General features: G+C 42.5%; 36 protein-coding genes. 27 read left to right on the top strand and 9 right to left on the bottom strand.

Features of this window, described 5'->3' with window-relative positions; genetic code table 11:
* From AC6H04_RS01255 to AC6H04_RS01225, 7 genes are all read left to right on the top strand, one after another.
* The coding region (locus AC6H04_RS01255; RefSeq protein WP_497569965.1) for a DUF4430 domain-containing protein at positions 1-761 on the top strand (761 nt) is incomplete at its 5' end.
* Between the two features lie 24 nt (positions 762-785).
* Positions 786-1733, top strand: a complete 948-nt coding sequence (locus AC6H04_RS01250) for a prenyltransferase/squalene oxidase repeat-containing protein (protein ID WP_497569964.1) — start codon at positions 786-788, stop codon at positions 1731-1733.
* A gap of 21 nt (positions 1734-1754) precedes the next feature.
* On the top strand, positions 1755-2510 hold the full coding sequence (locus tag AC6H04_RS01245) for a DUF4430 domain-containing protein (protein ID WP_497569963.1): 756 nt from the start codon (positions 1755-1757) through the stop codon (positions 2508-2510).
* Positions 2465-3397: an energy-coupling factor transporter transmembrane component T gene (locus AC6H04_RS01240; RefSeq protein WP_497569962.1), complete on the top strand. Its 933-nt coding sequence runs from the start codon at positions 2465-2467 to the stop codon at positions 3395-3397. Before AC6H04_RS01245 ends, AC6H04_RS01240 begins: the two co-directional genes overlap by 46 nt.
* Complete coding sequence (locus AC6H04_RS01235) at positions 3373-5031, top strand: ABC transporter ATP-binding protein (protein ID WP_497569961.1); 1659 nt, start codon at positions 3373-3375, stop codon at positions 5029-5031. Before AC6H04_RS01240 ends, AC6H04_RS01235 begins: the two co-directional genes overlap by 25 nt.
* Positions 5028-5762: an ECF transporter S component gene (locus AC6H04_RS01230; protein ID WP_497569960.1), complete on the top strand. Its 735-nt coding sequence runs from the start codon at positions 5028-5030 to the stop codon at positions 5760-5762. Before AC6H04_RS01235 ends, AC6H04_RS01230 begins: the two co-directional genes overlap by 4 nt.
* Positions 5763-5861: 99 nt before the next feature.
* Entirely contained in the window at positions 5862-6440 is a 579-nt protein-coding gene (locus AC6H04_RS01225; protein WP_497569959.1) for a histidine phosphatase family protein, read from the top strand.
* Between the two features lie 67 nt (positions 6441-6507).
* Here AC6H04_RS01225 and AC6H04_RS01220 read toward each other — a convergent pair whose 3' ends face one another.
* Positions 6508-7563, bottom strand: a complete 1056-nt coding sequence (locus tag AC6H04_RS01220; protein ID WP_497569958.1) for a prenyltransferase/squalene oxidase repeat-containing protein — start codon at positions 7561-7563, stop codon at positions 6508-6510.
* A 425-nt stretch (positions 7564-7988) separates the two neighbouring features.
* On the opposite strand from AC6H04_RS01220, the gene AC6H04_RS01215 reads away from it, so the two are divergent.
* The 4 genes from AC6H04_RS01215 (at position 7989) to AC6H04_RS01200 (ending at position 12037) form a co-directional block, all read left to right on the top strand.
* Positions 7989-9158: an iron-containing alcohol dehydrogenase gene (locus AC6H04_RS01215; protein WP_497569957.1), complete on the top strand. Its 1170-nt coding sequence runs from the start codon at positions 7989-7991 to the stop codon at positions 9156-9158.
* Positions 9159-9474: 316 nt separating this feature from the next.
* On the top strand, positions 9475-9870 hold the full coding sequence (gene rbsD, locus AC6H04_RS01210; protein ID WP_497569956.1) for a D-ribose pyranase: 396 nt from the start codon (positions 9475-9477) through the stop codon (positions 9868-9870).
* A 61-nt stretch (positions 9871-9931) separates the two neighbouring features.
* Positions 9932-11311, top strand: coding sequence for an L-fucose:H+ symporter permease (fucP, locus tag AC6H04_RS01205; protein ID WP_497569955.1), 1380 nt, complete (start codon positions 9932-9934; stop codon positions 11309-11311).
* Between the two features lie 300 nt (positions 11312-11611).
* On the top strand, positions 11612-12037 hold the full coding sequence (locus AC6H04_RS01200; RefSeq protein ID WP_497569954.1) for an Hsp20/alpha crystallin family protein: 426 nt from the start codon (positions 11612-11614) through the stop codon (positions 12035-12037).
* A 69-nt stretch (positions 12038-12106) separates the two neighbouring features.
* Here the strand turns inward: AC6H04_RS01200 and AC6H04_RS01195 are convergent, their stop codons facing one another.
* Positions 12107-12955, bottom strand: a complete 849-nt coding sequence (locus AC6H04_RS01195; RefSeq protein WP_497569953.1) for an aldo/keto reductase — start codon at positions 12953-12955, stop codon at positions 12107-12109.
* A gap of 152 nt (positions 12956-13107) precedes the next feature.
* Between AC6H04_RS01195 and AC6H04_RS01190 the strand changes: the two genes are divergently transcribed.
* The 8 genes from AC6H04_RS01190 to AC6H04_RS01155 all read left to right on the top strand — a co-directional run bounded on the left by AC6H04_RS01190 (position 13108) and on the right by AC6H04_RS01155 (position 24487).
* The gene (locus AC6H04_RS01190) at positions 13108-15432 is read left to right on the top strand and encodes a cation-translocating P-type ATPase (RefSeq protein ID WP_497569952.1); all 2325 of its coding nucleotides are present in this window, start codon (positions 13108-13110) and stop codon (positions 15430-15432) included.
* Positions 15433-15568: 136 nt separating this feature from the next.
* The gene (locus AC6H04_RS01185; protein ID WP_497569951.1) at positions 15569-16096 is read left to right on the top strand and encodes a DUF1836 domain-containing protein; all 528 of its coding nucleotides are present in this window, start codon (positions 15569-15571) and stop codon (positions 16094-16096) included.
* Positions 16097-16448: 352 nt separating this feature from the next.
* Complete coding sequence (gene adhE, locus AC6H04_RS01180; protein WP_497569968.1) at positions 16449-19058, top strand: bifunctional acetaldehyde-CoA/alcohol dehydrogenase; 2610 nt, start codon at positions 16449-16451, stop codon at positions 19056-19058.
* A 515-nt stretch (positions 19059-19573) separates the two neighbouring features.
* Complete coding sequence (locus AC6H04_RS01175; protein ID WP_497569950.1) at positions 19574-20680, top strand: ABC transporter ATP-binding protein; 1107 nt, start codon at positions 19574-19576, stop codon at positions 20678-20680.
* The gene (locus tag AC6H04_RS01170) at positions 20652-21602 is read left to right on the top strand and encodes a carbohydrate ABC transporter permease (protein WP_497569949.1); all 951 of its coding nucleotides are present in this window, start codon (positions 20652-20654) and stop codon (positions 21600-21602) included. Before AC6H04_RS01175 ends, AC6H04_RS01170 begins: the two co-directional genes overlap by 29 nt.
* Before the next feature lie 5 nt (positions 21603-21607).
* Positions 21608-22450, top strand: a complete 843-nt coding sequence (locus AC6H04_RS01165; RefSeq protein ID WP_497569967.1) for a carbohydrate ABC transporter permease — start codon at positions 21608-21610, stop codon at positions 22448-22450.
* A complete protein-coding gene (locus AC6H04_RS01160; RefSeq protein WP_497569948.1) occupies positions 22447-23787 on the top strand; it encodes an extracellular solute-binding protein in 1341 nt (446 codons plus the stop codon). The genes AC6H04_RS01165 and AC6H04_RS01160 overlap by 4 nt, the downstream gene beginning before the upstream one ends.
* A gap of 10 nt (positions 23788-23797) precedes the next feature.
* A complete protein-coding gene (locus tag AC6H04_RS01155) occupies positions 23798-24487 on the top strand; it encodes a glycerophosphodiester phosphodiesterase (protein WP_497569947.1) in 690 nt (229 codons plus the stop codon).
* Positions 24488-24564: 77 nt separating this feature from the next.
* Here AC6H04_RS01155 and AC6H04_RS01150 read toward each other — a convergent pair whose 3' ends face one another.
* The 3 genes from AC6H04_RS01150 to AC6H04_RS01140 form a co-directional block, all read right to left on the bottom strand.
* Positions 24565-25092, bottom strand: a complete 528-nt coding sequence (locus AC6H04_RS01150; RefSeq protein ID WP_497569946.1) for a DUF1097 domain-containing protein — start codon at positions 25090-25092, stop codon at positions 24565-24567.
* Positions 25093-25202: 110 nt separating this feature from the next.
* Complete coding sequence (gene preA, locus AC6H04_RS01145; protein WP_497569945.1) at positions 25203-26468, bottom strand: NAD-dependent dihydropyrimidine dehydrogenase subunit PreA; 1266 nt, start codon at positions 26466-26468, stop codon at positions 25203-25205.
* The gene (locus AC6H04_RS01140) at positions 26461-27693 is read right to left on the bottom strand and encodes an FAD-dependent oxidoreductase (protein WP_497569944.1); all 1233 of its coding nucleotides are present in this window, start codon (positions 27691-27693) and stop codon (positions 26461-26463) included. The genes preA and AC6H04_RS01140 overlap by 8 nt, the downstream gene beginning before the upstream one ends.
* 406 nt (positions 27694-28099) lie before the next feature.
* Here AC6H04_RS01140 and AC6H04_RS01135 point away from each other — a divergent pair, with 406 nt between their 5' ends.
* Positions 28100-28984 carry a helix-turn-helix domain-containing protein gene (locus AC6H04_RS01135; RefSeq protein ID WP_497569943.1) on the top strand — a complete coding sequence of 295 codons (885 nt, stop codon included), beginning with the start codon at positions 28100-28102 and terminating at the stop codon, positions 28982-28984.
* 78 nt (positions 28985-29062) lie between these two features.
* Here the strand turns inward: AC6H04_RS01135 and AC6H04_RS01130 are convergent, their stop codons facing one another.
* A complete protein-coding gene (locus AC6H04_RS01130) occupies positions 29063-29716 on the bottom strand; it encodes a response regulator (RefSeq protein ID WP_497569942.1) in 654 nt (217 codons plus the stop codon).
* A gap of 198 nt (positions 29717-29914) precedes the next feature.
* Here AC6H04_RS01130 and AC6H04_RS01125 point away from each other — a divergent pair, with 198 nt between their 5' ends.
* The 4 genes from AC6H04_RS01125 (at position 29915) to AC6H04_RS01110 (ending at position 34786) form a co-directional block, all read left to right on the top strand.
* Positions 29915-30232 carry a hypothetical protein gene (locus AC6H04_RS01125; RefSeq protein ID WP_497569941.1) on the top strand — a complete coding sequence of 106 codons (318 nt, stop codon included), beginning with the start codon at positions 29915-29917 and terminating at the stop codon, positions 30230-30232.
* Between the two features lie 168 nt (positions 30233-30400).
* Positions 30401-32248 carry a hypothetical protein gene (locus AC6H04_RS01120; protein WP_497569940.1) on the top strand — a complete coding sequence of 616 codons (1848 nt, stop codon included), beginning with the start codon at positions 30401-30403 and terminating at the stop codon, positions 32246-32248.
* Between the two features lie 426 nt (positions 32249-32674).
* Complete coding sequence (locus AC6H04_RS01115; protein WP_497569939.1) at positions 32675-34114, top strand: ABC transporter permease; 1440 nt, start codon at positions 32675-32677, stop codon at positions 34112-34114.
* A 15-nt stretch (positions 34115-34129) separates the two neighbouring features.
* The gene (locus AC6H04_RS01110; protein WP_497569938.1) at positions 34130-34786 is read left to right on the top strand and encodes an ABC transporter ATP-binding protein; all 657 of its coding nucleotides are present in this window, start codon (positions 34130-34132) and stop codon (positions 34784-34786) included.
* Positions 34787-34894: 108 nt separating this feature from the next.
* On the opposite strand, the gene rbsK is transcribed toward AC6H04_RS01110, so the two are convergent.
* Together rbsK and aroD are read right to left on the bottom strand one after the other, a co-directional pair.
* Positions 34895-35827: a ribokinase gene (rbsK, locus tag AC6H04_RS01105; RefSeq protein WP_497569937.1), complete on the bottom strand. Its 933-nt coding sequence runs from the start codon at positions 35825-35827 to the stop codon at positions 34895-34897.
* Positions 35828-36020: 193 nt separating this feature from the next.
* The gene (gene aroD, locus AC6H04_RS01100) at positions 36021-36773 is read right to left on the bottom strand and encodes a type I 3-dehydroquinate dehydratase (protein WP_497569936.1); all 753 of its coding nucleotides are present in this window, start codon (positions 36771-36773) and stop codon (positions 36021-36023) included.
* 244 nt (positions 36774-37017) lie between these two features.
* Between aroD and AC6H04_RS01095 the strand changes: the two genes are divergently transcribed.
* Entirely contained in the window at positions 37018-37677 is a 660-nt protein-coding gene (locus tag AC6H04_RS01095; protein ID WP_497569966.1) for an HD domain-containing protein, read from the top strand.
* Positions 37678-38043: 366 nt separating this feature from the next.
* On the opposite strand, the gene AC6H04_RS01090 is transcribed toward AC6H04_RS01095, so the two are convergent.
* The gene (locus tag AC6H04_RS01090; RefSeq protein ID WP_098824712.1) at positions 38044-38553 is read right to left on the bottom strand and encodes an aminoacyl-tRNA deacylase; all 510 of its coding nucleotides are present in this window, start codon (positions 38551-38553) and stop codon (positions 38044-38046) included.
* A 159-nt stretch (positions 38554-38712) separates the two neighbouring features.
* Between AC6H04_RS01090 and AC6H04_RS01085 the strand changes: the two genes are divergently transcribed.
* Entirely contained in the window at positions 38713-39441 is a 729-nt protein-coding gene (locus AC6H04_RS01085) for a GntR family transcriptional regulator (RefSeq protein WP_497569935.1), read from the top strand.
* A 139-nt stretch (positions 39442-39580) separates the two neighbouring features.
* A complete protein-coding gene (locus tag AC6H04_RS01080) occupies positions 39581-40552 on the top strand; it encodes a nucleoid-associated protein (RefSeq protein WP_497569934.1) in 972 nt (323 codons plus the stop codon).
* Positions 40553-40628: the final 76 nt, after the last annotated feature.

Genomic DNA, 40628 nt, shown 5'->3' with positions numbered 1-40628 from the left:
AATCTATAACTTTTTATAAGTTATCAGTAGCAGGATTTATCGTGTCTAAACGAAAAATAACAATGATCGTATTGAGTTTATTGGTTATCATTGGCTTGGGATTTGCTGGTTATTCAGCAATGAACAAGGGTAATAAGTCGGCCAATAATACGTATAGCAGCGATAAAACATCGGCTAGCAGCACAGCCAAAGCACCTGCTAAGAGTGCCAGCTCGGCTAGTTCTACGGCAACTTCAAAGCCGGAAGAAAAAGCTACTGGCAAAACAAAGAGTAGTGCTGCAGCTTTAAAGAACGAAAGTCAGGAAAATAAGTCTCAGGCAAAAATTGCGACAATCAAAAAGAACCATCATAGTTCTGCTGCAAAGGTGGTCGCAACCGCCAAAACACCGTCTAAAAGGGCAAGTACCTGTTCGTTGACAGTTCGAGGCCCCATTAGTAAGGGCAATAAAGTGATGCTTCGGGGCACCCGAGTTGAGATTACCAGGGGCGAGACGGTTGCTTCGGTATTGAAAAAAGTCGCTAAGGAAAAACACGTTTCGTTGGCTTATCAAGGAGGCGGCGGTAGCACATATATTCGCGGGATTGGCGGCCTGTTTGAATTTGATCACGGTTCTGGTAGCGGCTGGTTATACTCAGTGAACAATAAATTCCCTGGTTATGCGGCTGGAAAGAAAAAGGTTAAAAGCGGTGACAACATTCAGTGGCTTTATACGGAGAATTTAGGTAAGGACCGTCATTCCCCAGTAGCAAGTCAACATTAATTAACGAAAGGATTTGTGACTAATATGAAAAAGATGAAAGCACTATTGTTGATGCTTGGGACTGTTGGTCTCGCTGCGGGCTTTATGGCGGGGACTGCCCACGCATCTACCCCATATTATACGAAATCGATTAATTCCAGTGTCAGCTATATTAAAGGACATACGAAAAAAAGTGAGCTTAATTGCTGGGATGCGTTGGCAGTAAAACGTTCACCGCATGGTATGAGTTCAGCAGCTAAGAAAGTATTTGCCAAAAGCTTAGCAGGTCAGTTTAAAGATTTAGATGGTCATTACGCAGCGGTTGATTATGAACGAACGCTGATTGGTGCGGTATCAATGGGGTATAATCCAACCAAGTATCGTGGCAAAAACTTAGTGAACGGCATTATTAAAACAGCGCCTAAGTCAAACGCGGGCGTTCTGGCAAAAATTTTCGGTATCATTGCTCTCAGTACGAAAAACTATGGTAGTAAAAGTAATGCAACTATCAAAACCCTAGTTTCTCAAGTTGTTAAAGCCCAAGATTCAAAGGGTGGCTGGGAAATCAGTGGTCACACTAGTGATGTAGACGTTACTGGTATGGCGCTGATGGCATTAGGGATGCATAAGAACTATAGCGGTGTGAACACTGCTATTTCAAAGGCAGTTAAGTTACTTGAAACTAAGGCATTTTCGAAAAAAACGGGTGATTTTGTGATTGCTGGTTCGTTTTCTAAGAAAGCTAACGCAAACTCTGATGCTTTGGCAATCGCAGGACTTTCTGCAGTGGGCGTAAACCCAGAAAAACTGAAGACAAAGAGTGGCGTGACACCCATTAAGCGTTTAATCAAATATCAAAAGTCATCTGGTCAATTCAGATGGTGGATGGGAAGCAACTCCGGTTCGCTGCAGATGGCGACCCAACAGTCTGCTTATGCTCTGGAGCAGTACAGTTACTTCAAGGCCAACAAGGGCTCTATTTTTAAATTCTAATTTGTCTAAGGAGGGGTCATCATGAAAGCTAGCAAAATGATTAAATTTGCCGTAGTGGGTGTGCTGACAGTCTTTGGCTTTGTTGGGGCTGCTACAGTCACCACAAATTACGCTGAGACTGCTCAGGCAAAAACGACCAAGGTGGTCAAGGTATCCTATAGTAAGGTTTCCAAAAAAGCGTATCACGTGACCAGTGGTAGTTTTTATTCCACAAGTCATCTGACGAAGGTGAACCACTATGGGAAGAACTATAAGCACACGACCTTTTATTCGTATAAAAAAGCGACAATCAAAAAAAGTAATCATAAAACGTATTCCTACGTTTACGTTAAGTCTGCAGACAAAAAAGTGAGTGGCTGGATCTGGCATAGTTATCTTAAAGCGGGTAAAGCGTCAGCCGTTAAGAAGTCATCGTCAACCAATAAGGGTGTGACGAAGCCGGTCACTGTACGCATCTACGGCCCTATTAGCACAGGCAATAAGGTGTTGGCTTCTGGCAACATCACGTATAAAAAAGGCGCGACCGTTTTTAGCGTCTTGCAGAGTTTGTCAAAGCAAAAGGGCTTTAAGATTGGCTATTCTGGTAGTGGCAGTTCGGCGTATATCACGATGATTAATGGCAAATACGCTGGATCTGGCGGAGCTGGCGGTGGCTGGCTTTACAGTGTTAACGGTGCTTATTCAAGCTACAGTGCCGGTGCTTATAAAGTTAAGAGTGGAGATGTCGTTCAATGGGTATGGACACAAGGCAGCGGCGATCGCGGGTGGAACGGGTAAGCCGTTCGACTCTGGTTTTTGAACAACTCAATCCGTGGGTGATGTTTACTTATTACGTTGTGACAATTGCCTGTTCAATGGTTTTCTTGCACCCCATCTTTTTATTGGTTGAACTGCTTTTAGTCGTTTGTGTGGACTTTGTTGCACATACCGGTAAACAAATGCTAATGGTTTTGGAAGGCAGTCTGTTCATGACTGCCTTTATCATGATTTTAAATCCTTTGGTCAATAATCGAGGGACACACGTTATTTGGACGTTTGGAGGCACCATTATTACTGCCGAATCGATCTTCTACGGGTTTATGATGGCCTTGTCTTTGATCATCGTGCTGTTAACCTTTCTGTCTTATAACAAGGTATTGACCAGTCAAAAATTCATGTATTTATTCTCAAGAATATCGCCGAAACTTACGTTATTAACCATGATTACTTTGCGGTTTGTGCCACTGTTCATTTTACGGCTAAAAAATATTTCGCAAGCGCAAAAAATTCGTGGGATTGCGGTTACGAAAGGAAGTAGCCGCCAAAGAGGGCTTGGTGTGGTCAAGATGATGCAGGTTTTATTGATTCAGTCTTTCACTGATGCACTCCAGACAGCAGATTCCATGAGTGCTCGGGGTTATGGCAGTGGTAAACGTTCCAGTTATCAGCGCTATCGTTTTACCACACGTGATTTTATATCACTGGCCTGGTATCTGCCCCTAGCCGGAATTTGCTTCTACGCAGCTAGTCGTGGTATTGGCCGAATGACGGTTTATCCGAGTTTGGGAACGATTGCATTGACGCCTACCGGTTGGTTAGTGCTACTTGGCGTGGTGTTGCTGTTTAGTTTTCCGTTAATTCTAGAAGCATGGGAGTGGCTATGGTGGAACTTATTAAGGTCGTAGATTTTAACTTTGAATATTCACTGGCAAAGCACAAGAGTTTGTCAGATATTAACCTCACCGTTAATTCTGGTGACTTTATTACGATTGCTGGGGATTCCGGCAGTGGTAAAACAACGCTGCTACGACAAATGAAACCGGAACTGTGGCCTGTTGGAAAACGTGCAGGTGAGATTTATTTTGAAGGTCAACCAATCTCAAAACTACCCAAACGGGAAAGCGCGCAAAGTATTGGCATGGTGTTTCAAAATCCTGACGATCAATTGGTGATGGATAATGTCATTCAGGAATTAGCGTTTTCGTTGGAGAATATCAATGTGCCAACTGATGTGATTCAGCAGCGGATTGCTGAACTGGTTAGTTTTTTAGGCCTGCAAGACATCTTGTATGAAAACGTACAGAACCTATCAGGTGGGCAAAAACAGTTGGTTAACTTAGCGGCAGTTTTGATTTTACGGCCGAAATTACTGATTTTAGATGAACCAACGGCACAGTTGGACCCCATTGCCACCAAAGAATTCATTTCATTGCTGAGTCGGGTTCATGATGAACTTGGAATTGCTATTGTGATGAGCGAACATATCTTAGATGACGTATTGCCGTTATCAAATAAACTCTGGATTCTTCAGCATGGGGAACTAAAAGCTAAGGGATCTGTAGCTGAAGTCTTGAAAAGCATCTCTCAAGAGCCTCATCTGAAAAGCTTCATTCCAGACGTGCCCTACCTTTTCTTACAGGAAGACTTACCGAATAAGCTGCAGTTAGCTGACCTACCGCTGACAGTGGCAGCAGGGCGCGAGGTGTTGCAGACTAATCACGTTAAGTTGAATGGCAATCTTCAAGTTAGGGATGACCAGTCCCAACAGCCAGTGGTCGCAAAACTATCTCACCTTGCATTTGAGTATGATAAAAATGGCAATTATATTTTAAATGACTTGAATTTAACCGTTCATAAACAAGACTGGCTCGCAATCATTGGTAAGAATGGGACCGGCAAAACCACCTTATTGAAGTCCATCATGGGATTACTGTCATTACGACGCGGACGGGTTCAGCTATTAGGTAAAAAATTAAGTTATTGGTTAAAAAATACGGATCAATTTTACAGGGAAGTTTCCTACCTCTCTCAAACCCCAAGCGACTATTTTAGCTACGATACAGTACGTGAAGAATTTGTTGAGCGTGCAAAACAGCTGAAGATAGATGATCCAGAATCTGCAGCTGAATCAATGCTCAAAAAACTCACCATTGAAAATATTGCTGACCGCAATCCGTATGATGCCAGTGGTGGTGAACAGCAGCTGATTGCCCTTGGGATACTACTGTTTTCTAACCCCAAGCTACTGTTTATGGATGAACCAACAAAGGGGTTGGATCCTATCCGACGTCAGGAACTGGGTGATATTCTGGAGAAACTGCAGGTGGAGCAGGAGCTGACCGTTGTAATGGTGAGCCATGACATGAATTTTAGTGCCCAGTTTGCGACTCAATGTGCGTTGCTGTTCGATGGTAAACTCGTGGCTCAAGCGGAACCGCATCAGTTCTTTGCGGATAACTTTTTCTACACGACCACGGTCAACCGTATGTTGCGTTATCAGCTACCTAAAGTGATTCAGCGAGGGGAGGTCACACCTTGAATAATCTTGTTGATAAAATTAAGCACCGTAGTGGGTACTTTGTTTCAATCGCCATCTTTATTGCTGCGCTAGTTTGGATTTCCTTTTTTAACGGGGATCAGCACTACCTTTTACTGAGTCTTATTTGTTTAGTAGCTAGTATGCTGCCATTTTATTGGCACTTTGAAACGCGTAATTCGGAAGCCAGAGAAATTGTTTTTTTGGCGGTCTTGGCGACGATTGCAGCTCTAGGAAGAGTTGCCATGGCTGCGATACCTGGTGTGAAACCCACCAGTTTTGTGGTGGTGATGACGGGGCTGACTCTGGGACCAGAGGCTGGTTTTATCGTAGGTTCAACGTCTGCCTTAGTCTCTAATCTATTTTTGGGTCAAGGTCCTTGGACGCCTTGGCAAATGTTTGCTTGGGGATTAATGGGTATCTCCGCTGGGTTGATTCGTAACTTTAAATGGTCGCATAACCGAAAATTCTTGGCGCCACTGGGTGTTGTCTACGGCTTTTTATTTGGTTGGATCATGGACCTTTGGTATGCCATGGTTTATGTTCAGCCGTTAAATATTAAAACGTTCATAGCGGCTTTTGCCACCAGCTTTTACTTTGATTTAACTCATGGGATTACCACTGCTGTTTTATTGTTTTTCTTCTACGAATCGTGGTATAAAATTATTATTCGATTTAAGTACAAGTACGGGTTGGCAAATGTTCAGCAGGAAATTGATCGGCAAAGTTTTTAGTCATCAGGTCAATCATTTAAACGAATTAAAGGGCTCAATTCTACGGTGAATTGAGCCCTTTGTGAGTAGGCAACCTCATATTAAGGTGGTGGAAAGGTTATGAAATTGTATTTTATTCGGCATGGAGAAACTGATTATAACCTGCAACGCAAATTCTACGGTACAGATGATGTTGCCATTAATCAGACTGGTCAAAAACAGTGTGAGGTCGTGCACGGCAAATTTAAGGGACGAACAATCGACAGGATCCTCGTCAGTAGCCGTATACGAACCCATCAATCGGCAAAACTAATTTTCCCTCATCAGCGGTATGAAGTGGCGCCCTTTTTAGATGAGTGGGGGTTTGGTGAATGGGAAGGCTTAGACGCCGACCAAATCCAGGCTAAGTTTCCGGTTGAATGGGAGCGCTGGTTAGCTGATTCTTTTGGGTATACGCCACCTGCATCTGAGCCATACGTGAAGCATGAAAACCGAATTAAATCGGGTTTTCGCACACTAGTCGACAATACGCCTGATAATAGTTCGGTGGCCCTTGTCACTCATCTGGGGACGATTCGAGTGATCATGCATGACTTATTTCCCGAAAGACCCTTTTGGGGGATTCAACTAACCCAGGGAAACTATACGTGCATTGATTATACAGATCGACATTTTTCGGTTGATACTTGGAATCAGTAATCAACGACAGCAAAAAGCACTTGTTTTGATGAACTCAAAACAAGTGCTTTTTGATTAAAATTAGACTTTATTTAATCGTGTAAACGGAGCGGTGCAGTTGCGGGCTCTTGTATGAAGCAAGTGCTAAGTTAACTTGGCCGACACCATATACATCACTTGATGATCCTTTGATGGTACCGTCATGGTTAACGTAACCTAACATGGCAACCATTGGCGAAGCAGTCTGTGCTTTTTGAGATGCCACACTGTTCATGTACTTGTTGGTGCTTGATCTTACTGAGAAGGCAATGATAGCCTCTGCAGTTGAATTAGCGTTGAGATAAGTCTTGCCGAGGTAGTTGTAGCCATAAGCACCGTTTGTTGATGCCTGTGACTTCAAGAAGGCTTGTCCCTTAGACAAACTTGTTTTAACTGTTTTTGCGGATGATTTAGCTCGGGCTAAGGCAGTGACTGCCATGGCACTGGTATCCGTATCAACATCGGCAAGTTTGTTATCGTATGCCCAGCCGTTATTACTTTGTTGTAATTTAGCCAAACTGTTAGCTAAACTGGTTTTGCTGAATTTGGCGGTCTTAGGACGACTGTAATTGCCTGTTGATAAGGCAATCAGAACTTGGCTAAGGGTACTGGTAGTTTGTGAACTGATCTTTGATTTGTACAGCTGATCTACAAGATTAACGTCCTTTTTACTACCATATGGGCGATATTTAGCTGGATTATAACCAATACTCTTCAGGCCAATAATGGCTTTAGATAGGATGGCTGGATCGGTGTTTGATTTAAGAACCAGGTTTTTACGGATCAGTGTTTTCTGTGAACTGGTAAATTTGTATCCGTTAGCTTTTAAGCCCAGTAGAAAATCTGAGTAGCCATCGGCTGCACCAGAAGCAGGGTAAGCTTTCTTGCTAAAAAGGGCTGCTGAATCAGCATCAAAGCCGTTCTTGTTTTTGGCAAGCATTTTTTTAGCGTAATTGTAAGTGGAACTGGTCTTGGCTTTAATGGTTTTGCTCGATGCCTTTTGGAACGTTGCGGCATGTGCAACCGTGTGTTGCTGAATACCACCAAGGGTGAATAAAGTTGCTAAAGATGTGGTCAAAATGGCTATTTTCGAATTGATCTTCATGTTAGGACCTCCAATAATTAATACCTTAATTCTAACATTGAAAGCTGTTTCATTCTTGTTGAATTTGAATATAAATTGTAATATTTATTCAAAATAAAGATAGTCGTCATATTTCCATTTGGAATAATTATTTTAATTAACTCAGGGAGCTTGAGAAATAGTGGGCGGACGCATCCAGAAGGTCTAAAACCTGGCAAAACATTTGTGAAAACAATCTATTTCCGCTTTTAGGAAGGTACCAGATCAAATCAGCGCAAACTTGTGAAATGTGTTCGATAAAAGTAGAGTATTGCTTATATATCAGTCATGTTAGCACTTGATAAGATTAATTAAAGTACAAAAACAAACGTTTACACTAGTTTGTATTGGTGTTATATTAAAAGTGAAATGTGTAACATATAAATTTTAAAATAGGAGTGTCAATCATGAAGGAAAACTTTGATTTCTTAATGCCAAGTGTCAACTTCTTTGGTAAAGGTGTTATCAAGAAAATTGGTGACCGTGCCAAGATGTTAAACATGAAGAAGCCTTTGATCGTTACTGATAAGGTTTTGGAAGGCATGGAAAACGGTCCAGTTGCCCAAACATTAGCTTCTTTGGATGCAGCAGGTGTTGATTACGTTGTTTTTGACGGTGTTGAACCAAACCCTAAGATCCGTAACATCAAAGCTTCAAAGAAAATGTACTTAGACAACAACTGTGACAGTATCATCACTGTTGGTGGTGGTTCTTCTCATGATTGTGGTAAAGGAACTGGTATCATTTTAACTAACGGTGACGACATCACTAAGTTAGCTGGTATCGAAACACTTGAAAATCCATTACCACCATTGATGGCTGTTAACACCACTGCCGGAACTGCTTCAGAATTGACTCGTCACTGTGTGATCACTAACGAAGAGACTAAGTTGAAGTTCGTTGTTGTGTCATGGCGTAACATTCCATTGGTTTCCTTCAATGACCCGATGCTTGAATTAGACGTACCAAAGGGCCTAACTGCTGCAACTGGTATGGATACTTTTGTTCAAGCTATCGAACCATATGTTTCAACGAACCGTAACGAAATCACTGATGGTCAATGTATTGAAGCGATTAAGTTAGTTGAAGAGAGTCTTCGTGAAGCCGTTTCAAACGGTCATAACCTTGAAGCTCGTACCAAGATGGTTGAAGCCGAAATGCTTGGTGGTATGGCATTCAACAACGCTGACTTAGGTTACGTTCATGCTATGGCTCACCAATTGGGTGGTCAATACGATGCACCTCATGGTGTCTGCTGTGCAATGTTGTTACCAATCGTTGAGAAGTACAACATTCCAGCTTGCCCAGAACGGTTTGCTGAATTAGCCAAGGCTATGGGTGAAAACACCGATGGTTTATCAACTCGTGATGCTGCTGACTTGGCTATCAAAGCAATGCGTCAGATGTGTGACGATGTCAACATTCCACGTTCAATCAAGTCAATTGGTGCAAAGCCAGAAGACTTTGAATTGATGGCTGAGAATGCTTTGAAGGATGGTAACGCCTTCTCTAACCCACGTAAAGGGACTAAGGAAGATATCGTTAAATTATTCCAAGAAGCTTACGACCAAGAGTAATTCGCATTAAACTAAATTGAATTTTATTGAAAGGGTCTGAATCCAAAATGGGATTCAGACCCTTTTTGACGAAAAAATTTCAATTCCAATGAAAGCTCGCTTTCATAGTTAGTGAAAATATACACGATTTAATTTTCATTTGTTCCTAGCTATTGCAATCGTTTACAGGTTATGATAATCTAATTTCTTGTGTGGAACTTTAGTTTATATACGGTATTTTTTGTGAGGTAAAACGGTTTACGAAATTTTGTGCTTATTATACTGATCGTTATTATTCAATTATTTAACTGTCGGATTTGTGAAAGGATGTTTTAATTTGAAGAAAACAACTGTCATTAACTCAGAATTATCTACGGTCATTGCCGGGATGGGTCACATGGACTGGCTCAGTATTGGTGACGCTGGTATGCCTGTACCCATGGGTACTAAGAAAATTGATTTGGCATTAACTAAGCAATTACCCAGTTTTATTGATGTTTTGAAGAATATTTTAAGTGAATTAGAAGTTCAAAAAATTTACTTGGCTGATGAAATCAAGACGCAAAACCCTGATCAACTGAAGGCCATTCAAGATCTTATGCCAGACGTTGAAGTTGCCTTTATGCCTCACTCTGATTTGAAGAAGAACTTGGCTAACACCCATGCTTTTGTTCGAACGGGGGAAATGACCCCATTCTCAAACATTATTTTGGAATCAGGCGTCACTTTCTAAATTTTTGATTATAGTAAAAGGTTTTATCTAACGCAATCATCATTCTAAAGGAGTTTATAACATGGAAACTACTGAAACCAAAGACACCAGTGTTAAAAAGACCCATGGCTGGACACAGCTTTCCGATGGCTACTTAAGCAAAACCCCCGTTTTTCAATTTATCCTAGTATCATTGATTTTCCCACTTTGGGGAGCTGCTGCTAGTTTAAACGATATTTTAATCACTCAGTTCAAGACGGTTTTCTTACTGAACGATGCCGCTACGGCCTTCGTTCAAAGTGCCTTCTACGGTGGTTATTTCTTAATTGCGATTCCAGCATCATTAATTATTAAAAAGAACAGTTATAAATTCGCTATTATGACCGGATTGATTTTCTATATTCTTGGTTGTGCAATGTTCTTCCCAGCTTCGCGAGTTGCAACTTATAGCATGTTCCTGGTGGCTATTTTTGCGATTGCGATTGGTTTGAGCTTCCTTGAAACCGCTAGTGATACTTATAGTTCAATGCTTGGACCGAAGCAGTATGCGACGTTGCGCTTGAACTTTTCACAGACCCTTGTTCCATTAGGTGATATTACTGGGATTTTGCTTGGAAAGTACCTGATCTTTGGTACGGTTGGTAACTTATCTGATAAGATGGCTCACATGCACGGTGCTGCTCGGATTGCTTACGGTGAAAAGATGTTGCAATTAACGTTGCGGCCATACAAGTACATCTTGATCGTTTTGATCGTGATGCTGATCATCTTTGCTTTGGTTCCTATGCCACGAGCAAAGGCCACTGCTGAAGCTAAAGTTGAAGGTGGCGTTGCTGAAGAAGAACGCCCAGCATTAGGCGAAACCATCAAGTACCTTTGGCATAATACTGGTTTCAAAAAGGGTGTCTTCACCCAATTTATTTACGCCGGTCTTCAAACGACTGTTTGGTCGTTCACCATTCGGTTGGCTTTGAACTTAAACCACAGTATTACCGATTCAGCAGCTTCAACCTTCATGATTTTTAGTTACATTGCTTGGTTTGTAGGTAAGTTGGTTGCCAATACCTTTATGAGTCGCTTCTCGATCACTGGTACTTTGACCGTTTATTCATTGCTTGGGGTCATTAGTCTTATCTTGACCTTTACGATTCCCAACATGACGGCGGTTTACGCAGCCATTATGACCAGCTTTTTCTTTGGTCCTGAATGGCCAACCATTTATACACATACGTTGGATCAAGTTAAAGAAAAGAAGTATACGGCAACGGCTGGTGCGGTTATCGTCATGGCCTTGATTGGTGGGGCGATTGTTCCAGCTATCCAAGGTGTGGTTTCAGATTTATCTGGCTCTATGCAGTTTTCATTCATTGTGCCAGCACTTTGCTTCCTCTACATTACGGTTTACTTCTTCCTTGAATACCGTTTCGAGAAAAAGCATCCTGACGAAATTCAGGAACACTAGTCATCAAATCGCGATGTATATTTGAGTGATAAATGTTTAAAAAGTTTGACCTTTAGTCGTCAAAACTAATAAAAGTCTTCGAACTGTGATTTGTATACCCGTTCGAAGACTTTTTTAAATACCGAAAAATAGGCGTTTATGGGGATTATTAAAAAAGAAATTAGCACTCTCAATATTCGAGTGCTAATTTCTTGCATTCCTGACCAATACTGACTAATATAAACAATGTAAGGTTGGTAAAGAGATAAGAACCACTTGTCCACTAACCTTAGTTTAAAATTCTGAAAGGGGTTTTTCACTATGACTAACTATTTAGCAAACAGAAACTTTAACGATTTGGATCCAATGAACTTCTTCAACGACTTCGGTAACTTTGGTCAGAAATTCTTCGGCAGTGATGATATGAAGACTGATATTAAAGAAAACGACGAGGGTTATGAAGTCGCCGCTGAACTACCCGGCTTTAAGAAGGATGGCATTCACATTGATTATCGGGACAACACGCTACGGATCAATGCCGTTCACAACTTAGATAAGGAAGATAAGGATGAAAAGGGCCGTGTTCTCCGTCAAGAACGCAGCTCAAGCAACATTACCCGCAGCTTCTATCTGCCAGGCGTTGATGAGGATAATGTCAAAGCAACTTATGATGGCGGAATTCTTAAACTGACTTTGCCAAAAATGACTGAGGATAAGCAGGATAGCCACCACATTGCGATTGACTAATTACTGAACATGATTTGATTGCAGCCACTAAAAAAGCGTACCGAAAATTTTCGGTACGCTTTTTTCTGCCTATTCCTTGTAAACCTTGTACTGTTTACCAGTTTCATAAACAATTTCTGGATCATCACCAGTTCGTTGATTACGATTCAGTAAGTCGATCATGCCACTTTCATCCTCGGATAATTCAAAGTCCAATTGATGATTCTCAATAATTCGACTAGGCGTCTTAGACTTTGGAATGACAGCCACACCATTTTGCAGGTGCCACTTTAGAATCAGCTGTGCAACTGAAACGTGGTGGTGATCAGCCATTTTTTTCAGCATTTCGTTATCTAGCGTCACGCCACGCCCCAGTGGACTCCATGCTTGCGTCACGATATTTTGGGCTTTATCAAATGCCACCAATCCCCGCTGATTCAAGTACGGGTGTCGCTCAACTTGGTTAACCACGGGCATCTCTTTTGCCTGAGTCTTTAATAGCTCTAAATGTGCCACGCTAAAGTTAGAAACCCCAATCGATTTTACTTTTCCGTCGGCCTTAAGCTTTTCCAGCGCCCGCCAGGTATCGAAGAAATACTCTTGTACCGGCCAGTGAACCAATAACAAATCAAGATAGTTAGTCTTTAGCCGTTCTAGAGAGCCATCGATACTTTTGATTGTATTATCGTATCCTTGACTTATTTCGGCAACCTTTGAAGTGATGAATATCTGGTCGCGAGGAATCTGCAGGTTGACTAAAGTCTGTCCCAGAAAATCCTCGTTACGGTAAAGTTGAGCCGTGTCAAATAGTCGATAACCAGCATCAAATGCGGTTTTAATGGATGTATCCATCAGCTCTTGTGTGTTAATTAAGTAAGTTCCAAAGCCAACCAGTGGCATTTCGTTGCCATCAGCCAGTTTAATCGTTGTTTCAGCCATAAATTGGTACTCCTTCTCTGATAGTCTTCCTTTTTATTATAGCAAAAGCGCTTACAAATATTGGCTTTTCTTTAAAGAAATCGGTAGATTAGCCCAAGTTGTTCATAAATTTTGTACAATGTTAGTAAGAGATACGAAAGGTGGTTTGGAGCATGCCGAGTTCACAAGGTTTAACAGCTGAACAAGTACAACAGCGAATCGATACCGGACGGCAAAACGAACCTGCTCCGTCGTTAACGCGTTCGATAAAGGCCATTTTTCGGGATAACTTACTGACTTGGTTCAACCTGATCAACGTGGTTTTGGGTGCTTTGGTACTGATTACCGGTAGCTATAAAAACGAGCTGTTTTTAGGAGTTGCCATCGTGAATACGGCTATTGGTATTTTTCAGGAAATTCGTTCTAAGCGCCAAATTGATAAAATGAGCCTGTTATCTGAATCCACTTATGAGGTTAAACGAGCTAGCGGAACGGTAGAACTTCATCAAGATGCAATCGTCCAAGATGATCTGCTGCTGATGCATCGTGGTGACCAGCTGCCAGTTGATGGCCTGATTTTAGCGACTAAGGGGATTGAAGTGGATGAGTCGCAAATTACCGGTGAAGCAACACCGATTGCTAAGACAACTGGTGATTCGGTGATTTCCGGCAGTTTTCTGGTCAGTGGCCAAGCCGTAGTGCAAGCAACCCATGTTGGGGCGAAGAGTTTTATCAATACCATGTCGGGTGAAGTTCAGTCTGGAGAAAGCACCAATAGTCAGTTGCTGAATACCATTAATCGGATAATTAAAGTTTTAACCATCGTTATCGTACCGCTGGGAACCGTACTCTTTATTTCGCGTTTATTAAATCATAGTAGTATTAACCAGGCTATCCTAGGGACAACGGCTGCCATGATTGGCATGATTCCCGAAGGATTAGTCTTGCTGACGTCGGTTTCTCTAGCAGTCTCAGCAATGAATCTTGCTCGGCGCCGTGTTTTAGTGCGAGAATTACCGGCCATCGAAAGTTTGGCACGCGTTGATGTTCTGGGATTAGATAAGACGGGAACTATTACCAGTGGCAAGCTCCAGTTGAGTAAAATAATTCCGCTGCATCAACAGACGTTAGATCAGTTGAAACTGATGATTGGCGGTACCATTAACGCCATCGGGGACGATAACGAAACTGCCCGTGCGTTGAATAGTGTTTTAACCAATCCGGGATGGCAGCCGACTAAGGTGGTGCCGTTCTCTTCAGCTCGGAAATGGAGCGGTGTCAGTGTTCAACAAGGCAACTACGTCATTGGCGCACCAGAATTTGTTCTCAAGCAGGTACCGGCCAGTTTGGCACAGCAGATTGAAGGATATGCGGCGGAGGGATATCGGGTACTCTGCATTGCCCAGACTTCTGAAATGAATACTGATAATCTAGGCGATGTCACAGTACTTGGCTTAATTTTAATCGAAGATGAAATTCGTGAAAACGCCGTTGAGACGTTTCGATACTTTCAGAATCAAGATGTTGCCCTCAAAGTCATTTCCGGTGATAATCCAACCACAGTGGCGAACATTGCGTCACGAGCCGGTATCAAAAACTGGTCGCGATTAATTGATATGAGTCGCCTAGAAGGTGACATTGATTATGATCAATTAGTCGCTAAATATACCGTTTTTGGCCGTGTGACGCCCGCACAGAAGAAACAGTTAGTGATGGCTTGGCAGCGGGCGGGGCATTCAGTTGCGATGACCGGTGACGGTGTGAATGATATTTTAGCATTGCGGCAAGCGGATTGCGGTATCGCAATGGCTAGCGGCAGTGAAGCGGCTAAAAGTATTGCTGATTTCGTCTTAGTTGATTCGAATTTTGACGCCATGCTCAACGTGCTTAATGAGGGTCGACGAGTTGTCAACAACATTGAAAGGGTGGCATCCCTGTTTTTAATTAAAACGATGTATTCTGTAGCATTAAGTCTGATCTTTATTTTTATGCACAACGGGTATCCTTTCCAACCCATCCAGCTAACGCCAATTTCAGTCCTAACGGTAGGAATCCCCACCTTTGTTTTGGCACTAGAACCAAATTACCAGCGAATTTCAGGACAGTTTATGAAACAGGTGATGGTGATTGCAGCACCAGCAGCTATTTGCGTGGTGGCTTATATTTTGGTGATTGATTTAATAGGTGGCGTGCAGTTTCATTTAAATTACGCCGAGACCTCGACGCTTTCGGTGCTGTTGACGGGTGCTGTTTGTCTGGTGGCTTTATTGATGGTTGCCAGACCGCTTAATCGGCTAAAACTGGCGTTGGTACTATTAATGGCAGGTTGCTTCGCCTTGATTTTTCTTTTCTTTGGCAAGCTGTTTTCTTTGGAAGGTATCTTCAATTGGCAGATGGCACTGGTTTATCTGCCGCTACTAGCTAGCATTTATCCCTTTTTTTACTTGGTTCAAGAAGTTATTGGTAAACGAATACTGGCGCGAATCAATTGGCGCTAATGTGATGATTTTAGACCCGCAGTGAGATTAACTAGCGGGTTTTATTTAACTTTCTTTTATCTAGTTTATAAAACTAGATAAAAGTGTTACAATAATTGTAAAGTAGTTGAATATACTATATAAAGGAGTGGCTAAAATGGCAGAATTCGATCAATATAACCGCTGGGAAGCTCAGATTCGTCAGGTTAAGTTACCGCATTGGAGTGAATTGCCCAAGTTTGATTTGTATATGGATCAGGTCGTGGCTTTTGTTAATGATGCCATCGGTCAGTTAGGTGTTGAACCCATCACGCCAGCAATGATCAATAATTACGTTAAGCATCAGGTGATTATTGCACCAGTCAAAAAGAAATATCAGACCATGCAGTTAGCGGATCTATTGTTGATTGGGCTGTTAAAACCACTCTTTTCAACCGAAACCATTCGACATGGCATCGATCAAGTAACGGCGGGGGACTTCCCCAAACAGGCCTACGATAATTTTATCGATGTGTTGAATACTGCATTGAAGAATCTGGGTCAAGGCCAACCAGAAGCGCCTGCTAAAACTTTGAACGATAAGCTGATGCAGGTTGCTGCCGATACGATTTTAAACCGGATCCAATCTGAGCAGTTACTGCGGATGATTCAGAAGCCAATTAAGCCCATTAAAAAAGTGAAATAGTCGTTGAAAAAGTTCCGATTTATTACGGAACTTTTTTATTTGGCTTTTGAATGCCAGTACGATAGGGTTCAAGCCAATTATGAAAATTATTTTCAAGAAAATTTTCGCTTTCTTGAACGATAGTATTTAATTTCACAAACTATAAAGTTAACCGCTTACATTCCTGTTTTGTCAATGAAAACACTTGTATATACCGACATGATAAGGATGATTTCAAGTAAAAATCATTAAAAAACAAATTAATTTTAGCTATTTACATTTAAAAAAAGTATGATATTATAGTCTTTGTGAAAGAGATAACAAAGAAATTAACCAGTATTTTCATGATGGAGGGTTAAGAATGTTAAAAGAAATGAATTCAAAATCAAATAATGAAAAGCCTAAAAAGCCTGTTAGCATCAATGATCAGATTGATGAATTAGTTAATAAAGCACACGATGCGCTGTGTGGGATGGATAATTTTGATCAGAAAAAAGTCGACCACATTGTGCACCAAATGGCAATCGCCGGTTTGGACCAACATATGCGGTTAGCCAAACTCGCTGTGGAAGAAACTGGTCGTGGTGTTTGGGAAGACAAAGCCATTAAAAACATGTTTGCTACCGAAGAAATTTGGCACAGCATTAAGAATGATAAAACCGTTGGCATCATTGAAGATGACAAAGAACGTCAATTGATCAAAGTTGCAGAACCCCTTGGAATTTTGGCTGGTGTAACGCCAGTGACTAACCCAACTTCTACGACTATGTTCAAGTCATTAATTGCCGTTAAGACCCGTAACCCAATCATTTTTGCCTTCCATCCACAAGCACAGAAGTGTTCTGTAGAAGCTGCTAAAGTGGTCCGCGATGCCGCTATTGCAGCCGGTGCTCCTGAAGGTGTGATTCAGTGGATTGAAGAACCAAGTCTTGAAGCAACTACTGCTTTGATGAACCACCCACAAGTTGCCTCAGTCCTTGCTACTGGTGGTCCTGGCATGGTTAAAGCTGCTTACTCAACTGGTAAGCCCGCTTTAGGTGTCGGTCCTGGTAATGGTCCTGCTTACATTGAAAAGACCGCTAATATCAAACGTGCGGTTAACGATATCGTACTCTCAAAGACTTTTGATAATGGGATGGTTTGTGCCACTGAAAACAGTATCATTATTGACACCGACATTTACGATGCCGTTAAGAAGGAAATGAAGGATCGTAAAGTCTTCTTCATCAAGAAGTCAGAACAAAAAGCTTTGGCGGATGCTATGTATGACCCAAAGCGGGGTGGTGTTAAAGGCCCAATCGCTGGGATGTCAGCCGTTAATATTGCTAAATTAGCTGGGATTGAAGTTCCCGAAGATACTAAAGTTTTAGCTGCTGAATTAAACACTGTTGGTCCAGACAACTGGCTTTCAGCTGAAAAACTTTGCCCAGTCATTTCCGTTTACAAGTCAGCCAACCACGAAGAGGGCTTCAAGATTGCTAATGACTTGCTCCACTTTGGCGGTCTTGGTCATACTGCAGCTATCCATACCTTGGATGAAGACCTGGCTACTGAATACGGCATCAAGATGAAGGCTAGTCGTGTATTGGTGAACACCCCATCAGCTCTTGGTGGTATCGGTAACCTTTATAACGAAATGATTCCTTCATTGACCCTTGGTACTGGTTCATGGGGCAAGAACTCTGTTTCACACAACGTTTCATCGTTTGACCTTTTAAACATTAAAACAATTGCAAAGCGGCGGAATAATATGCAATGGATTAAATTACCTCGAGTTTACTTTGAAAAGACATCTGTACGTTACCTTGGCGATATGCCTGGTATTAAGAAAGCCTTCATTGTTGCTGACCCAGCTATGATTTCACTTGGGTACGTTGACAAGGTGCTTGGCGAACTGAAACGTCGTCCAGACGGCTTTGAATATCAACTTTTCTCCGTCATGGAATCAGACCCAACAACTGATACGGTTGAAAAGGGCTATGCTCAAATGAAGAACTTTCAGCCTGATACGATTATCGCTTTAGGCGGTGGTTCACCAATGGATGCCGCTAAGTGCATGTGGTTATTCTACGAGCATCCAGATGCAAGCTTCTTCGGCGCAAAGCAGAAGTTCTTGGATATCCGGAAGCGGACTTACCAGTTTGAAAAAGCAACTAAAGCACAATTCGTTGCTATTCCAACCACTTCAGGTACTGGTTCAGAAGTCACACCATTTGCCGTTATTACGGATGCTAAGACTCACGTTAAGTACCCATTAGCGGACTATGCCTTGACCCCAGACGTTGCGATTGTGGATTCGCAATTCATCGAAAGTTTACCAAAGAAGACCATTTCATACGCTGGTTTGGATGTATTGACCCACGCCATTGAATCATTCGTATCAAACATGGCATCAGATTACACGCGTCCATGGTCACTGCAAGCGATTAAGTTAGTCTTCGAAAACTTAACGGCTTCATACAATGGTGATTTACAAGCCCGCGAAGAAATGCATAACGCAGCTACTATTGCTGGTATGGCCTTCGCTAACGCCTTCTTAGGTGTTAACCACTCAATCGCCCACAAACTTGGTGGTGAGTTTGGCCTGCCTCATGGTTTGGCGATTGCGATTACTTTGCCACACGTTATCCGTTATAACTTCAAGGAACCTCGTAAGCTGACCACTTGGCCTAAGTACGAATACTTCCGTGCGGATGAGGACTATGCTGAAATTGCTAGATACATTGGCTTAACTGGCAAGAATAAGGAAGAACTCAAGGAAGCCTTGGTTAACAAGATTATTGAATTAGCTCACTCAGTGGACGTTACCTTGAGCTTGAAGGCAAACGGCGTTGATAAGAAGCACTTCGATGAAACAGTTGATAAATTGGCTGAATTAGCATATGAGGACCAATGTACAACTGCCAACCCTAAAGAACCATTGATCGGCGAACTGCGTCAGATTATGATCGATGAGTATGAGGGGAAAGGCGTGGAAAAATAAAGAGCGTAAAAAAAGGCGGTTAACGCCCAGAGTATAAGAAGAACCCCCATACAGTCTGGTTTTGGACTGTGTGGGGGTTCTTCTTATATGGCCGGGCGTTGCCGTTTTTTGCGCGTTTCAGCAATGTAAAAGCAGCGCATTTCGATTGGAGTAAAAGAGCGGGTAATGCCGCCTTCGCCCCCCCAGCGTGTCCATCGCTGTGGGGACCAGCGAAAGCCAAGGTCTTTCGCCTCGCATCTAAGCCACGCAAAAAGCGCGCGTCTTAGATGTCGTCCCGTGCTGTAAGGGCGAAACGCCCTAACACCACCGACACAGCAGATGAACACGCTGGTGACCTACGGCTAAAATAACATCTTGGAGGTAATTTGCTAATAAGATTTAACGTGCATTTTCTCTGTCTACCAAGACCTTTACACATTCGATACGTAATTTATGCAGAAACGATAAGATGGTTCTTTACACTTAGCGTTGTAGTGTAATGCCACTACTAAACTTATGTGAGCAGGTGAAAGGGATTGACAATTACATTAGAGCAACTGTCAAAAACGTATGAAGGAAGTAATCAACCAGTTCTCGAAAATGTTTCCGTTCAAATCAATGATGGTGAGTTTTTTGTTATCGTTGGACCGTCCGGATGTGGAAAGAGTACCCTTTTAAGAATGATTGCCGGGTTAACATCGATTTCTAGCGGTCAATTATTAATTAATGGTAAGGTCGCAAATCAAATGCCACCAAAAGATCGCGCCTTATCCATGGTGTTTCAAAGTTATGCACTATTTCCATTTATGACCGTGGCTGAAAATGTTGGCTTTGGTCTTAAATCTCGTCAATTAGCAACTACTGAAATTGAACACCGCGTTGATGACGCGCTAGCGATGGTTAGCCTATCTGAACTTCGGGATCGTAAACCCAAGGAACTTTCAGGAGGTCAGCGGCAACGGGTAGCTTTAGCAAGAGCAATTGCCAGTGAAGCAAAAATTTGTTTAATGGATGAACCGTTGTCTAACTTAGATGCACAATTACGTGCCAAAATGCGTGTCGAATTAAAACAGCTACAGCGAAGTCTAGGTTTAACGGTCATTTATGTCACCCATGATCAAGTCGAAGCCATGACCATGGCAGACCGTGTGCTGGTGTTGAATGATAAAAAAGTTCAACAGGTAGATACGCCGGTTAATTTATATCAACATCCCCAAAATGCGTTTGTCGCTCAGTTTTTCGGCACCCCACAAATCAACTTACTGACGGCGGACGTTGCTGGCCACAAGCTGATTATTGATTCCGCGTTACATTTATCGCTGTCCCAAGGGCGAGTCAATGATAGCAAGGTTCTAGTGGGGATCCGGCCAGCGGATATTCAAATTAAAGTTGGTCCACAACAAGCTAATGCACGGGTAGTCACAGTTTCATACTTAGGGGATCAATCAGTCATTACTGCAGTCCTGAACGATTCTCAAACGCTTCGTGTTGTCGCTGATAGTCAGCTGCAAGTGGCTGCAGATGATTTGATCAGAATTGTTAGTGTAAAGGAATTTGAGGTATTTGATATGAACTCCAAAGAACTGATTGCTAATCAAAAGGGGGACGTAAACGATGCTACAGTCGCTGCCGCGGAATTCTAATTCAAAGGATCCTGGTGCACAATCAGCACCGGTTCGATTATCAACTGCTGCTCAATGGAGTAAAGACAATCTTTATGTAGCCATCTTTCTTGGACCATCGCTATTAATTTTGTCGGTATTTGTTTTCTGGCCGATGATTAAGACACTATATCTTAGTTTATTTCTAACGGATAATTTAGGTCATGCCAGTGTCTTTGTTGGTTTGAGTAATTATCTGAATCTTTTTAACACCCCGGCTTATCTATCCAGTTTAGGGGCGACTTTGATGTACGTTGTGGCCGTCTCGGTGTTAACGATTATGCTGGGGATGTTGCTGGCCGTTGCGGCCCAGCAACGATTACAAGGAATTCGGTTTTTCCGGACGATTTTTTCTTCCACAATGGGGATTTCAGTTTCTGTCGCCGCTATTTTTTGGTTATTTGCCTTTAATCCATCAGTCGGGGTATTTGCCCAAATATCACAGGCGCTGCATTTACCAGAAATCAACTGGTTGGCGGACCCGCACTTTGCACTGCTAGCTGTCATTATGACAACGGTTTGGATGAATCTCGGTTTTACCTTTCTGATTTTATTTGGTGCATTGCAGCAGTTACCGGCCAGTTTATTCGAAGCAGCCGAAATTGCTGGTGTGGGTAAGACAACGCAGTTTTTCAAGATCTCATTGCCATTGATTTCACCAACGTTGTTTTTTGTTCTGATTGTGACGTTGATTGATGCTTTTAAGAGTTTTGGCTTAATTGATTTAATGACGGTTGGTGGACCAAATAATGCCACTAATCTGCTTGTTTACCGAGTTTATCAGGATGCTTTTCTTAATGGTAACTATGGTCTTGCTAGCACTGAATCGGTGGTCTTAACGGCGATCATTGCAGTGATCACGTTAATCCAGTTTAAACTTTTAGGAAAGCGGGTGAACTACTAATGGAGATGAGTCAACCAGCTACCACAAGAAACAATGTTGCCAATGCTAAAAAAGTAGGTCAATACGTACTGCTATTGTTCCTGACATTCTTAGTTCTTGGTCCTTTTTTGCTCGGATTGTGGACTAGCCTAATGCCCACAGCAGATATTTCTAAAGGTGCGTTATGGAGTTCGCACATTTCACTAGATAACTATGTGGCCGCAATCACCACGACACCGATCCTCAGGTATTTATTGAACAGCTTAGTGATTTCAACACTTACTATGTTATTTCAAGTCCTGCTGTGTTCGATGTCAGCTTATGCGTTTGTTTTTCTTAAGTTCAAATATCGTAAGCAGCTCTTCATGCTGTTTTTAATGACCATGATGCTGCCCTTCGAAGCAGAGGTCATCCCAAACTTCTCTACCGTACGTAGCATGGGCCTATTGAACCACTATGCAGCTATGGTCATTCCTTTTTTAACCGCAGCCTTTGGGACCTTTATGTTACGGCAAGCATTCATGCAAATGCCGGTCGAATTGAAGGAAGCTGCTGATGTTGAAGGGCTTTCTCACTGGCAATTCTACTGGCATCTAGCGTTACCTTACACGAAAGTCAGTCTGATGACGTTAGCAGCATATAGTTTCCTAAGCAGCTGGAATCAATATCTTTGGCCAATGCTGACAACCTTCAGTGATTCATTTCGGCCGGTCCAAGATGGTCTCCGCCAACTTCAGGGACAGGAAAGTTTTAATAACTGGGGTATGATTCAGGCAAGCGCTGCAATCGTGGTGATTCCAACACTGATTATTCTATTTGTGGGCCAACATTACTTTAAAGCTGGTCTTAATGAAGGAGCGGTTAAATGATGGCATTCACACATAAACGTTGGTGGTTTGCGCTGGGCATGCTGTTACTGATATTGCCATTGGGAGCTTGTGCGAGATCGGAAGCAGCCAGCCGAACCCGAGTTGTTTTTTGGCACGAAATGACAGGACCCGGGCAGGAGCAACTCAAGCAGTTTGCTAAAGAGTTTAATGCCAGTCAAACGAAATATCGCGTGGAACCCCAATTTGAAGGGAATTATAACGAAGCTGTGCAGAAGATTTTGCATACTCACGGTACTTCTGCATCACCGGCAGTCTTCCAGTCCATGGATGTTTCTACCAGTCAGTTGTACCATGCTAAGGTTGCCACGCCAATGCAGCACTTTATTGATGCGGATCATTATGATATTAGCAAGATTTCACCGGTAGCTCGGGCATTTTATTCACAACACGGTAGCCAAATTTCGATGCCGTTCAATACGTCTCAACCGGTTCTTTATTATAATGCTTCGTTACTGAAACGTCTTGGGATTAAGGCACCACCGGTGGATCCTTCTTACAGTGATATCACTCGAGTTGCCAAAGCCATTTCGGCTAAGTCTCATGGCAAAGTGAAAGGGTTGACTGTTGAAGAGTATGGTTGGCTATTTGAACAGTTTATGGCTAATAGTAATGAGCATTTGGCGAACCATGAAGACGGTCGAACGGGGATCCCAACCAAGGTGCATCTGAATACGCCAGGAACGCAAGCTGCTATGAGCTGGGTTCGAAAGAATATTAAAGCAGGCGACTTTATTGATTATGGAGCCGGCAGCCAAGCTGAATCCAACGAAATTGCAGCTTTCCTTGCTGGTAAATTAGGTATTTTCATGCAATCTTCCGCTTATATCAGTCAACTTTTGGCTGGTACAAAAGATGAACTGGGAATCACCTATTATCCGCATCAGGATGGTAAACCCAGAAATGGTGTGGCAGTTGGTGGTGCATCACTTTGGATTAGTAACGACAAGCCCAAAGCGGTTCAGCAAGGTGCCTGGGAATTCGTGAAATACGTGATGACGGCTAAAGCGCAGGCGCAATGGCAAGCTGCAACCGGCTATTTAGCGCTTAATAAAGATTCTCAAACCCAACCTATTTTGCAAAAATTGTATAAGCAGCATCCTTCTGCACAAGTACCAAGCCAGCAATTAGCAACGATTAAAGCTAATACAGCTAACTCGGGTGTCTTCATGGAGGGTGTCATTCAAGAGCGAAATTTGGCACAAACGGCCATGGCGCAAATCTATAACGGTACGGATATTAATAAAGCACTAGCAGTTGCTGAAAAGGGATTAAACGATTCAGTTGCTAATACCAATCGAGCTAACCACTATAAATAGGGGGCACACCATGTCAACTTTGATATTCGGTCATCGAGGGATTCCCGTAAAGTTCCCAGAAAATTCACTGCAAGGATTTCGGTACGCGATTGAACATAACGTCGAAGGACTTGAATTTGATGTCCATTTGACCCGTGATCGGTTACCGGTGATTATGCACGACGAAACCATCGACCGGACTACGGATGGTACGGGCAGAATCTGTGATTACGATTACGAACAATTAAAGGAATTTAAATTGAGTAATGGTGAGTCTATCCCTACGTTGTATGAGTTATTGGAATTAGTGAAGAATGTTGATGTTATACTCAATCTTGAGTTTAAAACGGATCAAATTCATTATGAAGGAATCGAAAAACTCGTTTTGAAACAAGTTAGTCAAACCTATTTACGCCATCCAGTGATTTACTCTTCATTTAATTTAGATAGTTTGAAAATTTGTCAGCAATTAGATGAGAGTCAAAATTACTGCTTTTTAACGGAGCAAACGATTCGCCATCCACTAGCCTTTTTGAGAAAAGAACGTTTAAACGGGTTGCACCTTAATCGCGCTCAAGATGATAAAGGTTTGATTGAGAGAATATGGACGGTTAACGATGAAGCGCGAATGACGAAGCTTTTCTCGCAAGATGTCGATGGTATATTTACGGATGATTTTGAAAAGGCGATGGTAATACGCGATGAATTACTTGTTGGGTAGTTAAAAAGCTTTTGAACGTCATGTAAAGTATAAAAAATAGTGGTTATTACTCAAACTTGAGTAATAACCACTATTTTTTAAAGATCATCATTGTTCTTTGGCTGCTTATCAGGAAATAGTTTGTACATCCACTTGGAGAAGTAGTTGGAACCAATGATAATCAGGTAAACACCTAGATACATGGAAACAATCAGCTGAATCAAGAACACTGGCCAACTCTTGATGGTGATGTTAGTGATGATCAACATGGTGGTCCCCCAAGCCAGTAGCCATGCAGGGACTTCCGCAAACTTCAGGATAGTCCCTTGCAGGAACAGAACTAAGAATGTCAGAAAACCGAAAATGATGGCACTGGGGATGACGTCACCTAAATGTGGAAAGCTAATGATCCACAGGCAGAAACAGCCCAAAGCGATGCCGAATAGAAAACTAACGGAAATATTTAATACTTTATGCATTGGTGCACCAGCACCAAAAAAGTAGGAAGCAGCGATGAAGGCTGCACCGCTCATCCATAAATGAAATGAACCAGAAATCAGGCAAAAGATGAGGGTAGTCAGTCCAACACCAATGGATGAGATCCAGACGTCTTTACTAATTTTCATGAGGGCCACTCCTTTAACGAAAAGCCAGTCACCTGAACGCATATGTCGTTTCAGTGGCTGGCTTTTTCAGCATAGTAGCAGTTTACTATATTAATGCTTAGCGATAAAGCTTAATTAAGTCGTTGTGAGACAACATCAATCTTTGACGGATCGCCTTTGCGCCCTTCTTTCATCACAATTTTACCTGGATGAATGGCATGGACTGGGCAAACTAACGCGCACAGGTGGCAGCCAACGCATTTGCTGGTGTCAATGGATGGTCGACGGGTCTTTTCATCCCACGAAATGGCTTGGTGAGCACCGTCGTAGCAGCTGATAAAGCAGCGGCCACAGCCAATGCACTTATCCCAATCGATTTCTGGATAAACCTTATAGTTCCGGTCTAGGTCTTCAGCCGGCACGATGTTTTTGTTGGCGAGACCAACCAATTCTGCTAAGTGTTCAACGCCTTGTTCTTCCATGTAATGCATTAAACCATTCTTCATGTCTTCAACGATTCGATAGCCATATTGCATAACCGAGGTGGTGACTTGAAGGGTAGTGGAACCCATGAGGATGAATTCAACAGCGTCTTCCCAGGTTTCAATACCACCGATACCAGAGATTGGTAACTGCTCCAAACCGGAAGCAACACGCAATTGTTGGATGAAACGTAGTGCGATTGGTTTCACGGCTTTACCGGAAAGGCCAGAAATGGATGATTTACCGTTAACGATTGGTAATGCCGTCTTCTTTTCGAGGTCCACATTTGAAATTGATTTCACGGTGTTGATCGTGGCAATTCCGTCAGCGCCACCTGCCATGGCGGCCTTTGCAGCAGGAACCATGTCAGTAATGTTTGGTGTCATTTTAGCCATCATAGGTAAATCTGAACCACGTTTAACGGCTTCACAGTATTTTTTGACTAGTGGTGGGTTTGATCCAACATCAGAACCCATGGCATGGGACGTCATTTGTGGGCAGGATAAGTTCATTTCAATCATATCGGCACCAGCGTCAGTGACCAGACGTGCGAGTTCTTCCCAGTCCGCTTCAGTTGGCCCCATGATAGATGCGATGACCACTTTATCAGGATAGTTTTCCTTTAGTTTCTTTAAGTCTGCTAAGTTTTGTTTCAGCGGATGTTCGGCAATTTGTTCCATGTTTTTGAAGGCAACGAAAGGAGTGCCTTCCTTGGTTAATTCATCGAACCGTGGTGAAACTTCGTCAACTTCGAAATCTTCAGGTCCGATGGTCTTAAAGACGATTCCACCCCAGCCTTCATCAAAGGCTTTGGCACACATTTCGTAACAGTTACCTACGGGTGAAGACGATAGGCAGAAGGGGTTCTCAAAGTGAACACCCAGAAAATCAATTGATAAGTCCTTATTAATCATGACGGTTGCCTCCTAAAATACTGTCGATTTCACCGGCGACTTCTTTACCTTTTTGAACGGCGTAAACAACGGTTTTATCACCCTGAGCGATGTCGCCTGTAATGAAGACCTTTGGATCGCGAGTTCGATAACCTGCTGATGGTGCTTCGCCGTGTTCAAGGCGGATGCCTAAGTTTTTAGCGTTGGTTTCTTGGCCAATGGCAAGGATGATTGCATCGGCTTCAATGGTCATTTTACTGTTGATGTGACGATGCTTGAGGGTAACGGTGTGCCCATCAACACTGTCTGGAATGTAACCATCAATAATGGTGACGCCTTCACGTTCGGCACCAGCCAGTTCCTTTTTAGAAGCGCGGAATTCATCGAACTGTTCGTAAGCGGCGTCAGTGACGTGTTCAACACCTAACTTCTTGAGGGTGGTGACCACGTCCATGGCAACGTCCCCACCGCCGATGACTAATGCGTCTTTAGGCAGTTCAATATTGCCCTTGGCTTCTTTAGTTCTGGCTAAGAAGGAAACCGCGGATTCAACGGCGTCATTATTCTCAAACATCGGTAAAATTTTAGCTTCACTAGCACCGATAGCAACAATCACCGCGTCATTATCAGCCTTGAGCTGATCCATGGTGATATCCTTACCAACGACGGTATTAAAGTGGATCTTGGCGCCCATATCAGTGATCCGTTTGATTTCGTAATCGACAATATTACTTGGCAGACGATATTCAGGAATACCATAGGTGAGATAACCACCAGCCTTGGCGTTCTTTTCGTAGATATCAACACTGTAGCCTTTTTCTAGCAGGGTAGTTGCTGACTGTAAGCCGGCTGGACCGCTACCAATGATGGCGATGTGCATGCCGTTGCTGTCACCCTTATGCAAGATGTGCATATCAGCAGCTTGCTCAAAGTCAGTGACGTAACGTTGAATCCCACCAATATCGATAGGTACATCAATACCGCTACGTGAGCAGGCGAGTTCGCAGTATTTCTCGGTTGGACAAACCCGTGCGCAGATAGCACCTAATGCGTTGTTTTCGCGAATGGTTTCAGCAGCACCCTTAACGTTACGAAAACGAACACTACGAATGAATTTTGCGGGATCCGTGTGTGCTGGGCAAGCAGCTGAACACGGTGCGTCGTGGCACAATAGACAACGTGCTGCTTCTTCCATCACCGTTGTCATGGTGTAACCTGGAGCTTCTGTTTCATACTTTTTAGTCATGTTAATTGGCCTCACTTTATTGAGAAGTATAGTGAACAATAATTGTGCTAAATTTCACATATCTGATAGTTGTAGAATAGCATGTATGGGTGAGGTACGACAAAAACGCTTTCAAAACACGCTATAAGTGAAGTAATTTTGAAGGAATTTTAGGTATATTTTATGTCATATTTTGATATAAAAAATGATATAAAATCATCTTGAGCTAGGTATAAAAGCGATATTAGCGGTGTTTTTTCAGTGGAATCATCTGGTGAATGGGTGTCATTAAAAAAATCATATTAATTTTGAATAATATATTTTGGTATAGCATTTCGAGTGGTTAGGGTCATTCCTAATAGTGGTAACCGCGGGATACAAGTATAATTAAACTATTCAATCAAGTAAGAAACAGGGGTGATGGCAGATGAACGTGACTTGTTTTATTAAACGCCGGAAAGCGTTAAAAATGTCTCAGTGTAAACTGTGTGATGGTATTTGTACGCAAGCAACACTCAGCAAATTTGAGAATAATGCTCATGTGCCATCACTCACAATCTTGACGCAGTTATGTGCACGCCTCGGGATGACCGTGGAAGACTTATATGAATCCGAGGAGAGTACGGTTAGTCAATTAAGCGTTCAGCTGGATGACATTGAGAAGCGTTTAATGATGGAAGATTACTGTCAGGCGTTTCAAGAACTGAATGCGATTAATCCTGATCAGATTCAGTCCGTGGTTTCTCAGATGCAGTTTTATTATCTAAGGGGTCTGATGACGGCACTGACAAACGGTCATGTCATCGATGTGAGCTATGATTTGTCACTCATTTTCAATGTCTTGGATGCTAAGCAGAAAACCATTTTTACCTATCTAGGCTTTTTAGGCATGGCGGAGATGTATGCGCGAAATCATCAGCCTAAACGTGCGCAATCCTATTTCGATAAGGTGAATCTGTATCTTCGCGAGTTGCCTGCGGAAAGACAAAACGAACAGTATTATCTGCGGGTACTTATGATGGTTTACTACACCGCTGAGTTTGAAATGACACAAAATCGGTACGAAGAAAGCCAGCGTTTAATCGAGGCTGGTGTGAGATTGTGTTCAGAACAGCACGTGACGTTTTACTTGCCGGACCTAAAGTTCTTAGCCACCCAGTGTGCGATTACATTGCATTGTCCAACCAGTGAAGTGCAAAGTCTGATGAGCGAGACGTTGGCATTTGCTAAAATCAATCAGAATGAAGTGGTTGAAGTTAAACTAGCTGCCTTAAAGCGACAGATGGAAAAAGGAAAATTGCGTGAAGCTTAAGGGCAAACTAAAAGTGCTATTAATCATTGATTACTCGCTAATTGGCGGTGACAGATGATTAATAGCACTTTTTAGTTTTTAAAAATTTACTAAGCTGTTCTTTAAGGCGTACTTTACCAGCATGGCATGGGAAGGGTAGTTCAACTTCCGCATGATGTTTGCTTTATGAGCCTCCACTGTTTTAGTGGTAATAAATAGGTGGCTGGCGATTTCTTTATTTGACCAGCTTAGTACCATCAATGGCAATACTTCTCGTTCACGGCTGGAAAGCGAATTATAGTAGTAGAGCTGCTCGTCGGCTTGAGCAGAGTCGATCCGCTTAAAGTCATCAGGAGTCAGTACGATATTTTGGTCGACAAAAATCCTGTTTTGTACGACCGTATTCAATGCTGCGATGAACTCCGACTCTGGTGAGTTCTTTAGGACATATCCAGCTGCCCCGTAGTGGAGACTATCATCAATGTAATGGTGCTCCTCGTGTGACGTATTGATCAGGACTTTGACATCGGGGTAATCTTCATGAATGCGACGAGTGGCACCAACACCACATTCGCCAGGCGGCATTGATATTGGCATTACGACAACGTTAATACCACCCTCAGCTACCTTGACATAAGCGTCGGTGGCATCATCGACTTCGGCTATCACTTTAAAGTGGGGTTGCGCATCAATGACGGCTTTTAAACCGACCCGGTAGATGGGATGGTTATCAGCAATTAGCACACGATACATGATAGATAACTCCTTTCTTTAGTTTTGGTTAAAATTCAGTTTTTCGTGTATTTTATAGTTGGTTGATACTTCAATAATATCATGTATTATAGGCAAAGTAAGCGATTTCACTCCGTTTCTTTCAATCTTATTTTACTTGTGTTAGACTTAAAGAAAAATGAGAGAATCATGAATTTAAATTGAGAGTGGTGGTTTGAAGTGAACGATAGTATCTACTTGCTAACGCCTGAAGATAAAAATTTCATTTCTCATGTTTGCCGTAATCTACAGACATTTACATTGTGGGTGAATGAATCTGGACACGCTGAAGATTTTAAATTAAGAGAAGCACGGCAGAGCAGTGCGGACTATTTATTAGATACACTGTTAGAAAAGTATCATATTGAATTGACCGATAAGTCTAAGGCTGAGAAGTTACTTGCAACCGGCAGTTTAGCGGTAGATGATATTGATGTTGTTGCGGTGATTAAAGAAATTGCACGTCTGATCGATACGTACGCTGCAAGTGTGTCCTAACAGGATAGTTTATTTTAGAATACGATTGCGCATAGCTAGTTTTCCGTTTGTTGAGAACTAGCTTTTTTGCGTAGGTTCTAAACGGAAACTCTCAGACAGTCACGTTAACAATTTGGTATACTACAGGTAACAAAATCTGGATTTGGGAAACAGGAAAGAGGATTAACTATGCTAAGTTATTTTGCCTTGATTACACTTGTTAAATTATCAGGGTTATTGATCCCGTTTATTTGGTTCTTGTGGATCAGTAACCGACGATGGCGAACTTGGGGAACCGTCGCAATTGTTGCGCTATTTATCATCAGTTATGTTAATACGTATTTTAATCTGCCAGATTTAGCCTACCCGTCTTTGATTGACGGTTGGCTATTATGGCTCATTGCCGGCTTTGTGGTGGTAGCAATTCTGCGTCGGTTTGTCTTCAATCCTAATGCCGTAAAAGAACGAGCAGTACACGAGGATAACTTTTTCAGTCGTCTGCTGCGTAGTTTTGGCATTACCATTGGTTGGATTGGCCGTTTGATTGGTGCTGCAGTGGCAGCCGTTGTAGTGGTAATTGTTCTGAGTGGCGTTGCTTCAGTAGTCACGACGATGAATCCTAAGCCAGCAGTGAACTCGATTAAAACGGATATGAATAATTCCACGGATGGTGCACCAATGCCAGTTATCAAGAATAGTGCTGAAACACCGGTGGTCAATGCACCGCAAACTGTTTCTACAGATATGAATAATTCGTTAAACAGCTTTAAAAATTCCAACGTTTACGATTTGAATCATATGCGGGTTCAAATGTATAACGGCAAGATGGTTTACGTCGCCCCAGTTGAATTTTCTGGTGGCTTCTGGCGGTATATTCATTACCAAAAGGTGCCAGGGTACTTCATGACTAACGCTACGGATAAGAACGCTGATCCAAAATTTGTGGCGAAATCCATGCGTTATACACCAAGTGCTTACTTTAACCGCGATGCTGATCGGCGCATTAATGCTTACAGCATGGGGTATACCATGGTGGGCGATACTTCGCAGTTGGAAGTTGATAATAATGGGACGCCCTATTACGTTCGGACGTTAGCTAAACCGATTTCTTATTTCAACCGGAACTATGACTTTAAGCATTACAAAGTGGCCGTATTGAACACGGTCAGTGGTAAGGTGAACGTCTATTCACCAAATAAGGTGCCGAAGTTCGTGGATGTGGCCGCTACGCCAGAGCTGGTTCAACAAGAAGTTTCCATGTTTGGCCGGTACCGTCACGGTTTCTGGAACGCTACCAGTTTTGGTGGTCATAACGATGTGATGAAGCCGACGGAAGCCGGAACTGAGGGTGGCAAGACGTTAACGCCATACGCGTACAAGGGCCGGATTTATTACTTCACCGGGATGACCAGTGTGAATAGTCATCAAAGTTCCATTCTTGGTTATGCCTTCGTGGATGCTCGAACCAACACCCTTCATTATTACCGTGAGCACGGTAATGTCATGACGCCTGAACGTGCGATTTCCTACGCCCAACAGGATATTAACCCGCAGAACTATAAGGGGACACTGCCATTGCTATACAGAATCAATGGTAATCCAACTTGGGTTGTTTCGATGCTTGACCGGGATAACAACTCCTTCATGAAGTTTGTGTACCTGCTAGCGGATGGTAACAACCAAAGTGGGACGTATGCGGTTGGTGATGATGCGCAGAGTACGCTGGAAATCTTCCAGCAACGTGTCGGGGCCAAGACTGGGACGACCGTTGAGCCTAAAGTGACTGGCAAGACGATTTCTGGAACCGTTGACCGGGTCGTTAAGCCGGATGATAAGCAGATCCTGTTTATCTTGAAAGGTGACAGCCACGTTTACCGGATGGATACTTCTGCTAAGTCCTTCCAGCCAATCTTCCAGTTTATTCAAACCGGCGATAAGGTTAGCTTTAAAGCCACCGCGACGGATAAAAACCAGTTAGCAACGGCAAATGTTGGTCTTGAAACTTATAAGAACCAATCGATTAAGACGCAAAAGTAAACTACTGGAACATCAAGTGGTAAGTTTATGGAATGCGGCAAGGCATTATAGTAAGATGACTGCCTTCTTAACTAAAACGTAACTAAAAGCTTTTTATGGTTAATGCTTCAGTGAAATTCAACCGTATATAACACGTTAAACCACGAGCAGCTAACAAAAAAGAAGTGCTATCCCAATAAAGGATGGCACTTCTTTTTTGTTGATTCTGAACTACGAGTAGCCTTGTTTGAACAGTGATGACGACCACTAGACTACTGCTAAGTCTTTTCATTGGCTACTCACCTGGTGAAGCAACTTTTAAGTTCGGTTTAAGACCGGTTCGATATAAATAATCAACCTTAAAAATTTAAAACGGTTAGAGAGGAAGAAGCCTATCAAAGAAGTTAGAACTCATCTCATTTATAAAAGTTACCAGGAGGCGATAAAATGAATTTTTTAAAACGTGCTTGGTTAAGCTTAATTGCTAAACGGGGTCGCACTTTATTAACGTTAGTGATTACTTCTGCAATTATGCTATTTGTGTTTGCTGGGCTCCTGATTAATACGGCCGCCAATAATGCGACTGAACAGGCTAAACGTAATGTGGGCGCAACGTTAACGCTGTCAGCCAATCGGGAGGCGGCCTTTAAAAAAATGCAGCAGGGCGCCACTTCAGGCAGTCGGCCTAAATTAACGATGACACCAGTCAAACTAAGTGATGCTAAAAAAATCGCCAAACTAACTAACGTATCTAGTTACAACGCTACTACTTCGACATCGGTAAATGCCTCGGGGTTTGACACTGTTTCAACCTCCTCATCGAGTTCGCCAATGGGGGGCATGAAAAACGCGACGAATACCGGCAATATTACCATCCAAGGTGTAACGGATACTGCCAGTTCAACGAACTTTAGCAGTAAAACGAACCGCTTAACGTCTGGCCGTCAATTGACCAGTGCTGATAGCGGGACCAACAACGTGATGATTGAATCGGAACTGGCTAAGGCTGATAGCCTAAAGGTCGGCGATACGATTAAGGTTAAGACCACTTCAGGTAAGAAGACCTATCAGCTAAAAATTGTTGGTATTTACAAGGCTAGTTCAAGTGCTTCAACTCAAATGGGACCGGGTGCGAGTGATCCAGCCAATACGATTTATACGTCAAATACCTTTGCTAATACGGTTAAAGGTAGCAAATATGCCAATACGGCTGATTCGGTCACCTTCACGATTAGTAACCCAAGTGAGGTGAATAACGTTAAGACAGCTGGTAAAAAGCTGATTAGTACTAGTAAGTACAGTTTGAGTGCGAACGATGCCAGTTATCAGTCAGTCAAAAGTAGCATGAATGATATTAAATCATTTGCTAACAAGATTGTTTGGCTGGTTTCCATAGCGGGAACGATTATTCTAGCCCTAATCGTGATGTTGCAGATTCGTGAACGGCGCCATGAAATCGGGGTACTGCTATCGATGGGCGAGTCACGGATTAAGATCATTGGCCAGCTATTTGCTGAATTAGCCATGGTCATGGTGGTTGCACTCGTGATTGCTGGAATTGGCGGTCAGTTTATTGGAAATAAATTAGGTAATCAACTAGTTAGTCAGCAGACAAGTAGTACTGCAACTACGGGTTCAAACGGGTCACAAGGTGGCATGCCTAGTGGCCGACCAGGTGGTGGTGGACAAGGCCAACAACCTGGTGGGATGAGACAGTCTGTGAGAGCTAATAACGGTGCCGCTAAAAAGACCACCTTAAAAGTAAGTCTTTCGCCGGTACAGTTGATTAAATTAGGCGGTATGGGCTTCGTGATTATTTTATTATCTGTGGTTATCGCTGCTGGCGGTATTTTACGGCTCAAACCAAAGCAGATTCTACTGGAATAGAAAGGAAGAGTTGCCATGTTAAAAATCAAAAATTTGGGTTACTGGTATGACAGACCTGAGGAGGCGCTATTTAACGATGTTAACCTGGAGTTTAGAACTGGTCAGTCGTACGCGGTAATTGGTCAAAGCGGTACTGGTAAGACCACTTTCTTGTCACTCATTGCTGGACTGGATGTTCCGAAGAAGGGCTCAATTGAGTTAGATGGTCGAGATGTTCGACAGATTGGGTTAGCTAATTTTAGAAAACGAGACGTTTCAATCGTGTTTCAGGCTTATAATTTAGTGACTTACATGTCATCTCTGGACAATGTGTTAACAGCCATGGCTATTACAGATTCGAGCCACAAAGGTGATAAAGGCTTTGCCAAAACGTTATTGGGTAAACTCGGACTGACGGAAACACAAATCATGCAAAAGGTGAGTCACCTTTCTGGCGGCCAACAGCAGCGTGTCGCCATCGCACGGGCCATGGCAGTTGATGCTAATCTGGTAGTGGCCGATGAGCCCACTGGTAACTTGGATGAGGCTAATACACGAGAGGTAGTGGCCTTATTTCAACAATTAGCGCATGAACAACAAAAGTGTGTGATTATTATTACCCATGAACCCGAAGTAGCGCAGGCCTGTGATCATCAAATTCAGTTGGCAGAACATCAGTTTAATCTGGTTTAATGGCTAAAAGATAGTTAAAGCGTTGCGCTAAAAAATACGGCAATCATCCCCATAATTTTGGGAACGATTGCCGTATTTTTCGGAATATTGGTGCTAATATGAACTAACTTATTTAGTTGCTTTTTCAGCTGCTTCAATTTCAGCTAAAGTTGGAATTGAAGGGTGGGCACCCATGCGTTGAACAGTGATGGATGAAGCACGGTTAGCAAAGCGAATCGCTTCGGCTAAGTTGCTAAAGTCTGGTTTTAATTGAGAGCTCAAAGCGCCAATAAAGGTATCGCCGGCAGCGGTTGTATCAACGGCGTTCACTTTGAAAGCATCAACGAAACCGTAGTTGCCATCAGCAGTATGGTAGAAGGCACCCTTGCTACCAACGGTGATAATGACACCCTTAGCACCCATGGCGTGGAGCTTTTCAGCACCCTTGATCATGGAAGCTTCATCGGTAATCTCAACACCAGTTAAGGTTTGGCATTCAGTTTCGTTTGGCACAACCAAGTCACTCACAGCTAATAAACTAGCTGGAATCGTTTCTTGAGCAGGAGCTGGATTCAAAATCGTGACAACGTTGTTTTCCTTGGCAACTTTGAAGGCTGCTTCGGCAACGTCAAGTGGTGTTTCAAACTGGGTAATGATAAAGTCGCTTTTAGCGATAGTGTCTTTGGCGTTATCAACATCTTGAGTTGATAAGACTTGGTTAGCACCACCATAAACTAAGATTGAATTTTGACCATTTTTATCCAACAGAATGAAGGCTTGTCCAGTTTTAGCATCCTTAGTAATGGTGATTTGATCAACGTTGATGCCAGAATCAGTCATTGATTTCACCATAAACTTACCGTTGGCATCGTCACCGATCTTACCGATAAAGTAGGTGTCGGCACCGGCACGGCCGGCAGCGATTCCTTGATTAGAACCCTTACCACCGCCAGCAAAAGATTGATCACCCATCGCCAGGGTTTCGCCAGGCTTTGGCAAGCGAGGAATTTCAAGGATTGTATCCACATTTAAACTTCCGATTACAGTAACACGATTAGTCATTTTAATAGGCCTCATTTCAAATTGTGAGTATTTTTACGATTAAAGTCAAGTAAAACGTTTTACGTATCTCGCACTAATAATATAGCAGATAGTGTAAGCTGTTTCAATAATTCTGGTAAAATTCTCATTTACCGAATTATTTATCGTTAACGTCGCAACTTTTTGATATTTCCCAAATGACATGGAAAATGAATTATTGGGCAATGATTTTCAAAATTTGTCGTGTTTGATCCACGGTTAACTGTCCGGGAGCTGACACTGCCGAAGTTGTTGCGAAAGTTAACGCGCTGTTAAAGGTTTGACCCGCAACTCGTGTGACGGCACCAAGGGAACCCATGGCCATGGTAATAATGGGCTGTGAAATTTCCTGGCTGGCATCATGAGTAGCCACCATTAAGTTTAAGACGTCATCGTTGCTTTCGGGCATTACGGCTAGTTTGACCACATCACCATTTAATTGGGCCATTTTTTTGAGCTGAGCCATCATTTCACTTTTGGCAGGAGTATGTTCGAACTCGTGATGACTGATAATTGTTCGAACTTGATGGGTGTGCGCAAGGGAGATTAACTGATCCGTGACGGTTGAATCTCGGCGCCATTCGATATCGATGGCAGTGACTGCTGTTCGCAACATGATTTGAGTATAAAGTTTTAAATAATCAGCGTCAGCAATCTGTCGTTTACCGCCTTCAGTACGGTCACGCAAAGTAACGATCAATGGCAGATCACCGAGAATCTCAACTAACCGGTTTGCTGTGGAAAGAATCCCAGCAGTATCTTCTAAATCGTTAAAGTAATCTAAGCGCCATTCAGCAATATCTGCCGAGGAAGAAACCGCTTCTCCTGCTTGACCAATGACAGTGTTTGAATCCACGCCCGTAATGGGAACGCATATTTTAGGAACACCGCTGCCAAGCGACAGTCCCTTGAAAGATACTGGTGTCATATGAATGATGATCCTCCTCTAATTAATCTATTTCTCATCTGAATTTAGCATGTTTCTGAAGGGGAAGCAAGCAAAGATATAAAACCAACAAGGTGGTATAGCCACATGATTGTGGGACACTTTCAAACAAATGTTGGCATAAAAAATGGGAATGGACAGCTTTAAAATAAACATTTTTCTAATTAAATTTTAATAAAAGTAAAGTATCATATCTTCTATTATTGAGAAAGATTAGGTGAGCGACTTGGAAGCAACTGAGCAATTAGCTGCAATTAGTAAATATACCGCACAAAAGTTAGCAGATGATGTCACGGGGCATGGTGTTGACCATATTAACCGGGTAGTGACCAATGCGAAAATGCTGTTAGCGGAAGAGCCTTCTGCTGATTATCTGATTACGCTTAGTTCGGCGTATTTACACGATGTTATTGATGATAAATTGGTTTCGGATGTCCCAGCTGCCCAGCGGGATGTGGAGCGTCTTTTAAGCTCAATTGGATTTGCGCCAGATCAAGTGCAGTCAGTGATGTTCATTATCAACAATATGTCATTTAGCAAATCCCTGACGGATGATCAGCAACCACTGCCGTTGGAGGGTCAAATCGTGCAGGATGCGGATCGTTTGGATGCAATTGGTGCAATAGGAATTACTAGGGCCATCTATTATGGCGGGCATCATAATGAAAAAATTTATGATCCGCAAGTAGCACCTAGAACCAGCATGACAAAGGCGGAGTATCGTAATTTAGATAACGAAACGATCATTAACCATTTTTACGAAAAATTGCTAAAGCTGCCGGACAGTATGAATACCTCAGTAGCGAAAAAAATTGCGAAGGGGAGGCAGAAAACCATGACCACTTTTCTGGAGGATTTTAAGGCGGAGTGGAATGGAATGCGCTAAGGCGCAAGGTGCGGAAACGAGCGTTTAGAGAGTGAAATATAAGGCAAGGCCTCCATAAATCCCGAACTTGGATTTGTGGAGGCCTTGCCTTATATGCAACTCTCTGCTCGTTGAAGCCCGATTAGGCTATATAAAAGGCGAGCGCCCGAACTTGGATTTGTGGGGGTCCTTGTTTACATGCAGCTCTCTGCTCGTTGAAGCCCGATTAGAAAAGGTGCGGAAGCAGGCGATTAGAGAACGGAGTGTAAGACGATTCGGGTAAAAATCCCGAACTTGGATTTATACCCGAATTGACTTACATGCAGTTCTCTGCCTGCTGTAGCCTGATTAGGCTATATAAAAGTCGAGCACCTAGGCTATACAAAATTATTCCTCTTCCAGCAAGTCCGTAAACTCACCATCAACCAGCTTGCAAACCGCTTCAGCATTAACTTTCACCGAACGGCCAATTTGTCCCGAAGAAACAATGATTTCGCCTTGTTCTTTAGCTGTATTATCGAAGTAAATCGGGTACTTCAGTTTTTCCCAGATACCGATGGGCGTGTTAGCACCGTGTTCGTATCCAGTAGTTTTAACGAGTTCTTTCAAAGGGACCATGTTGACCTTCTTGTTGCCAGAAGCTTTAGCTAACTTTTTCAGGTCTAAGTGCGTATCTAGTGGCAAGACGCCCACAACGGGACCAGTAGTTTTACCGGACGCAACCAAGGTTTTATAGATGGTGTGTTGATCAAAGGTGCTTTCGTCAACATCCATTTGTTGAACGTCTCCGGCTTCATGAGTGGCAAATGAAAGCTGCTCGTAGCTGATCTTGGCTTTGTCGAGGATCTGTTCGACTAATGTTTTATGTAATTGCCCTTTTTTCTTCTTTTTTGACATAGTAATCATTCCTTACTTAAATAATTTGGTGCAGTCCAGACGAACAATTAATAAGGACCAATTTTAATAATAGTGCGTTTCAATCTATCCGAACTCTTCAAAATCTGTTATACTCGATTTAATTATTAAATCAGTGAACTGGTTGCAAGGGAGATTGGAATGGCAGATTTAGTTTACAGAAGAGTATTGCATGACTTGAAATCGCGAATTCACGATAATCAGTTTCCAGACAAACGACTACCGGATGAGCGCAGTCTGAGTGAAGCATACAACGTCAGTCGTAGTTCAATCAAGCGAGCACTTGGTGTTTTAGCAAATCAAGGGATTATTTTTAAGAAACGTGGTTCTGGCACTTTCATTAATCCATTATACATGAAGAATCAAACGATTTTTCATTATGAAGGCTCGAATTTAGGGATTACAGATAGTTTTAAGAGTGATGGACAAACTCAGGGAATCAAATTACTGTCCTTTAAGGTGGTGCCTGCTAACGAAGAAATGCAGCAGGATCTCTTTTTGGAAAAGGGCGATTTTGTGTATGAAATCAAGCGCCTACGGTTATTCGATGACCATCCGTTTATGATTGAACGGGGCTTTATCCCGATTAAGATTGCACCTGAACTATCGCAAAAGGTGGTTTCAGGCTCAATCTTTAACTATCTGGAGGACGTTCAAAATAAGGTTGTGACCAAATCGTTTATGACGATGAAAGCTGCACCTTCCAACGAAGAAGATCAGGATTTATTGGCCTTAAAGCCAACGGAACCAGTTGCCATTATGGATGGCATTTTCTTCTTGGACGACGGCACACCGTTTGAAGTCTCTAATATGCGGTTACGGTATGATTACTTCAATTACAATACGTTTGTAACGTTGGATGAAGAGTAGTAAGACTGAATTTAACTTTAAGTGGGTATATAGGGTTAGTGGCATATGTGGTGCTGCTAGCCCTTTTCTATTCACTTAGTTGTATCAAGTTAATCATTCACGTATGATTATAAGCAGATAATGAAGTAAAGGTGGTCCCATGAGAATATTAGAAGCAGTCGTCCACGTGATGGACAAGGATTCAGGCAACGTTGTAGTATCGCATAAGGCAGTTGATCCTAGTGATGTGGTCATGGAGGAGTATCTTCAAAAAGTCATCGAAAAGTTGATGAAGACTGAATATACGGAAGCCTCTCTCGACGACTGCCAGATTGTAAAGCAGCTCGTTGATAATCCAAGTGAGTTTATCGATAATTCTGCGCAAATCAGTCTGGACTTTTTTAATGCAATCAAGGGTGCAACGAAGATTAATGGCGGTGATCTGCTTTTCTTCCGTGCTCAAAATGATGACTTGGTTGATTTAACCGGCATGGTGAAATTAGACTATACCGCTAAGTATCTCCATGCGATTGAGTATGACGATGATACGCTGGTCAATACGATCATTCAAAACAAAACCATTTTGCCGGCTCCGGTTCAGACGGTGAAAGATGGCTTTTTGGTGATGGGAGATACGATTCGAGTTCAGTCGAAAAAGTATGATAATAACGGGGATGACTGGAGCTTTGCACAGAACATTTTAAAGCTTCCAGTGGTTAAAAAGGTTTCTGAGGAAATCAAAACGATTGAAAAAACGGTTAAGGAAACCGCTAAAAAATATACCGAAGCTGACGTATTAACGGTGCCGGAGACGCATAAAGCCGTTTACGAGAGTATCAAAAGGGATGAAAGCATCGATAGTGACCATATTGCTGAAACGGTTTTCCAGGATAACCCAGAAGCTAAGGTTGCTTTTAAGGAAAAACTCAAAGAACGTGGTGTGTCGGAGACGGTCCGGGTACCCAATGCGCCGATTTTTGAGAAGAAGTACCAAAAACAGAAAATTAAGCTTGGAAATGGCATTGAAATGACGGTTCCAGTAGATGTTTTGAAAAATAAGGACGTCGTTGAGTTTCGAACTAATCCTGATGGCACCATGTCAGTTATTGTGAAGAATGTTGAGCAAGGCTGATTATAATACCATGAAATCAGAAGAAGGTGTGACACAACTCGGTAGATTCCAGAATTTAACGCCAATAAAGCCTATT

The sequence above is a fragment of the Secundilactobacillus sp. MJ173 genome (assembly GCF_059704265.1).
Note: the sequence above shows the minus strand (reverse complement) of the source record. Positions and strands in the feature narration are given on the sequence as shown.

Bases quoted from the DNA above. Each gene is read 5' to 3' on its own strand.
- AC6H04_RS01225 (WP_497569959.1), top strand. From the start codon at position 5,862: ATGAAATTGTATTTTATTCGGCATGGAGAAACTGATTATAACCTGCAA.
- AC6H04_RS01220 (WP_497569958.1), bottom strand. From the start codon at position 7,563: ATGAAGATCAATTCGAAAATAGCCATTTTGACCACATCTTTAGCAACT.
- rbsK (WP_497569937.1), bottom strand. From the start codon at position 35,827: ATGACTAATCGTGTTACTGTAATCGGAAGTTTAAATGTGGATACAATC.
- AC6H04_RS01140 (WP_497569944.1), bottom strand. From the start codon at position 27,693: ATGACTAAAAAGTATGAAACAGAAGCTCCAGGTTACACCATGACAACG.
- AC6H04_RS01150 (WP_497569946.1), bottom strand. From the start codon at position 25,092: ATGAAAATTAGTAAAGACGTCTGGATCTCATCCATTGGTGTTGGACTG.
- AC6H04_RS01080 (WP_497569934.1), top strand. From the start codon at position 39,581: ATGAGAATATTAGAAGCAGTCGTCCACGTGATGGACAAGGATTCAGGC.
- aroD (WP_497569936.1), bottom strand. From the start codon at position 36,773: ATGACACCAGTATCTTTCAAGGGACTGTCGCTTGGCAGCGGTGTTCCT.
- AC6H04_RS01120 (WP_497569940.1), top strand. From the start codon at position 30,401: ATGCTAAGTTATTTTGCCTTGATTACACTTGTTAAATTATCAGGGTTA.
- AC6H04_RS01130 (WP_497569942.1), bottom strand. From the start codon at position 29,716: ATGTATCGTGTGCTAATTGCTGATAACCATCCCATCTACCGGGTCGGT.
- AC6H04_RS01170 (WP_497569949.1), top strand. From the start codon at position 20,652: ATGCTACAGTCGCTGCCGCGGAATTCTAATTCAAAGGATCCTGGTGCA.
- AC6H04_RS01155 (WP_497569947.1), top strand. From the start codon at position 23,798: ATGTCAACTTTGATATTCGGTCATCGAGGGATTCCCGTAAAGTTCCCA.
- AC6H04_RS01115 (WP_497569939.1), top strand. From the start codon at position 32,675: ATGAATTTTTTAAAACGTGCTTGGTTAAGCTTAATTGCTAAACGGGGT.
- AC6H04_RS01240 (WP_497569962.1), top strand. From the start codon at position 2,465: ATGGGTATGGACACAAGGCAGCGGCGATCGCGGGTGGAACGGGTAAGC.
- AC6H04_RS01245 (WP_497569963.1), top strand. From the start codon at position 1,755: ATGAAAGCTAGCAAAATGATTAAATTTGCCGTAGTGGGTGTGCTGACA.
- AC6H04_RS01090 (WP_098824712.1), bottom strand. From the start codon at position 38,553: ATGTCAAAAAAGAAGAAAAAAGGGCAATTACATAAAACATTAGTCGAA.
- AC6H04_RS01200 (WP_497569954.1), top strand. From the start codon at position 11,612: ATGACTAACTATTTAGCAAACAGAAACTTTAACGATTTGGATCCAATG.
- AC6H04_RS01190 (WP_497569952.1), top strand. From the start codon at position 13,108: ATGCCGAGTTCACAAGGTTTAACAGCTGAACAAGTACAACAGCGAATC.
- AC6H04_RS01215 (WP_497569957.1), top strand. From the start codon at position 7,989: ATGAAGGAAAACTTTGATTTCTTAATGCCAAGTGTCAACTTCTTTGGT.
- AC6H04_RS01160 (WP_497569948.1), top strand. From the start codon at position 22,447: ATGATGGCATTCACACATAAACGTTGGTGGTTTGCGCTGGGCATGCTG.
- AC6H04_RS01195 (WP_497569953.1), bottom strand. From the start codon at position 12,955: ATGGCTGAAACAACGATTAAACTGGCTGATGGCAACGAAATGCCACTG.
- AC6H04_RS01185 (WP_497569951.1), top strand. From the start codon at position 15,569: ATGGCAGAATTCGATCAATATAACCGCTGGGAAGCTCAGATTCGTCAG.
- AC6H04_RS01250 (WP_497569964.1), top strand. From the start codon at position 786: ATGAAAAAGATGAAAGCACTATTGTTGATGCTTGGGACTGTTGGTCTC.
- AC6H04_RS01235 (WP_497569961.1), top strand. From the start codon at position 3,373: ATGGTGGAACTTATTAAGGTCGTAGATTTTAACTTTGAATATTCACTG.
- AC6H04_RS01085 (WP_497569935.1), top strand. From the start codon at position 38,713: ATGGCAGATTTAGTTTACAGAAGAGTATTGCATGACTTGAAATCGCGA.
- AC6H04_RS01110 (WP_497569938.1), top strand. From the start codon at position 34,130: ATGTTAAAAATCAAAAATTTGGGTTACTGGTATGACAGACCTGAGGAG.
- adhE (WP_497569968.1), top strand. From the start codon at position 16,449: ATGAATTCAAAATCAAATAATGAAAAGCCTAAAAAGCCTGTTAGCATC.
- fucP (WP_497569955.1), top strand. From the start codon at position 9,932: ATGGAAACTACTGAAACCAAAGACACCAGTGTTAAAAAGACCCATGGC.
- AC6H04_RS01165 (WP_497569967.1), top strand. From the start codon at position 21,608: ATGAGTCAACCAGCTACCACAAGAAACAATGTTGCCAATGCTAAAAAA.
- preA (WP_497569945.1), bottom strand. From the start codon at position 26,468: ATGATTAATAAGGACTTATCAATTGATTTTCTGGGTGTTCACTTTGAG.
- AC6H04_RS01135 (WP_497569943.1), top strand. From the start codon at position 28,100: ATGAACGTGACTTGTTTTATTAAACGCCGGAAAGCGTTAAAAATGTCT.